At 40.3% G+C, this 57671-nt stretch carries 45 protein-coding genes and 1 pseudogene (1 of these 46 running past the window's edge); 19 read left to right on the forward strand and 27 right to left on the reverse strand.

What is annotated here, in order from left to right; genetic code table 11:
- The first annotated feature begins 522 nt into the window (after positions 1 to 522).
- The 4 genes from metA (at position 523) to aceK (ending at position 6636) form a co-directional block, all read left to right on the forward strand.
- Positions 523 to 1452, forward strand: coding sequence for a homoserine O-succinyltransferase MetA (gene metA, locus ACLPIE_RS18075; protein WP_430263148.1), 930 nt, complete (start codon positions 523 to 525; stop codon positions 1450 to 1452).
- Positions 1453 to 1835: 383 nt separating this feature from the next.
- Positions 1836 to 3416 (forward strand): malate synthase A, encoded by a 1581-nt coding sequence (aceB, locus tag ACLPIE_RS18080; protein WP_430263149.1) that lies wholly within the window; start codon positions 1836 to 1838, stop codon positions 3414 to 3416.
- Positions 3417 to 3469: 53 nt separating this feature from the next.
- Positions 3470 to 4777, forward strand: coding sequence for an isocitrate lyase (aceA, locus tag ACLPIE_RS18085; protein ID WP_430263082.1), 1308 nt, complete (start codon positions 3470 to 3472; stop codon positions 4775 to 4777).
- A gap of 101 nt (positions 4778 to 4878) precedes the next feature.
- The gene (aceK, locus tag ACLPIE_RS18090; RefSeq protein WP_430263083.1) at positions 4879 to 6636 is read left to right on the forward strand and encodes a bifunctional isocitrate dehydrogenase kinase/phosphatase; all 1758 of its coding nucleotides are present in this window, start codon (positions 4879 to 4881) and stop codon (positions 6634 to 6636) included.
- A 102-nt stretch (positions 6637 to 6738) separates the two neighbouring features.
- Here the strand turns inward: aceK and ACLPIE_RS18095 are convergent, their stop codons facing one another.
- On the reverse strand, positions 6739 to 7389 hold the full coding sequence (locus tag ACLPIE_RS18095; RefSeq protein WP_430263084.1) for a bifunctional 4-hydroxy-2-oxoglutarate aldolase/2-dehydro-3-deoxy-phosphogluconate aldolase: 651 nt from the start codon (positions 7387 to 7389) through the stop codon (positions 6739 to 6741).
- Positions 7390 to 7415: 26 nt separating this feature from the next.
- The gene (gene edd, locus ACLPIE_RS18100; RefSeq protein ID WP_430263085.1) at positions 7416 to 9266 is read right to left on the reverse strand and encodes a phosphogluconate dehydratase; all 1851 of its coding nucleotides are present in this window, start codon (positions 9264 to 9266) and stop codon (positions 7416 to 7418) included.
- Positions 9267 to 9678: 412 nt separating this feature from the next.
- On the opposite strand from edd, the gene ACLPIE_RS18105 reads away from it, so the two are divergent.
- From ACLPIE_RS18105 to ACLPIE_RS18115, 3 genes are all read left to right on the forward strand, one after another.
- A complete protein-coding gene (locus ACLPIE_RS18105) occupies positions 9679 to 10371 on the forward strand; it encodes an N-acetylmuramoyl-L-alanine amidase-like domain-containing protein (protein ID WP_430263086.1) in 693 nt (230 codons plus the stop codon).
- 422 nt (positions 10372 to 10793) lie between these two features.
- Positions 10794 to 11060, forward strand: a complete 267-nt coding sequence (locus ACLPIE_RS18110) for a helix-turn-helix domain-containing protein (RefSeq protein ID WP_430263087.1) — start codon at positions 10794 to 10796, stop codon at positions 11058 to 11060.
- A 562-nt stretch (positions 11061 to 11622) separates the two neighbouring features.
- Positions 11623 to 12480, forward strand: a complete 858-nt coding sequence (locus ACLPIE_RS18115) for an N-acetylmuramoyl-L-alanine amidase (protein ID WP_430263088.1) — start codon at positions 11623 to 11625, stop codon at positions 12478 to 12480.
- Positions 12481 to 12571: 91 nt separating this feature from the next.
- Here ACLPIE_RS18115 and iclR read toward each other — a convergent pair whose 3' ends face one another.
- Positions 12572 to 13402 (reverse strand): glyoxylate bypass operon transcriptional repressor IclR, encoded by an 831-nt coding sequence (gene iclR / locus ACLPIE_RS18120; protein WP_430263089.1) that lies wholly within the window; start codon positions 13400 to 13402, stop codon positions 12572 to 12574.
- 200 nt (positions 13403 to 13602) lie between these two features.
- Here iclR and metH point away from each other — a divergent pair, with 200 nt between their 5' ends.
- The 3 genes from metH (at position 13603) to ACLPIE_RS18135 (ending at position 19589) form a co-directional block, all read left to right on the forward strand.
- Complete coding sequence (gene metH, locus ACLPIE_RS18125) at positions 13603 to 17286, forward strand: methionine synthase (RefSeq protein ID WP_430263090.1); 3684 nt, start codon at positions 13603 to 13605, stop codon at positions 17284 to 17286.
- A 70-nt stretch (positions 17287 to 17356) separates the two neighbouring features.
- Complete coding sequence (locus tag ACLPIE_RS18130) at positions 17357 to 17947, forward strand: hypothetical protein (protein ID WP_430263091.1); 591 nt, start codon at positions 17357 to 17359, stop codon at positions 17945 to 17947.
- Between the two features lie 166 nt (positions 17948 to 18113).
- Positions 18114 to 19589, forward strand: coding sequence for an SEL1-like repeat protein (locus ACLPIE_RS18135; RefSeq protein ID WP_430263092.1), 1476 nt, complete (start codon positions 18114 to 18116; stop codon positions 19587 to 19589).
- 68 nt (positions 19590 to 19657) lie between these two features.
- On the opposite strand, the gene lysC is transcribed toward ACLPIE_RS18135, so the two are convergent.
- Complete coding sequence (lysC, locus tag ACLPIE_RS18140) at positions 19658 to 21034, reverse strand: lysine-sensitive aspartokinase 3 (RefSeq protein WP_430263093.1); 1377 nt, start codon at positions 21032 to 21034, stop codon at positions 19658 to 19660.
- 314 nt (positions 21035 to 21348) lie between these two features.
- Between lysC and pgi the strand changes: the two genes are divergently transcribed.
- The 3 genes from pgi to ubiA all read left to right on the forward strand — a co-directional run bounded on the left by pgi (position 21349) and on the right by ubiA (position 24784).
- A complete protein-coding gene (gene pgi / locus ACLPIE_RS18145; RefSeq protein ID WP_430263094.1) occupies positions 21349 to 22995 on the forward strand; it encodes a glucose-6-phosphate isomerase in 1647 nt (548 codons plus the stop codon).
- A 279-nt stretch (positions 22996 to 23274) separates the two neighbouring features.
- Positions 23275 to 23778, forward strand: a complete 504-nt coding sequence (gene ubiC, locus ACLPIE_RS18150) for a chorismate lyase (protein WP_430263095.1) — start codon at positions 23275 to 23277, stop codon at positions 23776 to 23778.
- A gap of 151 nt (positions 23779 to 23929) precedes the next feature.
- The gene (gene ubiA, locus ACLPIE_RS18155; protein WP_430263096.1) at positions 23930 to 24784 is read left to right on the forward strand and encodes a 4-hydroxybenzoate octaprenyltransferase; all 855 of its coding nucleotides are present in this window, start codon (positions 23930 to 23932) and stop codon (positions 24782 to 24784) included.
- An 82-nt stretch (positions 24785 to 24866) separates the two neighbouring features.
- On the opposite strand, the gene plsB is transcribed toward ubiA, so the two are convergent.
- A complete protein-coding gene (gene plsB / locus ACLPIE_RS18160) occupies positions 24867 to 27368 on the reverse strand; it encodes a glycerol-3-phosphate 1-O-acyltransferase PlsB (RefSeq protein WP_430263097.1) in 2502 nt (833 codons plus the stop codon).
- Positions 27369 to 27494: 126 nt separating this feature from the next.
- Between plsB and ACLPIE_RS18165 the strand changes: the two genes are divergently transcribed.
- The gene (locus ACLPIE_RS18165; RefSeq protein WP_430263098.1) at positions 27495 to 27869 is read left to right on the forward strand and encodes a diacylglycerol kinase; all 375 of its coding nucleotides are present in this window, start codon (positions 27495 to 27497) and stop codon (positions 27867 to 27869) included.
- 137 nt (positions 27870 to 28006) lie between these two features.
- Entirely contained in the window at positions 28007 to 28624 is a 618-nt protein-coding gene (gene lexA, locus ACLPIE_RS18170; protein ID WP_430263099.1) for a transcriptional repressor LexA, read from the forward strand.
- Positions 28625 to 28727: 103 nt separating this feature from the next.
- On the opposite strand, the gene zur is transcribed toward lexA, so the two are convergent.
- The 7 genes from zur to ACLPIE_RS18205 all read right to left on the reverse strand — a co-directional run bounded on the left by zur (position 28728) and on the right by ACLPIE_RS18205 (position 36100).
- Entirely contained in the window at positions 28728 to 29243 is a 516-nt protein-coding gene (zur, locus tag ACLPIE_RS18175; protein WP_430263100.1) for a zinc uptake transcriptional repressor Zur, read from the reverse strand.
- Positions 29244 to 29473: 230 nt separating this feature from the next.
- Positions 29474 to 31471: a TonB-dependent receptor plug domain-containing protein gene (locus ACLPIE_RS18180; RefSeq protein ID WP_430263102.1), complete on the reverse strand. Its 1998-nt coding sequence runs from the start codon at positions 31469 to 31471 to the stop codon at positions 29474 to 29476.
- 142 nt (positions 31472 to 31613) lie between these two features.
- Positions 31614 to 32459: a ModD protein gene (gene modD / locus ACLPIE_RS18185; RefSeq protein ID WP_430263103.1), complete on the reverse strand. Its 846-nt coding sequence runs from the start codon at positions 32457 to 32459 to the stop codon at positions 31614 to 31616.
- Entirely contained in the window at positions 32456 to 33274 is an 819-nt protein-coding gene (locus ACLPIE_RS18190) for a class I SAM-dependent methyltransferase (RefSeq protein ID WP_430263104.1), read from the reverse strand. The genes modD and ACLPIE_RS18190 overlap by 4 nt, the downstream gene beginning before the upstream one ends.
- An 11-nt stretch (positions 33275 to 33285) precedes the next feature.
- Entirely contained in the window at positions 33286 to 34053 is a 768-nt protein-coding gene (locus ACLPIE_RS18195; RefSeq protein WP_430263106.1) for an ABC transporter ATP-binding protein, read from the reverse strand.
- The gene (locus tag ACLPIE_RS18200; RefSeq protein WP_430263108.1) at positions 34050 to 35066 is read right to left on the reverse strand and encodes a FecCD family ABC transporter permease; all 1017 of its coding nucleotides are present in this window, start codon (positions 35064 to 35066) and stop codon (positions 34050 to 34052) included. Before ACLPIE_RS18200 ends, ACLPIE_RS18195 begins: the two co-directional genes overlap by 4 nt.
- Positions 35063 to 36100, reverse strand: a complete 1038-nt coding sequence (locus tag ACLPIE_RS18205; RefSeq protein WP_430263109.1) for an ABC transporter substrate-binding protein — start codon at positions 36098 to 36100, stop codon at positions 35063 to 35065. The genes ACLPIE_RS18200 and ACLPIE_RS18205 overlap by 4 nt, the downstream gene beginning before the upstream one ends.
- A 200-nt stretch (positions 36101 to 36300) precedes the next feature.
- Between ACLPIE_RS18205 and gntR the strand changes: the two genes are divergently transcribed.
- The 3 genes from gntR to gntU all read left to right on the forward strand — a co-directional run bounded on the left by gntR (position 36301) and on the right by gntU (position 39453).
- Positions 36301 to 37296 carry a gluconate operon transcriptional repressor GntR gene (gene gntR / locus ACLPIE_RS18210; protein WP_430263111.1) on the forward strand — a complete coding sequence of 332 codons (996 nt, stop codon included), beginning with the start codon at positions 36301 to 36303 and terminating at the stop codon, positions 37294 to 37296.
- A 262-nt stretch (positions 37297 to 37558) separates the two neighbouring features.
- Entirely contained in the window at positions 37559 to 38101 is a 543-nt protein-coding gene (gntK, locus tag ACLPIE_RS18215; RefSeq protein ID WP_430263113.1) for a gluconokinase, read from the forward strand.
- The gene (gene gntU, locus ACLPIE_RS18220) at positions 38098 to 39453 is read left to right on the forward strand and encodes a gluconate transporter (protein ID WP_430263115.1); all 1356 of its coding nucleotides are present in this window, start codon (positions 38098 to 38100) and stop codon (positions 39451 to 39453) included. Before gntK ends, gntU begins: the two co-directional genes overlap by 4 nt.
- Positions 39454 to 39538: 85 nt before the next feature.
- Here gntU and ACLPIE_RS18225 read toward each other — a convergent pair whose 3' ends face one another.
- From ACLPIE_RS18225 to ACLPIE_RS18295, 15 genes and pseudogenes are all read right to left on the reverse strand, one after another.
- A complete protein-coding gene (locus tag ACLPIE_RS18225) occupies positions 39539 to 40765 on the reverse strand; it encodes an SGNH/GDSL hydrolase family protein (protein ID WP_430263117.1) in 1227 nt (408 codons plus the stop codon).
- Positions 40737 to 41906 carry an SGNH/GDSL hydrolase family protein gene (locus ACLPIE_RS18230; RefSeq protein WP_430263118.1) on the reverse strand — a complete coding sequence of 390 codons (1170 nt, stop codon included), beginning with the start codon at positions 41904 to 41906 and terminating at the stop codon, positions 40737 to 40739. Before ACLPIE_RS18230 ends, ACLPIE_RS18225 begins: the two co-directional genes overlap by 29 nt.
- The gene (locus tag ACLPIE_RS18235) at positions 41893 to 43311 is read right to left on the reverse strand and encodes an MBOAT family O-acyltransferase (RefSeq protein ID WP_430263120.1); all 1419 of its coding nucleotides are present in this window, start codon (positions 43309 to 43311) and stop codon (positions 41893 to 41895) included. The genes ACLPIE_RS18230 and ACLPIE_RS18235 overlap by 14 nt, the downstream gene beginning before the upstream one ends.
- A 343-nt stretch (positions 43312 to 43654) precedes the next feature.
- A complete protein-coding gene (locus ACLPIE_RS18240; protein ID WP_430263121.1) occupies positions 43655 to 44461 on the reverse strand; it encodes a protein bax in 807 nt (268 codons plus the stop codon).
- Positions 44462 to 44977: 516 nt separating this feature from the next.
- Positions 44978 to 45100, reverse strand: a pseudogene (locus tag ACLPIE_RS18245) (IS110 family transposase); the annotation flags it as partial.
- Between the two features lie 384 nt (positions 45101 to 45484).
- The gene (locus tag ACLPIE_RS18250; protein WP_430263122.1) at positions 45485 to 46615 is read right to left on the reverse strand and encodes a hypothetical protein; all 1131 of its coding nucleotides are present in this window, start codon (positions 46613 to 46615) and stop codon (positions 45485 to 45487) included.
- Between the two features lie 15 nt (positions 46616 to 46630).
- Positions 46631 to 49249, reverse strand: coding sequence for a fimbria/pilus outer membrane usher protein (locus tag ACLPIE_RS18255; protein WP_430263123.1), 2619 nt, complete (start codon positions 49247 to 49249; stop codon positions 46631 to 46633).
- Positions 49250 to 49334: 85 nt separating this feature from the next.
- The gene (locus ACLPIE_RS18260; RefSeq protein WP_430263124.1) at positions 49335 to 50078 is read right to left on the reverse strand and encodes a fimbrial biogenesis chaperone; all 744 of its coding nucleotides are present in this window, start codon (positions 50076 to 50078) and stop codon (positions 49335 to 49337) included.
- Between the two features lie 4 nt (positions 50079 to 50082).
- Complete coding sequence (locus ACLPIE_RS18265; RefSeq protein WP_430263125.1) at positions 50083 to 50835, reverse strand: fimbrial biogenesis chaperone; 753 nt, start codon at positions 50833 to 50835, stop codon at positions 50083 to 50085.
- Positions 50836 to 50847: 12 nt separating this feature from the next.
- Positions 50848 to 51372 (reverse strand): fimbrial protein, encoded by a 525-nt coding sequence (locus ACLPIE_RS18270; protein ID WP_430263126.1) that lies wholly within the window; start codon positions 51370 to 51372, stop codon positions 50848 to 50850.
- Between the two features lie 79 nt (positions 51373 to 51451).
- Positions 51452 to 52030: a fimbrial protein gene (locus ACLPIE_RS18275; protein WP_430263128.1), complete on the reverse strand. Its 579-nt coding sequence runs from the start codon at positions 52028 to 52030 to the stop codon at positions 51452 to 51454.
- Between the two features lie 19 nt (positions 52031 to 52049).
- Positions 52050 to 52604, reverse strand: coding sequence for a fimbrial protein (locus ACLPIE_RS18280; RefSeq protein WP_430263129.1), 555 nt, complete (start codon positions 52602 to 52604; stop codon positions 52050 to 52052).
- A complete protein-coding gene (locus ACLPIE_RS18285) occupies positions 52588 to 53313 on the reverse strand; it encodes a fimbrial biogenesis chaperone (RefSeq protein WP_430263130.1) in 726 nt (241 codons plus the stop codon). Before ACLPIE_RS18285 ends, ACLPIE_RS18280 begins: the two co-directional genes overlap by 17 nt.
- An 81-nt stretch (positions 53314 to 53394) precedes the next feature.
- Entirely contained in the window at positions 53395 to 53946 is a 552-nt protein-coding gene (locus ACLPIE_RS18290) for a fimbrial protein (RefSeq protein ID WP_430263131.1), read from the reverse strand.
- 1508 nt (positions 53947 to 55454) lie between these two features.
- Complete coding sequence (locus ACLPIE_RS18295) at positions 55455 to 56765, reverse strand: hypothetical protein (protein ID WP_430263133.1); 1311 nt, start codon at positions 56763 to 56765, stop codon at positions 55455 to 55457.
- A gap of 500 nt (positions 56766 to 57265) precedes the next feature.
- On the opposite strand from ACLPIE_RS18295, the gene ACLPIE_RS18300 reads away from it, so the two are divergent.
- On the forward strand, positions 57266 to 57671 hold the beginning of the coding sequence (locus tag ACLPIE_RS18300) for a PTS transporter subunit EIIC (RefSeq protein ID WP_430263134.1). It continues 1172 nt past the right edge of the window; 406 of the gene's 1578 nt are visible here — the first part of the coding sequence; it begins with the start codon at positions 57266 to 57268; the stop codon falls past the right edge of the window.

The following is a 57671-nucleotide window of genomic DNA, read 5'->3' on the forward strand; positions in this document are numbered from 1 at the left end:
CAGCAGTGAAACGCCGTAGCGCCGATGGTAGTGTGGGGTCTCCCCATGTGAGAGTAGGGAACTGCCAGACATTAAATTAGTGAAGAAGCCACCCATTGGGTGGCTTTTTTGCGTTTGGGGAAATGATGAGGCACTCGACTTTACGACTTTTTTGACCATGGTGTTGTTCTATCTTGTAATTTCTGAATGTCACCGTAAAAATAATGGCGCTAATCAGTCATACCTCATTGTTCGATTCCAACGTTTTATATACGCATTTTTTTGTCATTTATAAAAAGAGCAAATACAGGTAAGTGGTCATGATTCCGTCTATTAAATAATAAAAATATCTGATAAGGGTATTTATTCATAAAATCAATAGATTAAAATCTCAGTGTACTAATGGAAAAACTATTTATGCACCGATAAATGTGAAATTAATTCAATTAGCATTGAAAAACTCGACAAGGTAAGCAGCATTAGTTAGATTGTTTGGCATTCTAGAAGTCTAAACGTGTATATGTATATAAAAGGGGATGAATGATGCCAATTCGTTTACCAGATGAGTTACCCGCTGTTAATTTTTTACGTGAAGAAAATGTTTTTGTCATGACAACGACAAGAGCTAGTCTTCAGGAAATCCGTCCCTTAAAAGTACTGATTCTGAACTTGATGCCTAAAAAAATAGAAACTGAAAATCAGTTTCTTAGACTGCTATCAAATACGCCATTACAAGTTGATATCCAATTGCTGCGTATCGATCAGAGAGAGTCTAAAAATACTCCTGCTGAGCATCTGAACAATTTTTATTGTGATTTTGAAGATATTAAAGATCAAAATTTTGATGGATTAATTGTAACTGGTGCCCCACTTGGGCTAGTTGAATTTACCGATGTATGTTATTGGGAGCAGATTGAAAAAGTTATTGTATGGGCAAAAAGTCATGTGACTTCAACACTTTTCGTGTGTTGGGCTGTCCAAGCCGCGTTGAAAGTGCTTTACGATTTGCCAAAATGGACACGTGAAGAAAAGCTTTCGGGGGTCTATCAGCATGATACATTAGAGCCTTTTTCTTTGTTAACTAGAGGTTTTGATGCTTCGTTTTATGCCCCTCATTCAAGGTATGCAGATTTTCCAGAAGACCTTATTCGTCAGTATACGGATTTGGAAATATTAGCAAGTTCAGAAGAAGCGGGTGCTTACTTATTTGCCTCAAAAGATAAGCGACTTGCTTTTGTTACGGGTCATCCTGAGTATGATAGGGATACCTTAGCTGAGGAATACTGGCGTGATTTTGATGCTGGCATTTCACCAGAGATCCCTTGTAATTATTTCAAAAATAATGATCCTAACAATGCTCCAGTGATCAGTTGGCGTAGTCATGGTCATTTACTTTTCTCTAATTGGCTTAATTATTATGTGTACCAGATCACACCATTTGATCTTAGCCACATGGAGCCTACATTAGATTAAATAAAAATTTTTGTATTACCATTGTTGTTTAATCCATTCTATATAAATGCAATTTTCTATTTTATAGGCATTATATTTTAGTTATTTTTTAATATTTAGAATTAAAGCAGCCATTAAAGGCTGCTTTTTTTGTTTTTCAGACAAACTATTTTTAAATGAGTAATTTCTACATTTCTTTTATTTAACAAATGGTTAACACGTTATTTTGATTTTTAAAAGAATGAGTTTTCAAAATAATAAAACAATAAAAGTATTATTTATCATGAGGATAAGTTGAATTTTAAATAAAATGGAAATCGTTTTTGATATATTTTTATTTTGATCTTAAGCTTAATTCATTACCAGATATGAATAAGGAATGGTCAATGGAAAATCAATTACTAATGTCAAAATTAATATTTACAAAGAAAATATCTCAACAAGATATTAGAGTCTTACATAATGATTCTATTGAGTTTATTTCAAGTCTGGTTGAGGCTTTTTTACCTCGTAGAAAAAATTTACTAGAAGAAAGAGCTAAAAGGCAGAACGAAATTGATTCGGGAGCACTTCCTGATTTTATTTCGGAATTTGATTCCATTAAAAAATCAGATTGGAAAATACAAAATATACCAGAAGATTTACTCGACCGTCGTGTAGAAATAACGGGACCCGTTGAAAGAAAAATGGTCATTAATGCATTGAATTCAAATGTTAAAGTTTTTATGGCCGATTTTGAAGATTCTCTTTCTCCATCATGGGAAAAGCTGATTGATGGCCAAATCAATTTAAGTGATGCAATTAATGGTGATATTTCTTACACAAATGAAAATGGAAAGGTATATCAGCTTAAATCTGATCCCGCTGTTTTAATTGCTCGTGTTCGAGGGCTGCATCTTGATGAAAAGCACGTTCTTTTAGGTAATACACCGATCCCTGGGGGATTATTCGATTTTGCTCTCTACTTTTTTAATAACTACCAAGCACTCATAAAAAAAGGGAGTGGACCTTACTTTTACATCCCTAAATTAGAATCTTGGCAGGAAGCGAAGTGGTGGAGTGATGTATTTAGTGCGGCAGAAGATAGAGTTGGTATTCCTCGAGGGACAATTAAGGCAACCGTCTTGATTGAAACCTTACCTGCGGTGTTCCAAATGGACGAGATCTTGTATCACATGCGTCACCACATTGTTGGCTTAAATTGTGGTCGTTGGGATTACATATTTAGCTATATCAAAACGCTAAAAGAGCATTCAGATCGTGTTCTTCCCGATCGCCAAGTGGTCACGATGACCCAAGAGTTTCTGAGCGCATATTCTCGTTTACTTATTAAAACTTGTCATCGTCGAGGTGCGTTTGCTATGGGGGGAATGTCTGCATTTATCCCCAGTAAAGATGAAAAAGAAAACCAAGCCATATTAGCTAAAGTACGAGCAGATAAAGAACTTGAAGCAAAAAATGGACATGACGGCTCGTGGGTTGCTCATCCGGGACTTGCCGATACAGTAATGTGCGTCTTTGATGAAGTGCTTGGGGAGAATGCTAATCAACTACATGTTTCTCGTAGTTCAGATGAAGTAATCACAGCTGAACAGTTGTTGAAGCCGTGCTCAGGAGAAAGAACTGAGGCTGGTATGAGAGCCAATATTCGTGTCGCCGTTCAATATATTGAAGCATGGATCTCAGGTAATGGGTGTGTACCTATCTATGGTTTGATGGAAGATGCTGCAACCGCAGAAATTTCAAGAACATCTATATGGCAATGGATTAGGCATGGTAAGTCACTATCAAATGGTGAAAAAGTGACTAAATCACTTTTTGAGGAAATGTTAGATGAAGAATTACAAGTGATTCAAAAAGAGCTTGGTGATAAACGTTTTCAAAGTGGTCGTTTCCGTGATGCTGCGGAGTTAATGAGAAAGATCACAACGCAGGATGAGCTTATTGAGTTCCTCACTATCCCTGGTTACCAATTATTAGACTAGCAATAAAGAGCATAAGTTCGATAACCCTACATATTCTTATAAAGGAAATAATTATGACTACGTCACGCTTAGACCAAATTGCCCAATTAGAAAATGAATGGAAGAAGCCTCGTTGGAAAGGTATTTCACGGCCATATTCTGCGGAAGAAGTGATAAAGCTCAGAGGTTCTGTTAACCCCGAGCATACCTTAGCACGCAAAGGAGCTGAGCGTTTTTGGGAGCAATTGCATGGTAAATCTAAAAAGGGTTACGTTAATGCATTAGGTGCACTAACGGGGGGGCAGGCATTGCAGCAAGCCAAGGCTGGGATAGAGGCTATTTATCTTTCTGGTTGGCAGGTGGCCGCAGATGCAAATACAGCCTCTAGTATGTACCCAGATCAGTCACTTTATCCTGTTGACTCGGTTCCTTCCGTTGTTCAAAAAATCAATAACACATTTCGTCGTGCAGACCAAATTCAGTGGGCAAATGGTATTGGGCCGGATAACAAAGAGTATATCGATTTCTTCTTACCCATTATTGCAGATGCGGAAGCGGGGTTTGGTGGGGTGTTGAATGCTTTTGAGCTCATGAAAAATATGATAGAAGCGGGGGCCGCCGCCGTGCATTTTGAAGATCAACTTGCAGCTGTTAAGAAATGTGGTCATATGGGAGGAAAAGTACTTGTTCCTACACAAGAAGCTATTCAAAAATTAGTTGCCGCACGTTTAGCTGCGGACGTATCAGGCGTACCTACGATCTTAATTGCAAGAACTGACGCTGATGCCGCAGATCTTTTAACATCTGACTGTGATCCCTATGATTGTGAATTCGTGACAGGTGAACGCACATCTGAAGGTTTTTTCCGAACTAAAGCGGGTATTGAGCAAGCAATCAGCCGAGGCTTGGCGTATGCGCCATATGCGGACTTGGTTTGGTGTGAAACATCAAAACCTGATTTAGAGGCAGCTCGCCAGTTTGCAGAAGCTATCCACGCTAAATACCCAGGGAAACTTTTAGCGTATAACTGTTCTCCGTCATTTAACTGGAAGAAAAACTTAGATGACAGCACGATTGCGCGTTTCCAAGATGAGTTATCTGCAATGGGGTACCGTTTCCAATTCATTACATTGGCAGGCATTCACAGTATGTGGTTTAACATGTTTGATTTAGCTCATGCTTATGCACAAGGCGAGGGAATGAAACATTATGTCGAAAAAGTTCAGGAATGTGAATTTGCGGCAATGAATAAAGGTTATACATTCTCGTCACATCAGCAGGAAGTGGGTACTGGCTATTTTGATAAAGTAACAACAGTCATTCAAGGTGGTACTTCATCAGTGACAGCCTTAACGGGTTCTACTGAAGAAGAACAATTTTAGTCGAATATTTTCCTTTAATCGGTGTCTCTGTTGATTAGGTGTATCTGTTAATTTTTCAGGCACGCTTTAGTGCCTGTTTTTTAATTTCATTAGGGGCAAACATGATACTTACGACCGAACAGATAATAGCCCAAACTATTTTACAAGGATTTGATGCTCAGTATGGGCGTTTTCTTGAGATTACTTCGGGGGCACAGGAAAGGTTTGAACAAGCGAATTGGCATGGGATACAACATGCTATGAAGCGAAGAATTCAGCTATATGACCACCACGTTGGATTGGTCGTTGCTCAATTACAATGTATGGGACTGGTGCAGTCTTTAACACCTAACAAACTGTCGCAAATTAAAAATACCTACAAAATGTTATTGCCAGATTACCCTCGATTTGAAATAGCGGAAAGTTTTTTTAATTCCGTTTATTGCCGGTTATTTCAGCATAGAGATCTTACACAAGATAATTTATTTATTTTTACGTCTCAGCCAGCTAGGCGCTTTACAGTTTCTCCACGGCCGCTTTCACGTGAATATTGTGTGAATAACAATCTAAACAGCTTACTATTTACAATCCTAACGGGTCTCCCTCTAAGGCTGAAATGGCGTCATTTAGATTTTGATATCCAATGTATCATCAGCACATTGCAGCAACGTTTTCCTGAAATTGAAAAACAAAATGTCTGCTTTCATATTGCAAATGAATTATTTTATCGTAATAAAGCGGCTTGGTTAATTGGTAAAATTTATATTAATGATGAGGTCTATCCATTTTTGCTACCTATTCATCATGATGACAGCCAAGCCATCTATATTGATACATGCTTAACTGAATTTGATGAAGCCAGTATTGTATTTGGTTTTGCTCGTTCCTATTTCATGGTTTATGCCCCTTTTCCAGCGGCTTTGGTATTTTGGTTACGGGAGATTCTACCTAGCAAGTCTATTGCTGAACTGTACATGGCTATTGGTTGCCAGAAACATGGAAAAACAGAATATTACCGAGAATATCTTGCGTACATGAATTTTACCCGAGAGCAGTTTACGGTCGCTCCTGGAGTGAAAGGAATGGTTATGTTAGTTTTTACAGCGCCATCTTTTGATCGTGTTTTTAAAGTCATTAAAGATAAGTTCGCCCCTCAAAAGAATGTGACGAGAGAGAGAGTTCAGGCGTGTTATCGTCTCGTTAAGGAGCATGACCGAGTTGGCCGAATGGCAGATACGCAAGAGTTTGAAAACTTTGTCATAGATAAAAGTGCCATTAGTGATGAATTAATGGCCGAGCTATTAAGTGAAGCCCCCTCATTGATAGAAGATCTGGGACAACAAATCTTAATCCGCCATTTGTATATGGAAAGGAAAATGGTTCCTTTAAATATCTATATGGATAATGCAAACGAAGTGCAACTCGAGAATGCTCTTAATGAGTATGGGTTGGCTATCAAACAATTAGCAGCGGCCAATATTTTTCCTGGCGATATGTTATTTAAAAACTTTGGTGTCACTCGTCATGGACGGGTCATTTTTTATGATTATGATGAAATTTGTTATATGACAGAAGTGAATTTTCGGAAGATCCCCGAGGCGCTATATCCTGAACAGGAGCTTTCAGGAGAGCCGTGGTATAGCATTGGTGAGCAGGACGTTTTTCCTGAAGAGTTTGCCGCTTTTATTTGCCAAGATGCAAAAATTAGCACCTATTTACAGCAATATCATGGTGATTTATTTTCAGCGGATTATTGGCAACAATTGCAAAATAGAATTTTAAGTGGGCATGTTGAAGATGTTTATGCTTATCGTGAGGGAAAACGTTTTTGCAATCAGTTTACTGAATCAATGAACGGTTGTTTGCTTTCTAATGAATAAGATGGATATAATTATTTTATAATAAAAATAATGAGTTAATTAAGCGACTCAGCCGAATACCAAGTCGCTTGTCAGATGTATCATAAAACCCCGTACTTCACTTTAGGGCTGGGTGGAGGTCAAACCCTGAAGAGCTTCTTGGGCTAGTTGAGTAATTCGCTCATAATTTCCTGAAGTTAAGGCATCTTCAGGCACTAACCAAGAGCCACCGATACATAACACACTATCTAATTCTAAATAGTTAAGATAGTTAGTTAGGGAAATTCCTCCTGTTGGGCAGAATTTCACTTGTGAAAAAGGCCCTGCGATAGCTTTCAAAGCCTTAACGCCACCATTGGCTTCTGCTGGGAAAAATTTAAATTCTTTTAGTCCATAACTCATACCCAGCATTAACTCTGAAACAGTTGCAATACCGGGGATCAGTGGAATATCTCCTTTGGTAGCGGCACTGAGTAACTCATCAGTTAAGCCCGGACTAATTGCGAACTGAGCTCCTGCTTCCGTGACATCAGTAAGTTGCTTTGCATTAATGACAGTGCCTGCCCCTACAATTGCTTCAGGCACTTCTTTGGCAATTAAGCGTATGGCTTCAATAGCGCATTCAGTACGAAGTGTGACTTCTAAAACCTTGATCCCACCTTTTACTAAAGCTTTTGCAAGAGGAACAGCATGTTCTAACTTTTTAATGACAATAACAGGAATGACAGGGCCTTGTTTAAGCACGCTTTCAGCGGTTATTTTCCAATTGTTCATTTTTTATTCCTATTTTATTAAATAGATTAAAAATCAATGCTACAAGCACCTTCTTCAGCACCTGATAGGTTTCTTCTTAATGCGCCGAAAAGCTCTCTGCCACAGCCACTGTGTTGTGATGATAAGTCTAATGTGAATGGCTGACGTGTATTAAGCTCTTGGTCATCGACAAGTAATTGCAATTCTCCTGTGAATGCATTTACCCTAATAATATCGCCATCTTCTACTTTTGCTAATAATCCACCATTGTAAGCTTCAGGAGTGACGTGAATAGCAGAGGGAACTTTACCGGATGCACCGGATAAGCGTCCGTCAGTGACTAAAGCAACCTTGTAGCCTTTATCCATCAGGACACCGAGTGGTGGCATTAGTTTATGAAGTTCTGGCATTCCATTAGCTGATGGACCTTGGAAGCGAACGACAATGATACAATCGCGATTTAGTTCTCCAGAGGCAAAGCGTTCTGCGATATCATTTTGATTGTTAAATACGACTGCAGGAGCTTCAATAATTTGGTTTTCTTCTGGAACCGCAGAGGTTTTCATCATCGCACGGCCTAAATTACCAGAAAGTAGTTTTGTGCCACCATGTGGCGAAAAAGGTTTGCCAATTTCAGCAATAACGTCAGGATTAAATGAGTGTTTTGGCCCTTCTCTCCATTCAAGTTGCCCATTATTAAGCCAAGGCTCTAAGGTGTATTGCGTTAAACCAAAGCCCGCGACAGTTTGAACATCATGATGGAGTAAGCCTTGTTGTAATAGCTGGCGGATGAGTAATGCAACCCCACCCGCAGCTTGAAATTGGTTGATATCCGCCTGACCATTAGGGTAAATACGGCAAATGAGAGGAACGATGGCTGAAAGATCAGAGAAATCATCCCAATTAATGATAATCCCAGCGGCTTTGGCGATAGCAACGAGATGCATTGTTAGGTTGGTCGAGCCACCAGTAGCCAGTAATGCTACGATACCATTGACAATGACTTTTTCATTTATAAGGTGACCAATCGGTAAATAGTGGCCTGACTGTTCGGTTAAACGAGTGATTTGTCGTGCTGCTGCCTCTGTTAGCGCATCACGTAAGGGCGTATCTGGGGGGACGAAGGAGGCACCGGGTAAATGCAGCCCCATGACTTCCATCACCATTTGATTCGAATTCGCTGTACCATAGAAAGTACAAGTGCCGATCCCGTGATAAGAAGCGGCCTCAGCTTCCAATAAAGCTAGCCTATCGACTTTACCTTCTGCATACAATTGACGAATACGGACTTTTTCTTTATTAGGTAAACCTGTTGTCATTGGGCCTGCGGGAACAAAAATAGCAGGTAAGTGCCCAAACGATAGAGCACCGAGCATTAGCCCAGGCACGATTTTATCGCAAATACCTAAATACAGCGCGCCATCAAACATGTTATGAGACAAACCAACCGCAGTGGACATAGCGATAACATCCCGACTTAGCATGGATAATTCCATGCCATCTTGTCCTTGAGTCACTCCATCGCACATTGCAGGTACGCCAGCAGCTACTTGACCAATTGAACCAGATTCTAGAAGTGCTTTTTTTAATTGTTCAGGATATTTATCGTAAGGACGATGAGCTGAAAGCATGTCATTGTAGGAGTTAATTATTGCAATGTCAGAACGCGTCATGCTTTTAAGAATTTGTTTTTCTTCATTTTGACAGGCTGCAAAGCCATGAGCAAGGTTTCCGCAAGCCAATGATGCCCTATGGACAGTTGCGCTGCGAGCTTGCTCAATTTTAGCTAAGTAAGCAGTTCGAGTTTTGTTTGAACGAGAAATGATACGTTGAGTAATGTGTTCAAGTTTTTCATTAACCGCTGGGAATTGGGTCGCTTCCGAGGTGTTCATACTCATGATAATTGCTCCACAGTGCAGATAAATATGGCATCAACCTGCAAGTCATTGGGGGTATATCTATCGTTATTTATATTTTCAATTCATATCAAGACACCGATGTTACCGGTAACATTGTTCAATGAAAATGTAATTGTTGCAATATTCAAAATGAATATTTGACCCTATCTGTGATCTGCATCAAGGTTGATAACGGTCCGAATAGGACAGGAAATAGACAAAAACTCATGCTATAGTGATGAAATTGATAAAGTTATCAGCGAAATAAAGCTTACTGAGAGCTCATAATTTTTATAGGGGCTCAAATGCAAAGGGCGATTATATGTTAAGGCTAGTTGTTTTCATGCAGGTGCTTATATGCCCTAATTTTGTTCTCGCAGATGTTATTTTTTCATCAGGGTCGTATGACATCATGGAAAAAGTATTAGAGAAGCAAAACAAAACGAAAGGGACATCCGCTGAAAGAATAGATGTTCTGACTCAAAGCTTTTTAAACACACCGTACAATAAACAAACATTGAACATGAGTTCATCATCAGCAGAGAAATTAGTCATTAATTTGAAAGCGATGGATTGTATGACGTTTATTGAGTATACCGAAGCATTCAAACGGTCTAAAAGCGATGAGCAGTTTAGAGTGAATTTAACGAGTATTCGTTATATTAATCAGGATATTACATTTAATACCCGTCGCCATTTTTTTTCTGACTGGGCGCAAGGTGCTGACGCCATCGCTGAGGATATCACTGACACCATTAGTTCTCATTCAGTTAAGGTAAATAAACAACTTAATTTAAAAAACAATGGAATGAAATATATATCTAATTATCCTATAAAAAAAAGGGAAATACGCTACATTCCAACTAAATATTTAGATAAAGAAGTGTTAAACAGGTTAAATTCGGGTGATTATATTGGTGTTTATTCAGAGGAAATTGGGCTTGATGTTAGCCATGTTGGAATAGTTATTCGTAAGGGAAATCAAATAATATTTCGAAATGCCTCTTCGCTGCGTGGAAATTTAAAAGTCAGTGATAGTGACCTATTGGATTATTTAAAAGGGAAAAAAGGAATTCTTGTTTTTAGGTCTAAACTATTTTATTAATTTTTTAGATATTATAAAATAGGTTATAAAGTGAATTTTTAAGTTATATATTTGAGTAAAAAACATTCTAATCTAGGTTTCCATGAATCTCTATGAGTTTCTTTAAATTAAATATGGGAAAATATAATTATCTCTATTGGTTACTAAATATGAATGATGATGTTTAAAGTGTAAACGGATATTAAATTATCTATTTGATAAATATAAATTAATAATATAGTGTTATTTTCTATAAATTTAAAAAAATCTATTAATCAATATATTATATAATAAATAATACTAGCATCTCTTTTTTTTGTATAAAAATGCATGTTTGCCTATCGATTTGCATGGTTTTGATTGCTTATAACTATTTTAAATGCACTGCATTAATTTTATAATAAATCATGCTAGCTAATGTTTTTCTTATTTAGGAGATGGTTATGCATATAGCCAAAAAGAATATTTATGCATTATTAGGGAGTTGTTTACGAAAAGCTAGAGTAAGTAAAGGATTGTCAGGAAATGATTTGGGCTCGACTATTCATTTAAGTCAACAACAAGTATCTCGCTATGAGTTGGGTGTTAATAAACTAAGTTTAGATAAATTAATCGAAATTATTATTTTTCTCGATATAGATATTAATGAAATTACTAATATTATTGCTAATCAGGTCGAATATGAAAAAAATAGATTAAAAAACAAGTGAGTTTTTTTATTTTTTAAGGTGAATTATTATTTTGTTCTAAAGTTTGTTAAACTGGAAAAGTGATTTTTAATATAGAATTTTAATTTATAAATATATAATTAATCAATTTCTCACGTGATTTTAAAAATTATATTTATGATAAGTGGTTAAGAGTATAGTTAATTTTATTCTTGATTATAAAATTGGGTTTAATCAACCAAATTTATCTTTATTATTAAAATAGATGATTTTTTTTAATTAATATATAGCAATAATTGAAAGTTTTCCTAAATTGCAAGCACTTGTTTTTCATTTGTTGAAAATAAAAACATAATAAAAGACCTTTTAATTTATAACGTTAAAAGGCTTTAATGTTAGTTTGTAGTCTATTATTCCATTTTTAAACAGCTCTTTTATAGCAGTAATGAACCAATGAAGGTTCTTTACTTTGGCGCTATTATGTTGAATTTAAGTCATTATTGGCAGTTATCCTATTGCGCAGTCATCTACTTTAGATAGTGTTATTTAGCGTGTTATGCTTAAATGAAGCATTCATTAAGAATGGAATAGGGCTTATCATTCGATGTTTAAATATATAGGGATATTATTTGTATTCTCGCTTGTTGGGTGTTCTTCTCACTCTCTCAATAATGGTTATTATCTTGATAATAGTCATCTTTCAAATAATAAAAGTGATAGAATCCAGTATGTTATCCTACACTATACTGTTTCCGATGATGCCAATTCGATAAAGATTTTGACAAAAGGTAATGTGAGTTCTCATTATCTTATCCCAAGCGAACCAGACGTTAAACAAGGTAAACCTGTTGTTTTACAATTAGTTCCTGAAAAATTAAAAGCATGGCATGCGGGGGAGAGTCGTTGGCTATACCATAGTGCTATGAATGATATTTCTATAGGTATAGAGATTGTGAATCCAGGGTTCCAAGGTGAGAAAAAAGGGAATCAAAGCTGGCCACCTTTTAATGAATCACAGATTGCTGCACTTATTCCATTGCTGAAGGATATTATGCTTCGTAATAATATCCCCCCTGAGAATATCATTGGTCATAGTGATATTGCTCCATTACGTAAGCAAGATCCAGGAAAAGCATTTCCATGGCAGCGCCTCTCTCAACAGGGGATCGGTGCTTGGCCTGATCCTAAAACGGTTACCAAGTTTCTTGCAGGACGAAATGCGAATGAGCCCACCAGCGTATTACGTATCCAAAAAGCATTAAAATTTTACGGGTATTCAGGTATCCCATTATCAGGCCAGCTTGATGTGCAAACCAAAAAGACATTACGGGCTTTCCAGTTACATTTCCGGCCTAGAGATATTGAAGGCTTAGCGGATGCGGAAACTGAAGCGATTGCTTTAGCGTTAATCGAAAAATATCGAGATCTCAACAAGTTTAAAGCATTTGAGAAAACACAATAATTGGAATATTCCCTGACAAATCAATAAGAGGATTAACACAGAATAGTATTGTTGATGTGGGGCAAGTTGCCCCGCATTTTATCGAGGTTTTTTAGCGGTTTGCACCATACTCGCGACTAATTTCTTTTGCAGCTTTTATTACCATCGCACCGAGTTCTGTAATACGATCATCGGTGATGCGTGATAAAGGGCCTGAAATCGAGATCGCGGCAAAAGCGTCTTGATGTTCATCATAAATACAGGCACCAATACACCTTAACCCCAAAGCATGCTCTTCATCATCATAAGAAAAACCTTGTTTTTTAGCCTGCTGTAAATTTTCTTTTAATGCGGAAGGATTGGTTAATGTGAATGGGGTATAGGCATGTAACCCTTTACGGCTTAGCAAAGGAACAAGTTTATCTTCAGGCAAGTTGGCGATGAAGGCTTTTCCGGCACCAGATGCATGTAAAGGAAGTTTACCACCAATAGGGGCAGACATTCTCATTAAGGCATTACACTGCACTTGGTCGACAATAACAGCATCGTACTCAGTATGGTCTAGGATGGCTAAATTAACAGTTTCCCCTGATTCATCCATTAAACGACGTAATATTGGATGAACGAGCGCTAATAAATTTCGACTTTCTAAGAAACTACTTCCAATAATAAAAGCATGAGAGGCGATGACCCACAAGCCTAGATCACCGGTTTGGCGTACAAAGCCATGCTGCTCTAATGTCATTAATAGGCGATGGGTGGTTGAATTGGGTAAACCTGCCTGTAAGGCGAGGTCGGTCAGTGCAATACCACCTGTAGATTCAGAAATATATTCCAACAATGTTAAGCCGCGACTTAATGATTGAACTTGTCCTGCAGCGGTTGCACCACTTGCTGGCCCTTTTGCTTTTTTTATCTTTCGAGTCATTGGTGCCGTTGCCATTAAGTCTCTCCTGACTGTAATTTGTTTCTATTATGAACCATATCTCCTGAAAACACTCATCGGATCAGTGAAAATCAGATCTTATGTAACCTGAAAAACTCTCATCATAACAGCGAATTTTCGAGTTAGAAGTTGTGATAGGATGTTAATCATAAAAATTTGACTTATTTCTCAATGTTCCATTTCAGGAGGGCAGTGCAGTGTCCGAAAAAGTGAATCAATTAGAACAAGAATTAAAAAAACGTATATTGGTGTTAGATGGTGCAATGGGAACAATGATCCAGCAACATAAGCTGTCGGAAGCCCAATTTAGAGGTGAGAGATTTGCTGATTGGCCTTGTGATTTAAAAGGCAATAATGATTTATTAGTACTCACCCAACCTGAAATTATTCGAGAAATACACAGTCAATACTTCGAAGCGGGTGCAGATATTGTTGAGACGAATACATTTAACTCAACATCCATTGCGATGGCTGACTATAAAATGGAAGCAATTTCCGCAGAAATTAATGAGACGGCTGCAAGGTTAGCACGTGAGTGCGCTGATGAGTGGACACGTAAAACGCCAGAACAGCCGCGTTACGTTGCAGGTGTATTGGGACCAACTAACCGTACCGCCTCAATTTCTCCAGATGTTAATGATCCTGCTTATCGAAATATTACCTTTGATCAACTAGTGGATGCCTACAGGGAGTCGACACGATCGTTAGTCAAAGGTGGTGTTGATCTGATCATGATCGAAACTATTTTTGATACTTTGAATGCGAAAGCGGCGATTTTTGCAGTTGAAACCGAGTTAGAAGCCTTAGGTATTTCATTACCTATAATGATTTCGGGTACGATCACCGACGCTTCTGGCCGTACATTATCAGGACAAACAACGGAAGCATTTTATAATTCACTGCGTCATGCGCAACCACTTTCATTTGGTTTGAACTGTGCGCTGGGGCCTGATGAGTTGCGGCAGTATATCGCTGAGTTATCTAGAATAGCGGAGTGTTATGTGAGTGCACACCCCAATGCCGGCTTACCTAATGCTTTTGGGGAGTATGACCTTGATGCACAAAATATGGCAGCTCAAATTCAGGAGTGGGCAAAGGCTGGCTTTTTGAATATTGTGGGTGGATGTTGTGGAACAACACCATTGCATATCAAAAAAATGGCAGAGGCTGTAAAAGGTCTTAGGCCTCGTCAACTCCCTGATTTATCTTTGGAATGTCGTTTATCTGGCTTAGAGCCTTTGAATATTGGCGTTAAGTCGTTGTTTGTTAACGTGGGGGAAAGAACCAACGTCACGGGGTCTGCTAAGTTCAAGCGATTGATTAAAGAAGAAAACTATCAGGAAGCCTTGGATGTTGCACGACAGCAAGTAGAAAATGGTGCACAAATCATTGATATTAATATGGATGAGGGAATGTTAGATTCCCATGCTGCCATGGTGCGCTTTTTGAATTTAATTGCGGGTGAACCGGATATTGCCCGTGTTCCTATTATGATCGATTCCTCTAAATGGGAAGTCATTGAAGCGGGTCTGAAATGCATCCAAGGTAAAGGCATCGTTAACTCCATTTCAATGAAAGAAGGCGTTGATATTTTTATCGAACACGCCAAGTTATTACGTAAATACGGCGCAGCAGTTGTCGTGATGGCGTTCGATGAAGTCGGGCAAGCAGATACCCGCGAACGTAAAATTGAGATTTGCCGACGAGCCTATCAAGTGCTGACCGAACAAGTCGGCTTTCCGCCTGAAGATATTATTTTTGATCCTAATATTTTTGCTGTTGCGACGGGTATTGAAGAACATAATAATTATGCGCTTGATTTTATTGAAGTTTGTAAGGATATAAAACAGCAGCTCCCCCATGCCATGATTTCCGGTGGTGTTTCTAACGTTTCGTTCTCATTTAGAGGAAATGACCCTGTTCGTGAAGCCATTCATGCTGTTTTCCTGTACTACGCCATTCGTAATGGCATGGATATGGGAATTGTAAATGCAGGGCAACTGGCGATTTATGATGATTTACCTATTGAATTAAAAGAAGCTGTTGAGGATGTAGTGCTCAACCGTCGTGATGATAGTACGGAACGTTTATTGGCATTAGCGGAAAAATACCGCGGTTCAGAGGGCGAAGAGCAGCAAGTTCAACAAGCACAGTGGCGTAGTTGGGAAGTCGAAAAACGCCTTGAATACGCGCTAGTAAAAGGGATCACTGAATTTATTATTCAAGATACAGAAGAAACTCGACAACGTGCTGTGAGCCCAATTGAAGTGATTGAAGGCCCTCTGATGAATGGGATGAATGTTGTCGGAGACTTGTTTGGTGAAGGGAAGATGTTTTTACCTCAGGTCGTTAAGTCTGCCCGTGTAATGAAACAAGCGGTTGCCTACTTAGAACCTTATATTCAAGAGCTTAAGCAATCAGGTAGTAGTGCCGGAAAAATTTTATTGGCAACAGTCAAAGGTGATGTACATGACATCGGTAAGAACATTGTTGGCGTCGTTTTACAGTGTAATAACTATGAGATCATCGACTTAGGCGTGATGGTGCCATGCGAGACAATTTTAAAAACGGCTCGTGAAGAAAATGTTGATATTATTGGGTTATCGGGTCTGATCACGCCATCCCTAGATGAAATGGTGCATGTTGCAAAAGAAATGGAAAGACAAGGGTTTACCTTGCCTTTATTGATTGGTGGAGCGACAACATCGAAAGCGCACACCGCAGTAAAAATTGAGCCTAACTACAGCGGCCCAACCACTTACGTACAAAATGCCTCACGTACCGTTGGGGTCGTTGCGGCATTATTATCTGAGACGCAAAAAGAGGATTTTGTTGCGCGTACTCGCCGTGAATATGACACTGTACGCCAGCAGCATGGACGTAGACGGCCGAAAACGCCACCAGTCACCCTTGATGTTGCACGTGCGAATAAAGTTGATATTGATTGGAAAAATTATCAACCACCTGTACCTAATTTCCTTGGTGTTCAAGAGGTTGGTGCGTCGATTGCCATACTACGTCACTATATCGATTGGACACCTTTCTTTATGACTTGGTCATTAGCAGGAAAATACCCACGAATTTTAGACGATGAGGTGGTAGGCTCTGAAGCACGTAAGTTGTTGAATGATGCTAATACAATGTTAGATAAGCTGGAGCAAAAAGGGCTGTTAACGCCAAAAGGTGTTTTTGGTTTGTTCCCTGCGAATCGAGTTGGTGATGATATTGAAATTTATACGAATGAGTCACGAGATAATGTTCAGGCTATTGGGCTGAACTTACGTCAACAAACGTTAAAAACAGAATTCCCTAATTATTGCCTATCAGATTTTGTGGCGCCGAAAGACAGCGGAAAACCCGATTATATCGGTGCTTTTGCGGTAACGGGGGGGTTAGAGGAAGATGTGCTGGCGGAAGAGTACGAAAGCCAACATGATGACTATAATAAAATTATGGTAAAAGCGCTGGCAGATAGACTTGCAGAGGCATTCGCCGAATATTTACATCAGCAAGTTCGTACGCAGTATTGGGGCTATGCCGCGGATGAAAACTTAAGCAACGAAGAGCTGATTCGTGAAAATTACCAAGGTATTCGTCCTGCCCCAGGTTATCCGGCTAGCCCTGAACATACAGAAAAAGAAAAAATTTGGCAGCTATTAGATGTGGAAAAGCAAATCGGTATGCAGCTAACCAGCTCTTATGCTATGTGGCCTGGGGCATCAGTTTCCGGTTGGTATTTTAGTCATCCAGAGAGTAAGTACTTTGCGGTGGCGCAATTGCAAAAAGACCAAATTGAGGATTACTCAAAGCGTAAAGGCATGTCGGTGACAGAACTTGAGCGTTGGTTGGCTCCCAATTTAGGTTATGACCCAGAGGATTAATGCAAAATCAATGTATTGATTTTTCATACATTCGGCACCATCTTATAGGTAAGAATATTAAAGGGGTCCAATGATGAGCTATGAATTTATTATTGAGGATGAACTACCGCATTCGGCTGTTTTTCCTTACCAAATCCAAAACAGTGCGGCACCCGAAACATTTATGATGAGTGAGGACGCGGTGAGTGCCATGATGAGTATTTTACAAATCATGGATAAGCTTGATACCGAAGATCAGTTGGATGAACACTGTTTTAATCAAATTTGGTTAAAAAGTGAGTTAACACCGGCAAGAGCGGAAGAGGTTTACTTGTATTTAGAGGAACGGTTTGCGGTAGAGCCACTCCCATCTGAAGAAGAAATTGCGGCTTTTCATCAAGCTCAACGTGATGAAAGTAAATTGTTATCGCAAGAAAGTCGCAAAGAAGGAATGGTCCCCGTTCATAAGTTTTCGACCAACGATGGCTGGTTAGTCACGACAAAAGAATGTGGTCTGATTGCTGAAGTGTTTTCTGCTGAGTTGGTCGGCGAAAATCATTTTGTCATTGCGCAAATTTCTGAACTTTGTAAGATTGGCCACCAAAAGTTAGCTGAGTTATTGATTGAATGGGGTAAATTTAATTTATTTGCCAGTAAACATGGCGGCTACCGAGTTAATTAATATTCTGTTTATAAAAACGTTCAGGAAGGCGGCAGTAAAATAATCATTTGCCCCTCCTGAATTTTTTATCATTTTCCTTCCATAGCATTTTTAAGCATTCTTCCCTTATGAATTATTCATCAGAATGATATGTTAGTAACATAACGCCAATTAATAGGTCATGGTGATGAATTTACATTCTTTATTGTTAATACTTTATGTGAGTGCTCTTTCTTATGCGCATGCAGAAAGCTCCGTTATCGCACCTTCCACCAAAGATAAACCTGCAAGTTTACAAACGCAGAACGCAGGGGTTGTTGTTCCCGATAAATTTAAAGAAACACTTAAGTTGGCCAATGAGGGCAATCAGGAGGCGATGGTCGATGTCGGGCTTGCCTTTATGGAGGGAACTGATTTTTTAGCTGTCAATAATAAAGAAGCTTATCGTTGGTTTAAAAAACTCTCTGACTTGAATAATACTGATGGTGACTACTATCTCGGTATGCTATTACAAAATCAGAAAAAATATAAACAAGCAGCGCATTGGTATCGCAGAGGGGCAGAAAAAGGTGATGCCTATTGCCAGTATGCGCTCGGATATTTATATGAGCACGGTGTTGGTGTAGAGCAAAACTACATGCAGGCTAAAGCGTGGTATTCCGAAGCTGCAGAGCAAGAACATGCCAATGCTCAGTTTGCAATGGGGCGATTGTATCATGACGGCCTAGGTGGTGAGGTGGACTACCAAAAAGCGCGTGAATGGTATGAAAGAAGCGCCACGAATAATATCGCCGCTGCTGTTAATAACCTTGCTGTGATGTATGAAAATGGTGAGGGTGTAGAGGCTGATGATGAAACGGCCATTTATTTGTATCGCGAAGCTGCCAATATGGGGTCAGCGGTTGCGCAAGTCAATATGGGTGATTTTTACCGGCAAGGACACCCATTGATTGAAAAAAATAGTTATCAAGCGATGTATTGGTATAAAAGAGCCGCGCAACAGAATAACCTTTCGGCACAGCTAACAATTGCTAACGCCTATGAGCAAGGAGATGGTGTTGGGAAAGATTCAGCCGAAGCCTTTACTTGGTATGAGCGTGCTGCGCAGAATGGGTCACAAGAAGCCGCAATGAAAATTGCTGAGTACTATGAAAAAGGGCTTGGTGGCGTCAAAAAAGACCCCGCTAAAGCGGTTGAGTTGTATCGAAATTTAGCTAAAGACGATAGCAGTATTGCACAAATTAAATTAGCGAAATTATATTTAGCGGGTGAGTTGAAAGAAAGGGATGTTCAACAAATTGTTGGTTGGCTGCAATTGGCGCAAAAGGATAGTGTGGAAGCGAAAAACCAGTTAGCTATTTTCTATTTAACTGGCACAGGGGTTGAGCAAAACTATCAAAAAGCACGGCAGCTCCTCGAAACGGCGGCATTTAAGAAAAACAGTGATGCGCAAAATAACCTTGCGGTGATGTATGCACGGGGGGAAGGCGGTAAAAAAAATATTTTCCGTTCGGTCATGTGGTTTGAGCGTTCGGTAGAATTAGGAAATGAAACCGCAAAACGTAACCTTTCATTATTACAACAAAATAATGGAGTGAAAGGTGCGATGTTGCAGTATACCGATGATGTCAAAGTTTCTAGTGTGAGTAAGGGAAAAATGTAATTTATTTAATAAAAAGGGTGATCAAGGCGATCACCTTTTTTGATGGTGCATTTAACTGATCGTTTTGATCACTCAAATAGATTTGAGTGTAGGGTACGCACTATCTTTTCCGCATCATCACCTGGAACGAGCAAGCAAATATTATGGCTGCTTGCGCCATAACTTATCATGCGAATATTAAAGGATTCTAAAGCGCCAAAAATTTGTTTACCCAATCCATTTACCTGCGATAGCTGGTTACCAATAATGGCGACTAACGCTAAGTGTTCTTCGACTTCAACACGACATAGTGCAGATAGCTCAGTCATCAAAGCGTTGGTGAGTAAGCTTCCGTTTGTGCCTGTTGAGCCTGTCGTATCTAAGGTTAATGCCACGCTGACCTCGGAGGTGGTAATCAAATCCACAGAGATATTGTGGCGCAGCAAAATGGTAAAGATCTCCGCTAAGAAACCTCGTGCGTGTAGCATTTTCAAGCTATGCAGTGTTAATAAGGTTTGCTTACGGCGTAATGCGAGCGCTCTGAATTGTGGTGGATTTTGCGTTTTATCACTCACAATGGTGCCACCTGCTGCTGGGTCTTTACTTGAGCCAACAAATACCGGGATACCGGCACGTACGGCTGGAAGCAGAGTGGCTGGGTGTAAAATTTTCGCCCCAAAAGTCGCCATTTCTGCGGCTTCATCAAAAGCAATTTCGTCAATACGTTGCGCATTAGGCACGACACGAGGGTCAGTGGTGTAAATACCGGGGACATCTGTCCAGATATCGACGCGAGATAAATTCAGTACTTCCGCTAAAAGCGCTGCGGTATAGTCACTACCACCCCGGCCTAGTGTCGTAGTTCGGCCTTTTTGGTCACTGCCAATAAAACCTTGGGTGATCACGACTGATTCAGCCAAACGAGGTAGAAGCTGCTGCTTAGCCAGAGCTTTTAGTTGATCTAACTCAGGTTCAGCACGACCAAAATTTTCATTGGTTCTCATGACTTTGCGGACATCAAACCACTGTGAGTTAGTATTGCGTTGGCGCAGTACTTCAACGAATAGCAATGTCGACATCAATTCCCCATGACTCACCATTTCATCAGTCAATGCATCAGAGGTTGCCAAAGAGGCGGAATCTGCCAAATGAGCAATATTATCGAGTAAGCGATTGATCTCTTCACGAATAACGTCAGCTGTTTGAAGGTTATCAATAATAGCATATTGAATATCCTTAACTTTTTGCAGTAGTTCATTGCGTTTATCAGTATCACAGCCTTCGGCAAGTTCGATCAGTAAGTTGGTGATCCCTGCGGAGGCAGAAAGCACAACGACGCGAACATTTGGGTTGGAAAGAACGATATTCGCGCTGTGGTTCATTGCCTCAAAATTGGCGACACTAGTGCCGCCAAATTTTGCGATAACAAACGGGTTGTTGTCTGATAAAGACGCTGTGGTATTCATGGAGTCAATCCCTTTGGTTAAGCCTATTTATATATAGATTTATCGGGTTAATAGGATTGCGTCAATCAAGAATCGAGGTAAATCAGTAATTCTAATGATAGGTAATTTATTATCGGTTTTCTCAATACCTCTTGTCTGATTAATCAAAGGGACAAGCTATATTGAATTTCAGTATTTCAGAGAAAATGTTAATTAAGTCTGGAAAAATTGGGCAGAATTGGGGAATATCAGTATAACGCAGAAAACCGATAAGTCTCGTTTCCTTGACGAGGTACAATCTATTTCTATTTAAAATTATTTGGAGAGTGTTATCCATGAGAAGTATTAATCCAAGCCAAACGGCTGCATGGCGGGCGCTAGAGCAACATTTTGCGCAAATGAAAGATGTCCATATGCGTGATTTGTTTGCAAAGGATAAAGACCGCTTTACAAAATTTTCAGCAACGTTCGATAATCAAATCTTAGTGGACTTCTCCAAAAATAGAATAACACAAGAAACCTTAGAACACCTGCTAGCACTCGCGAAAGAAACTGAGTTAGAGAACGCGATTAATAGCATGTTCAAAGGTGAAAAAATTAACCGTACTGAAGACCGTGCGGTCTTGCATACGGCATTGCGTAACCGCGATAACACCCCTGTTTATGTTGATGGCAAAGATGTGATGCCGGATGTGAATGCGGTGCTGGAAAAAATGCAGCAATTTAGCCAGCGCATCATTAGTGGTGAGTGGAAAGGGTATACCGGTAAAGCGATAACCGATGTTGTTAACATTGGTATTGGCGGTTCTGACCTTGGGCCATTTATGGTGACCGAAGCTTTGCGTCCTTATAAAAACCACTTAAATATGCATTTTGTTTCGAACGTGGACGGCACGCAAATAGCTGAAACACTGAAAGTGCTAAACCCAGAAACGACACTATTTTTAATCGCGTCGAAAACCTTCACAACCCAAGAGACTATGACCAATGCACATTCCGCTCGTGATTGGTTACTGGCCTCTGCCAAAGATGAAAAGCATATTGCAAAGCACTTTGTTGCGTTATCAACTAATAGTGAAGAAGTGGCTAAGTTTGGTATTGATACCAATAATATGTTTGAATTCTGGGATTGGGTTGGTGGCCGTTATTCTTTATGGTCAGCGATCGGTTTATCAATTATTTTATCTGTGGGTTTTGATAATTTTGTCCAATTATTGAGTGGTGCTCATGCAATGGATAAACATTTCACCCAAACACCACTCGAAAAAAATATTCCTGTATTGTTGGGCTTGATTGGCATTTGGTACAACAATTTTTTTGAATCCGAAACTGAAGCGATTCTGCCATATGATCAATATATGCATCGCTTTGCAGCATACTTCCAACAAGGCAATATGGAGTCTAACGGCAAATATATTGGTCGAGATGGAAAGCCTGTTTCTTATCAAACGGGACCGATTATTTGGGGTGAGCCGGGTACGAATGGGCAGCATGCGTTTTACCAGTTGATTCACCAAGGGACTAAGATGATCCCATGTGACTTCATCGCACCTGTGGCGACACATAATCCATTAGGGGATCACCATGAAAAGCTTTTATCTAACTTCTTTGCACAAACAGAAGCGTTAGCCTTTGGTAAGACACGTGAAGTTGTCGATGCTGAATTTGCGGCACAAGGTAAAACAGTTGCTGACATGGAGTATGTGGCACCTTATAAAGTATTTGAAGGAAACCGTCCGACTAACTCTATCTTATTGAAATCAATAACGCCTTATTCACTGGGGGCTTTGATTGCGATGTATGAGCACAAGATCTTCACTCAAGGGGCAATTTTGAATATCTTCACTTTTGACCAATGGGGCGTAGAGTTAGGTAAGCAATTAGCAAGCCGTATTTTGCCTGAGCTAGAAAATAATGACTCGGTGAACAGCCACGACAGTTCGACCAATGGTTTAATTAATAGCTATAAAGCATGGCGTTAATACTTAGCATTTCAATATGATAATAATCAGGCGGGAGGAGAAGCATAGCCTCCTTGCCTGATATGAATAAATCATTTCGATGTTAATAAATTTTATTATCATTGTAACTTGTTAGTAAATAAAAAATTTTTCACTATTTTTTTACATTTTGTGTTGAATATGTGACTTTTTATATAAATTGTTAGCTAACTTTTACCTTGCAGTAAAACAACGTGATATCCTACCGCCTAAGAAATACAGTAAATCATAACCATGTTATCTATGGTGGAAATTCAAGTAATGGATGAAACACTATTTACCTCTCAACCAATTCAGTGGCTGGCGGAGGATAATGAAATAGTTCCTGCCAATACGTTAGATTGGTTGTTAGAACTAGGGTCCATGACAAAACGTTTTGAGCAGTATAGCCAACAGGTTACCGTAGTACCTTATTTAGAACGCTATGTCTCGCAAGAAATGTTGAGTGAGGAAGAAGCGCAATCTTTACCGAACAGTCGACGCTATTGGGTGAGAGAAGTGGTCATGTATGGGGATGGTATTCCTTGGCTACTGGGTAGGACTATCATTCCTGATGAAACATTAACGGATGATGACCAACAATTAGTGAATATTGGCAGAATGCCTCTAGGCCGTTATTTGTTTAGTCGTGATAGTTTAACGCGTGATTACATCCATATTGGTTCTTGTGCAAATCGCTGGGTTCGTCGTTCGCGATTAAGGCTATCGGATAAACCTTTGTTATTAACCGAAATATTTTTACCTGAATCACCTGCATATCGTTAATTATCCTAAATATTTTAAATTATCAGTGGCTTGCGAATACGCTATATCAACAAATACAAATCAGTGATTTGCAACATTGGGTGGTGTGAACATATACCCATTTTGAAGTATGATGGAACAAGAAAAGGAGCACGACAAAGTGGAGGGAAGTATGACGCTAAGTAAATGGCATGCATACAGCCGTTTAATGCGTATTGATAGACCCATTGGTTCACTGTTGCTACTGTGGCCGACGTATTGGGCACTATGGATTGCAGCTCAAAGTACACCAAGCCTACATATATTGATTGTATTTACTGCTGGTGTGTTTTTTATGCGTGCCGCAGGATGTGTGATCAACGATTTTGCTGACCGTCATTTTGATGGTCATGTAGAGCGAACAAAGCATCGCCCACTTCCAAGTGGTGATGTGACTGAAAAAGAAGCAAAAATATTGTTTGCGGGTTTGGTTGGTCTTTCTTTCTTATTGGTTTTAACACTCAATTCAATGACGATTTGGCTGTCTATTGCTGCATTGGCTTTAGCATGGATTTATCCATTTGTTAAAAGAGTCAGTCATTTACCTCAAGTAGTGTTAGGCGCTGCATTTGGCTGGTCTATCCCAATGTCATTTTCTGCTGTGGGTGAAAGCTTACCTTTGGTGTGTTGGTTGCTCTTTTTGGTCAATATTATTTGGTCAGTGATTTATGATACCCAGTATGCCATGGTTGATCGCAATGATGATTTAAAAATTGGAGTGAAATCGACCGCCATTTTATTTGGTCAATATGACAAGCTCATTATTGGTTTGTTGCAGCTAATCATGGTGGGGCTACTCGTGGCTATTGGCCCATTGGCCGGTTTAGGAAAGCTCTATTATTTTTCTTTGGTGCTGGTTGCAGGTCTGTTTATCTATCAGCAACAATTAATGGTAAATCGTGAACGTGCGCCGTGCTTCAAGGCGTTTATGAACAATAACTTTGTTGGTTTGATTCTATTTATTGGGATTGTGGTGAGTTATTTCTAATAAGCGACAGAAATGCGTTATAGCAAGAAAAAGAGGTCATGTTAAATAACATGACCTCTTTTTTTAGAGAGATAAAGCCAACTTAGTCGTTTGTTTGTTCAGTGACTTGGGCTTTTTCGTCTGTTGACGCGGCTTTCTTAGTTTCTGAAAGTTCATCTGTTTGGCTAACACTTTCAATCGTTAAGCGGATTTCTGGTGACATCAAACGCGCTAGCACGGCATAGAGTTTTTGGGCATTGGTCGTAAAGATATTATTTTCATTATTATCGATGTAACCTTCTTCTCTGAGGGTCTCGACAAGCGTTGAAAATACAGCTTTATCAAAGAACTCTGGTGCATTAATACCGTGGAGGACTGAAAGACGCTGTGCAAGAATGCGGCTCTCTTTTTCTAATGTATTACGGCTGATTTCAGGGCTAGCGTTGAGTAACGACAGTGTGATCGCATAGCGTTGTAATGTTTCTCTCACACCTGCGGCTAAGAGTTGTAACGGACGAATACGGCAAGGGTTTAGCACCGCCATATCTTCTTCTCTTAAGCAAATTAGCTTTTGGTTATTCAACTCATCAATGAGTGTATCAACGGTTTCATGCAGCTGTTCGTTGTCATAACGCATGAACAATTCTGCTTTTAAGAATGGATAGATTTGGCTCACTTGATGGTGAATGTCTTGGCGGCTAATGTGTTCGTGGTGCAAAACAATACTGGAGATTAACGATGGCAATACCAATAAATGATGGATATTGTTGCGATAATAGGTCATTAAGACGGCGTTTTCACGAGGAAGAATAATAATATCCCCCATACTGTCTTTTTCGACCTCAAACTTATCCATTTGCAAAGCATGTTCTAATAGCTGCTGTGCAGTTTTATTTGGTGTTGTTGCATCGGCGGTGTATGGCACGTTGCGCAATAATTGCAGATAACAATCGACCTGCTCAATTAACTGTTCACGGGTTAATGAACGTTGACGTGAAGCCAATAATGCGGTTGCACATAGGTTTATCGCGTTGGCAGCTGCGGCATTGTTAATATTTACCATGATGTCATCGGCTAATGAACTGACCGTTGGATTTAGCCAAGAGGGGCGTTGCGGTTCAATAGGGTCGATAGACTCGCGCCAATCAGGAACACGTTGGTTTAGGTAATGAGGTAACGAAATTGGTTGCCCAAAGTTGACATACCCTTGACCAAGGTTACGTAACTTACGCAAACCGCGAACCATCGAGAAAAAACCTTCTTTCTCCTTTTCTGCGCCACGTAGCTCTTTTGCGTAAGTTCCTACTTCCATGACATGCTCATACCCGATATAGATAGGGACGATGGTGATAGGACGAGAGTCACCGCGCAACATGGCTTGCAGTGTCATAGAAAGGGTACCCGTTTTGGGTTGCAGCAAACGACCTGTACGTGAACGACCACCTTCCACAAAATATTCGATAGAATACCCGCGTGCAAATAACTCACTTAAATACTCACGGAAAATCGTTGAATATAGCTTGTTACCCTTGAAGGTACGGCGAATAAAGAATGCACCTAAGCGGCGGAAAATCGGGCCTGCAGGCCAGAAGTTCAGGTTGATCCCAGCGGCTATATGCGGAGGAACAAGCCCTTGGTGATAGAGCACATAGGAAAGAAGTAGGTAGTCCATATGGCTGCGATGTGATGGTACATAGACAATTTCATGGCCATCTTGTGCAAGTTGACGAACACGCTCAGCATGTTGAACATTAATACCTTGATAGAGGCGGTTCCATGTCCAACTGAGCACCCTATCGGTTAAGCGTACAGCTTCATAGGAAAAGTTAGCCGCAATTTCTTCCATCATATTGACGGCGTTTTGTTGCGCTTTTTTCAGTGGGATTTTTTTTGTGCGAGCTTCGTCTTCAACCGCTTTCTCAATGGCTTTTGAAGTAAGTAACTTATTAAATAGCTCATAACGTGCTGGTAGTTTTGGGCCTACAGCAGCAAGGCGTTGACGTGAATAGTGGATACGAGCAACGCGGGCGAGCTTATTGGCAATAATGGTGTCTGTGCCGTGATCCTGCGCCATTTTACCAATGGAGACGAAAGGGGATAAGCGCACGAAGCTATCGCGCCCTAACCACAGGATAGCAAAGAATTTTTGCACACCATTTAACAGCTTCAGTGGTGGTGCTGGCGTATGACCTTCACGCCCTGGTGAGCGACCAAACATAACGGAAGCGGGTAGCATTTGAATATCGAGATTTGGATTGTTTTTATGCAAATCTAAATAAGCATGGAATGTTTTTACTGAATCTTTGCGAGGATCTGGTGAATAATAGCGAAAAACGCGTGGGCCATCATCGATAAAAACATAAGCGGGAAGTTTGGTTCCATTGATGTCGTTATCAATCAAAGGGTCAGGCAGACCGATAGCCAAACATTGATGACGTAGCGTTAGAAGGTCGGACTTTGAGTGATAAGGCAATACATAGAGCGTTGGCCGATTCGTATCAAGCTGCAACTCAGTAATTGGGTCCGAAGGTATTAGTTTACTTTTTACCAATAATTTAAGTGGTAAATTCAACGTGTTGTAATATATTTTACGCCATAGTGACATAAATGATTATAGCCTCTTGTTAACAATGCGGTGCAATCATACCAGAAAGACATTGGTAGATCTGTTACTGACAATTCACTTTGACCGTAAAAATCGATAATTGTTTGCATTTTTTAAGGAATAAATATGGCAAGTCAAACCAAAGGGTTCACACGAGTGATTAAAGCTGCGGGGTATTCCTTAAAGGGTTTAAAAGCGGCTTGGGTAAATGAAGCTGCATTTCGTCAAGAGTCAGTGGCTGCAGTTATTGCCATTATTATCGCATTTTGCTTAGATATCAGCTATGTAGATAGAATTTTATTGATTAGCTCTGTCGTGCTGGTGGCTGTAGTAGAGTTACTTAACAGTGCCATAGAGGCGGTGGTTGACCGCATTGGTAGCGAGTACCATGAACTTTCTGGTCGTGCAAAAGATATTGGCTCAGCTGCGGTATTCGTGAGTATTGGATTGGCATTGTTTATTTGGGCGTTGGTTTTATGGCAGCGTTATTTTGCGAGTTAACCTGTTTAACAGCATAAAATGAATGTAAAGAAAGTAAATCGATAACAAATGCGGAAATTGAGTGATTTAACTGTTCCAAATCTTCATTTACCTGTATATACTCACAGCTTGACTGTATAAACAAACAGGGGAACGGAATGAAAGCACTGACGGCTCGACAACAGCAGGTTTACGATCTGGTGCGTGATCATATTTCGCAGACAGGTATGCCTCCAACACGTGCTGAGATAGCAGCAAGCCTTGGCTTTCGTTCGCCTAATGCGGCAGAAGAACATTTAAAGGCTTTGGCTCGTAAAGGGGTTATTGAGATTGTTTCGGGTGCATCTCGGGGTATCCGTCTACTTCTTGAAGAAGAAAATGAAGATCAGGGGTTACCTCTGATTGGCCGCGTCGCCGCAGGCGAACCATTATTGGCGCAAGAGCATATCGAAAGTCATTATCAAGTTGACCCAGAATTATTTAAACCTCATGCGGATTTTTTATTGCGCGTAAATGGGATGTCAATGAAAGATATTGGTATTATGGACGGTGATTTATTGGCTGTACATAAAACACAAAATGCACATAATGGCCAAGTTATCGTTGCACGTATTGATGATGAAGTGACTGTTAAACGTTTTAAACAACAAGGGAATCGTGTTGAGTTAATCGCTGAAAACCCTGAATTTGCACCAATTATTGTAGATTTACGTGAACAAAGCTTCACCATTGAAGGTTTAGCTGTTGGTGTTATCCGTAATAGTGATTGGTATTAGTTTTTAGAATATCAGGTGCGATAGGCTTGATGGCGTTGTAATTGTTGGCAGATTTCATTTATTTTTAGAGATCTGCCGCGATGCGACCTTTCTTTTGATTAAGTCATTTTTTCTTTATGGTGATCGGTTGTTGATGGTTATGACCACAATGTGCGTGGTCTTGGCAACTATCAATCTCATCGCAATTTTTACATAAACCGTGGTTTTCAACGACAGTATGTTTCAAATGAAACTGATGTTTCTCTGCTAAGCTGATAATTGCAGCTTCTATTATGGTGCAATCACTTTCTGTGACACTTCCACAATGATCACAAATTAACATCACAGAGGTATGGCTTGGGTTGTCAAAATGGTGACAAACAACGTAGCTATTTGTTGACTCGATTTTGTGGATAAACCCTTGTTCCATTAAAAATTCAAGCCCTCGGTAAACCGTAGGTGGCTTAGCTTGCGGCTCTATCTCTCGCAGCAAATCGAGTAAATCATAAGCGCTGATAGCACCATGCTGTTGCGCAATAAGGCGTAATACTGTTTCTCTTTGTGGAGTCAATCTTACGCCTCTTGATTGGCAAATCTGCTCTGCCATCGCAAGTACTTTCTGTTCACTCATTTTTTTCATTGTACTGAGCCTACCTAGAAAAATGCATATATTCACTAGCTCCAAGTCTATCACAGTTTTTTGATCTTTAGAGTGCGAGGAAAAAATGGATTGTGAGCAAAAATTCAGCCTAATTCATTTTTTGATTTGTTAAAGGGAGAGATTGGCCTTTTTATATACGAATAGGGTGAATGGCATTAACGAGAGGACGACTAGGCAAAGAAATGAATCCTTGCCTAATCTATTAGGGGTTAGTATTTATATTCAATACCTAACCAATAGTTACGGCCTTCTTCAATGTAGCCATTGGTGTATTCATATGATTTATCGAATAAGTTGTTGACGGATGTGTTAACAGAAATGCCTTGTCCAAAATCATAATCTAAGCGTAGGTCGGTTTTAGCATAGCCACGTACTTTGCTTTCGGCATCAACATAGTTAAATGCCCAACTTCTAGCTTCTTCGGTAATTGTGATGCTAAATGGGTCGAATGGTGTGAATTTCACCCAAGCAAAAGCTTTGTGGGTCGGTAATTCAGCGACGTGTTTGACACTGTAGTGTTTAGGATCTGCATGAATATAGCCGTAACTGAGGCCTGCTTCCATCCAATCTGTGATTTGACCGGTAGTGCCTAAATCAATCCCAAAGTAGTCGACTTTGCCGCTATTGCGGTTTTCAAGTATATAGCCTCCATTTTTGTTGGTGCCAACACGGTGCGCCATAATGGCATCAGAGACGTGGTTGTAATAAATGCTTGATGTATATGACCAAACTGGAGAGATATGTCCTTTGTAGGTTAAATCGTAAGTCAGAGCACGTTCTGTATCAATATGAGGGTTGATGATAAAGGTATCATCGCTTTTCATTTTTTCTTTGGTATAACGCTCTTTTTGTGTTGGGAAACGGCTTCTTTCTGATACCGAGAATTGCACCGTATCTGTATTTTCTAAGTGATAACGAGCCATCATCTCCCAGTTGAACGCATGTTGGTTATTGTTGTCGTATTTTTCAAAATCGCCTGATTTATAATCATAGCGCTTACCGTCAGCACTTTTGCGCCAGTCATAGCCAATACCGCCGATAATGTCTAGGTTATTCATTGCAACCCATTGATATTCAGTAGCAATAGAGTAAGTATTATCTTTATAACGGTCGAATGGTACATCTCTTTTGGCACGGGCGCGGTGGACGTCTTCTTTCCAGTGGGCGGCAAATGACAACATATCTAATTCACGCACGGTGAAGTCAACACGCATGTCAGCGCCATTGCTGTAGTCATCATAGCGGCTGTAGTTATAGATACCTTTTTCATAGTCTTTAACAGATTTATATTGATGGAGTGTATTTTTGAATGTGTCGTGGTACAGGCGGCTCTGTAACGCGATATCATTGGTTACTTGTGTTGTACCATTGAAATAGACGCTTTCTTTGTCATAAGCTGGCCACTGCCAGACCTGAGGCTTTTTATTTGTCACACTTGGTGGGCTGTTTTTATCACCATCTTGTTTGAGATAGGTAACCACATACTCGTCAGCTTCACGTGGTGTCCAGCCCACTTTCACCATCATGCGTTTATCGTCAGTGGCTGAATTTGGTCGACGGCCATTATTGCCGGCTAACGGATTGTCATTTTCTGAACTCGGTATTCCCATAAAACGCTGTTTATATTGGCTGCCACTGATTTGAATGAAGCCGAGGTCGTTACGGCCACCTAAACGTGCGCTGATATTGTGGGCGTTATCAGCGCCACGGGCAAAACCTTGGTTTAAGCTAACATTGGCTTCAAACGGTTTTTTAGGGGTGGCGGTGGTTAAGTTGATAGCGCCCCCCATCAAGTTAGGGCCTTGTAGTAGTGAAGTGTATCCAGTAGATAGCTCAACGCTTGCCAGCTCGCTCGTCATAAAACGGCCTAGGTCAAGAGTACCATCATAAGGGACATAAGTTGGGATACCGTCAAAGAAGATAGGGACTTGACGGCTATCGAAACCACGCACATTTACCTGAGTTTCGTTACGGTTGCCTGATTTTTGGATAGAGACGCCGGGCATGGTACTCAATGCTTGTGCCACATTAGTTTTGTTCAATTGTGTCATTTGTTCTTGCGTGATGACATTCGCATCTGCGGCAAGTGGAGTACTCCAAACGGACATCACATCGGTATTTTTGTTTACTTTTGGGCCTGATGCTGCGTGACCCTGTGCTGCGAATAAAGCCATCCCAATCAAATAGGTTATTTGTTTTATTTTCATTAGGTATTTCCAGTTTTATGAATAACGATATATTTATTTTTATACAACGATTGGCGTAATTAACCATGAATAAAGGCAACCTACCAACGAGGGTAGGCTGTTTGATTTACAACGCCTTTGTAAACGGCAGCGGTGAGCTGCGTTACTGCTTAAAAATCTTCACCTTAATGTCTCGGGGTGCTGCATAGTAAGGAGCTGATGTTACTAGTAGTGGCACGCCTATTTGCGCAAATTCGTCAATGGTTTTCAAATTAATTCCCCCTGCAATCGATAGTTGGCAGGGGCGATTTTGCTGTTGCACGAGCGTTTGTAATTGTCGAATTTGTTCGATTGGCAGTTTATCCAGTTGAACAATATCGGCTTGTGCCTCGATAGCGAAAATCGCTTGTTGGTAATCATCTGCCTCAACAATGATCAGTTTTTCAGGGGCATTTTGACGTAGCATTTGGACATGGGTATTCCAATCATCTGGTTTTTCAAGGCATTGGCGATGATTAGTAAACAGCAAAATACTTTCTGCGCTACCCGTTCGGTGAATAATAGCGCCCCCCGCCAAAATAGCCGTTAAGGCTAGAGGTTTAGTGTTTGGGACAGTTTTTCGTGTACAGGCAAGCTGCGCATTGGGTTGATACTGGTGTAAAACACTGACCATTTGGTGAGTGTAGTGACTCACGCCACCGCACCATTCAAGAACGTTTTGTACGGCTTTCCAACCTTGGTGTAATGCCTCAATTGGCCCTGTTGCGCGGATCAAAACATGTTGAGGCTCTACAATTTGACCATCTTGAGCACTACACTCACAGGTAATGCCGAGCTTTTCTAACATGCGTTTTGCAATATGAATGCCGCTGACACACCCGCCTTGTTTTGAAGCAAAGGTCATTACACCTAGTTGGGAATGTAACCCTAGCGCGCGCGTAGTGAGGTCACCGTATTGAATATCGTCCAGGAGTAATTGGTCGATCAAGGTGTCTGGTAGATAGATCATAATGTTAGATTAGCCTCGTCAACGACATCCCACGAAACCATTGCCCAATTTCTTGATGGATAAGGGATCTTTTTACCTGATGCCGTTTGCTCATCATAATAACGACGTAGGATTTCGGTTTCCTGTGGGGTGATGTTTTTCAACGACCAATTGACGCTATCAACGAAAGCCTCAAAATTATCAAACCCACCTTTGTTTGGGCTGTTAATGAAATCGACGCGTGCGTTGATCCCCATTTGATGCAGAATATTCACTGCATAAATGTATGTCGGTAAACGAATCACTTCACGACCAATCGCGCGAATAATGTTTTCATCAATAAAGGTTGGGTTGATGGTGTGTGTAGTATAAACCCGTAGTTTGGTTTGGCGATTGAGCTTGAGTAACGCTATTTTTAAATCATCCACGAGTGTTGAGCGAGATGCGACAGAAATATCCACTTTGGGAAGGGTATCCCAGCTATCTTCCCATGCCAGTTGTTCAAAACGCGCATTGGTCGTACCTAATCGTTGGGCACGGTATTGCGCCATTTCAATCATGCCTCCACTGTAATCAATACCGATAACCTCTTGGAACTGGTTGGCAAGACAAAGACTGATGGAGCCTGGACCACAGCCAACATCGAGTAGGCTTTTTGCACCGGTAAAATCCATTAATTCACGAAAGCGAACTAAATAAGGGTCGTTAGGGTTGGCGCAGTTTTGCGCCATTTGTTGGGCTTTTTTATCCCAGTGCTCGGGCTCTTTGCGGGTTCTATGTGCCTGCTGCATGTGTTGTTGGTACATTTTGGCAAAATCGATTTGACTGATTAACATGATCCCTGACCTTAATTAGAAAATATTGATGGAAGCTGGAAGTGAGCTTGAATACTTTGCTCATCCACATGATAAAGTGCCGCCAAGTTAGTAAGTGTTAACATACTTTTTGATAATCCCTGCCTAGCTTTGTGTTGTCTATCAAGCAAAATGACATCATCAGCGATAGCCGCTGCATGCTGTGGATGATGCGTTGACATCAGTATTGTCATACCGTGGGATTTGAGCTTTTCAATTTGCTCAAGTAGACGAATTTGATTACCAAAATCAAGGCTGGCTGCAGGTTCATCCATAATTAAGAGTAATGGTTTTTGTATTAAGGCTCTTGCTATCAATACTAATTGTTTTTCCCCACCACTTAGCGTGCTGTATAAACGAGGTGCAAGGTGTGGGATGTTGAGCCTTTCTAATTGTTGATGAGCTAAGGTTTTTTCGGCTTCTTTGGGTACAGAAAATAATGAAATATGTGGGGTTAACCCCATTATGACCATATCCAATACAGCGAAAGTAAACGGCGTATCATGGGCTTGAGGTACGTAAGCAATTACTTTCGCGATATCACGCTGTTTGAGCGCACTGATAGGTTGACTATTGAGTAAAATCTCCCCTTGGATAGCGGGAAGTAGCCCTAATAGTGTTTTCATTAGCGTGGTTTTGCCACAGCCATTCGCACCAAGTAAGCAGGTTATTCGCTTTTTAGGCAAGGACAGGTTGATGTCATCAATGATTGCCGTGTGGTGATAACCAATGGCTACGTTTTTCAAGGTCATGATGCTCATTTGACCCGCCTTGTTTGTAGCAAGATAGCCAGAAAGAATGGGGCACCGACCGCTGAGGTTAATATGCCCAATGGGAGCTCTATATCGGCAATGGTTCGGGCAAGTGTGTCCGTGATCAGCAGCATAATTGCGCCAATAGCCATAGATGCAGGGAGCTGGTAACGAAAGTTAGCACCCACTATCATTCGTGTAATGTGGGGAACAATCAAGCCAATCCAACCGATGATCCCAGCGATGGAAACCGCGCTTGCTGTTAATAGTGTGGCGCAAACAATGAAAATTGCCCGCGTTAAACTGACATTAACACCGAGGCTTTTGGCTTCCTCATCCGATAAACTGAGTAAATTCATACGCCAGCGCAATAACAATAGTGGAATGATACCGATGATCATGAGTGGCAATACGGATATTAAGTCTTCTTGGGTAATTGAAGATAGCCCACCTAATAACCAAAATGTCATAGAGGGGAGCTGAGTATAAGGGTCTGCAAGGATTTTCATCAGTGAAATTGCAGAGCCACAAATTGCGCTGATGGCGACTCCAACAAGGACTAACGATAAAATAGGGTCGTGCTGACGGGCTAAACGGGCAATAAAACAGACCAGTGCAACGGTGGTTAAGCCGCCAATAAAGGCAAATAATTGAATGTAGAATAATGATTGGCCAAAGAATATCCCCACCACAGCGCCGACGCCCGCCCCCGCAGAAACCCCTAGAATATCAGGAGAAACCAGCGGGTTGCGGAACATTCCTTGGTAAGCGGCTCCGGCGATAGATAGCCCACCCCCAATTAAAATCGCGGCAAGAGTTCGTGGGAAGCGTATTTGCCAAAATACCGTTTCATTGCGTGGATCGCTCAATTCAGCTTGTGAAGAAAACAGGCTAACCAATAAACGATAAAGCTCATTAAGTGTAAGTGAGTACTTACCATTTGTTAGGGCGACAAGTAAACTAATCAGCAAAATGATAATCAATAAGAGGGATTTTGCCCCTTTATTAAAAGCATCATTCATGATTTTTCCATCAGCAAATTAATTTGCTCTGATGTTAATGGGGAATGATAAAAATGGGTGAAAAATTCAGCAATATCCAGTTTGATGGAGGCTTCAATCGTTTTGTCAAAGTGGCTTTGTAACCGCCTCATCCCGAGTAGACGGTTGACACCCGGCGGCCCATCTAACCAACCAAAAGGCATGCTGCTAAAGACCAGTAATTGGTGATTGGTAATCGCATCGAGCCCCTTCCATAACGCGGAGGTCGTCATAAATTCAATGGCTTCATCATATTGCGTTATTATAATATCTGGGTTCCATTGATATAATTGCTCCATAGAAACGCTGGTGAGGCCATGAAAGTTAGGGATATCCACCACATTACGTAAACCTAGCATTTCAATTGCTTCAGTATGAATTGAGCCTTTAGCGCCGGTTTCTAGGCCTTTTGCACCACGAGCAAGGTAAAAGCTTAGTGATTTTTCTTGGTTTTTACTGGCAAATGCTTGGGCATCATTAATATAGCGCTGGGCCAATTGACTCAGTTTCTGCGCTTGAGAGGTGACGCCAAGGATTTCACCGAGCTGAAGGAGTTGCTGCGCAGAATCCTTGAGTCCTCCAGCGATTAAAAGGTAGGGTACATTGGTTTGTTTAGCGACTTTTTGTGCCTGTGAGCGATAGGTCTCATCAATGTTCCCAGTATCAATAATTAGGTCTGGGTTATAGGACAACAACTGTTCGAGAGATAATGTGCTCCCTCTACCCGCTAAACGACCGTAAACAGGTAATTCAAGCCATTGTGGTGCAAATAAGCCTGTTTGTCCTTTTTTCAAGGAAATCGATGCAAACCCGACCATTTTCTCTGGAGCAAGTGCAAATACCAGTAAGTCAGAAGGAGGGCCAGAGCTGATGACTCGTTGAATATGCTTGGGGGCAGGCAGTTTGCCAAATAAAGCCTCTTCAACGCGATGACGAACGTGTGCGATACTTGGTAAGCAATAAAAAGCGGCAAGTAAGGCACTGGATTTAATAAATTGTCTACGATTGAACGCCATATTTAAATTGATTCTATTCGTTGTAACATTAATTATATAGCGCGGAAATTAGCGAAGTCATAGCAGAGAGTCAACCACAAAAGAGGTTTTATTGGAAAAACTCGATGTTTATGTGATGTAAATCAGTAACAAAGATTGCTATCCATAGGGAGATAGCAGAACATAGTTACTGTTTATCAATTGGATACCATTTTTGACTTATGAAGAAAAAAAGACCTTCTTTGCAGGATGTTGCCGACCAAGTTGGCGTCACCAAAATGACGGTGAGCCGTTTTCTACGAAACCCAGAACAAGTTTCTGAGTCTCTGCGTGAGAAAATCGCCCAAGCGGTTGAAATATCAGGCTATATACCGAATAAAGCACCTGATATATTGTCAAATGCGACTAGTCATGCAATAGGGGTTTTGCTTCCGTCATTAACCAACCAAGTTTTTGCTGAGGTGATCCGTGGCATTGAGGCGGTAACGGATCGCCACGGTTATCAAACAATGTTAGCGCATTATGGTTACTTGCCAGAGAAAGAAGAAGAACGTCTGACATCATTACTTTCCTATAATATCGATGGGGTCATTTTAGCTGAGAGGACGCATACTGAGCGAACTTTGCGGATGCTGAAAACGGCAGGTATCCCTGTTGTTGAAATTATGGATAGTGTTTCACCTTGCTTAGATACCGCAGTGGGTATTGATAACTTCGAAGCGTCTCGTCAAATGACACGGGCGATGCTTGAACGTGGTTGTCACAAGGTGGTGTATATAGGGGCAAGGCACGATGAACGGACGTTCATTCGTTTAAAAGGCTACGAACAAGCCATGTCAGAGGCTCATTTAGAGCCCCGTAATGTGATGACGCAAGAGAGCTCGTCTTATTCGTTAGGGGCTAAGTTATTGCATGATTGTTTAGAGAAATATCCGGATACTGACGGGTTGTTTTGTACCAATGATGACTTGGCGATAGGAGCCATTTTTGAATGTCAGCGCTTAGGTATTCAGATCCCAACTGAGTTGGCCATTTCAGGTTTCCATGGGCACGATGTGGGCCAAGTGATGATGCCAAAACTTGCCAGTATTCTAACCCCGAGAGACCTAATGGGGCGTAAGGCGGCGGAAGTGCTATTAGCGCGGATGTCAGGAAAAAAATTGACAGAGACACATTTTGATGTTGGATTTTCGCTGCTTACAGGTGAGAGCATCTAATTATTTAGAGAAATATTAAAGGTAGAATTAATTGAAGTTAAAATTAACTTTAAAATTTTTATATTGTTAGCTCCGCTTTTTTCTTCACTTACCTTCACTAAAGTCAGATTGAGATTAACATCACAGATCTGCTTTCTTCTTCGCCAATTTGATTGCTAAAAAAATCCTCACTGATAATAATGTTACCCGTAACTTGTTACCGGTAACATCATCCGGTTTAAATTAAACACCAGAATAAAATTAAATGCCTGAGGAGTTTCCTATGAGTGATACCCAACAACAAAATTACGCATTTGTCTTAATGGGGGTATCGGGTAGTGGTAAATCCGCTGTCGCAAACGGTGTTGCTCAGCAATTGCAAGCGGCTTTCCTTGACGGTGACTTTCTGCATCCTAAAACCAATATTTTAAAAATGGCATCAGGCCATGCTTTGAATGATGATGACCGTCAACCTTGGTTGGAAGCATTAAATCAAGCCGTTTTTGCAATGCAGAGAACCAATTCTATTTCTTTAGTCGTATGTTCAGCACTAAAGAAAAAATATCGCGATATTTTAAGAGCTGATAATAAAAACTTATTTTTTATCTACCTGAAAGGAGATTCAGAGGTCATTGAAGAAAGATTAAAGGCGCGTAAAGGGCACTTCTTCAAACCTGAAATGTTAAAAACGCAATTTGCTACTTTAGAAGAACCAACCGCAGCAGAAACTGATGTTCATGTTGTTGATATTCGCCAAACACTTGAAGATGTCATCGGTAATACTTGCTTAACGATTAAAAAAATTGTCGCAGGAGAAAAACCATGAACTCAGTCGAAACGCTTAGCACGTTAACTTTGGTGCTAACAGCTGTTGGCTCGGTCGTTTTACTTTTATTCTTAGTCATGTATGCACGGTTACACGCCTTTGTCGCATTAATGATTGTATCTATTGGGGCAGGGCTATTTTCAGGCATGCCTGTTCAACAGATCACGGAAACCATGCAAAAAGGGATGGCAGGGACATTAGGCTTTCTTGCCATTGTCGTGGCACTGGGAGCGATGTTCGGTAAAATTTTACATGAAACAGGTGCGTTAGATCAGATAGCAAATAAGTTACTTAATCTGTTTGGCGAAAAGAATGCCCACTATGCTGTCGGTGTAGCAGGGTTGATTTGTGCTCTCCCTCTGTTCTTCGATGTGGCGATTGTCTTGTTAATCGGTGTGGTATTTGCAGTCGCAAATCGTACAGGTCATAACGTTGTTCGCCTTGCTATCCCATTATTTGCCGGGGTTGCAGCCGCTGCTGCTTTCTTATTACCGGGCCCAACGCCGATGTTGGTTGCATCACAAATGGGGGCTGACTATGGCTGGATGATTTTAATCGGTTTGTGTGCCGCTATCCCCGGTATGATTTTAGCAGGGCCTTTATTTGGTAAATTTATCAGTAACTTTGTTCATATTGATATCCCAGCAGATTATCAAGCACCAAATACAGATCATGGCAAAATGCCAAGTTTTGGATTCAGCCTGTGCTTAGTCCTTTTCCCATTAGTATTAGTGGGGCTAAAAACGATTGGAACGCATTTAGTTGAAAAAGGTTCTACGCTAGAACATTGGTTAGAATTTATTGGTCACCCTTTTACAGCATTATTATTAGCATGTTTGCTGGCGATTTATGGTTTAGGTTTCCGCTATGGCATGGACAAAGAAAAAGTCATGGCAGTTTGTTCTGCGGCGATCCAACCTGCTGGGATCATCTTGCTTGTGACCGGTGCTGGTGGTGTATTTAAACAAATCTTAGTGGATTCCGGTGTCGGTCCTGCATTAGGTGACTCTTTAATTGGTGCGGGTTTGCCAATTGCAGTGGCTTGCTTTGTCTTAGCGGGCGCAGTGCGTGTTATTCAAGGTTCTGCAACCGTCGCGTGTTTAACTGCGGTAGGCTTAGTGTTGCCTGTTATTAGTGAATTAGGCTATTCAGGTGCGCAATTGGCCGCGTTAGCAATTTGTATCTCTGGTGGTTCATTGATCTTAAGCCATGTAAATGACTCTGGTTTCTGGTTGTTTGGTAAGTTTACGGGGGCAACCGAAGCACAAACGTTAAAAACGTGGACGATAATGGAAACTATCCTTGGTACGACAGGTGCAATTATCGGGATGATTTTCTTCGCTTTCTTGTGATTATCTATTAGGTAGAAAGTAAAAGGTCAGCCAATTGGCTGACCTTTTTTTGCCGTACGATTAGTCTATTACGGCAAATAATCGATTACTGTAGGATTTGATTCAATTGGCTATAGAGCCCTTGGGCACTTTTTTTATAGCCCTCAACGGACAGATGCACATTATCAGGCCGTGCTAAATCTTGTGCTGCCCATGTGCGAATAGAGCAAGGGCCCCCCATAAAGGCTTGCCAGTCCCAAAATAAAGTATTTTCCTGAGCAGCAACCGCTTTTTGAATTTGAATAACATTCATTAAATTTATTGGCATTTGCGCTTGGCAACTTAGAGCATCATTGAATTTAATTGAATCATTAGGGCCAACTAACAAAATAACGCTATTAGGCATTTGCTGGCGGAGTAAACGGATTTTAGCACGTAAGTTCTGCTCATAAGCAGCCAAATCTAATGTGTCATTAAACGCTTCATTCGTTCCATAGGCTAGGATCACCATATCTGGTGAAAGTTGAGCTAATGTCTCGCTCCACTGCGGTTGCCATTTATCGACCATACTTAATGTCGCACCGTTGATACCAAGGGCTGAAACCATCACTCCTGGCTTAGACGAACGAACTAACCAACCGCCAATTTTCACACCTGACCCTTTATTCACAGACACTTGTGCAGGTAATTGAGTATTCACAGGTGAAGAGAAGCGCCATTGATTACCTGTTGCCGGGAGCATAACATTGGGTGAAACAGCAGGGGCAACGCGCATTTTTGTATCCCCTGCACTTTGGTACAAAGCTTGCAGTTGATAAGCCCCTAGAGCCGGCTGTAATGGTTTCAAAAGTACTTGGCTGACTGCGGCCTGTGGTTCTGCAATCATCCCCCCTAATGGGTAATCAAAACGTTCATCTTTACGGCTTGAAAAAAGGGACCACTCTTTTTTCTCACTCATACGATTGATGGTTGCCGTGCGCTGGCCAGGGATAGAAATAGGCGGAATAAAGCCCGGCCCTGCATCGCCATAGCGCTGTTGAAATAGGGTTCTCAAATTACCACTGAAAAAGTCAGCGGCAGTATGGGAATCACCGATTTGGACGATATGTACCTGTTGGTTACCTTGACGTAGTTTATTTGCCAATTGAGACAAATTAGGTTCCGCGTTATTTACCAATTGCCCTTGGGTGAAAGGCTGTGGGCCTTTAGGTAGGCTTGGCATATGCGTTTTATCTGATGTATTCTGGCAAGATAATAAACCCAATGACAGTAGTGAAATAACACTAACTGCCAAAACTTTGGACTTAGCTTGACGCAGTTTTTTCAGTTTCATGATGTTCCTTTTCTTCTTCTTCCTCGAAATGGATCAATGAAAATATTTTTTCTGCGATGATTTGCTGGCCTTTACCGCTGAAATGAATTCCATCACCACTTCTTAATTTAATTTTGCTGCTTTCATCGCCGATATAGTCAGAGTATGTGTCGCCTTTATATTTAAAGACATCATTGACAGAAAAGTAAATTTCACCCTGACTCTCAACTTCAGATTGGTAGAGGCTTCTTAAGAATTTCATACCATCAGACAGCGTATTTTTACGCATATTAGGGGGACCAACCCAAATAACATCTACATTGTGCTGGCGAGCGGTGGATATTATATCACTAATACGCTCACGGTAAACTTTTTCCCAATCTTCACTTTTGAATTTGACGTATTTATAGCCTGTTTTTGGTGGCATATCCCAAGGGTCATTCGGGCCTAAGAAAATCACCAAAACTTTAATTTTAGGATTATCATTCAGTGTCTTAGAAATAGTTTCAGGCCAGTTAAAAAAGCGAGGATAGGCAAGACCAGTACTTTGTTTGCTGAGATTAATGCTATCTATATTATACTTTTTGAAAAGCATGTTTTTAACATGGGGAGCGACGCCCTGCATCATGGAGTCACCTGCAAATAAAACTTGTTGGCCTTTTTCAATACTTGCGATGTGCTTTTCAACAATGGGTTGACTTTTGGGTAGGGCTAAACTACCAAAATTAATCCGTTTGGATTTTTCTCTCGCTTGTGGTCGTTTCAGTAATTCTGGGAAGGTAACGGATAAGCTTTCCGCAGGATAGATGTAACCATTCATAAAATGAAGGCCAACCTTGAACTCATTTGGGAAGCTAAGCTTTTTACCGTCATTTTCTAAGGCAAGTTCGGTGGCTTTCTTATCATCTTGCGCTTTTTGTCCTGAAGCGTGATAGGCAAATATACTGCCTGCCTCTAATGCGCCATCATGCAAGTATGCACCGTAGTCCCAGATAGGGTTACCAGCCATTTTCGCCCAAGGGCTATCTTGATGGTACTTTTGTTGCCAGAAGCGTTCTAAAGAGCTCTGGTTTAACCAAATCAATAATATGCCTGCGATCAGAACAATAAATAAAACTTGCCCAATTTTTATTAGGGTGTGTTTAAACTCAGAAGTTAGCATAAATAAACCCCGGCATACCTGAAGGTGAAAGCATAAACATAATGGTTAAAATGATGGCGAGTGGGATCGGGTAATAGTACCAAGGAACATCTTGGTATTTTTTCGCCACATAATGGTAGCCTTGTACAAAATAGGGATAAGTAATTAACAATAGCCAAAATGCGGTCAGTAAACCTAAGCTTGCATTGATGGAAGCAATAAAACCAGGAGCAGCAATTTGGTTTATCATTAGGATGGCATCATCAAAAGAAGCGCTGCGGAAAAAGATCCAAGCAAAGCAGACAAAGTGGAACGTGACGATGCGTGATAGCCAAATGGATACGGTTTTATTGGCGATAGTTTTCGTCCACCCCAATTTTTCCATGCACAGATTCTTAAGATTGAGCAGTACAATACCTAAACCGTGGATGGCTCCCCAAACGACAAAGGTCATTGCAGCACCATGCCATAATCCTGAGATAACCATCGCAAGGAATACGTTAGTATTCATGCGGCTTAAGCCTTTGCGGTTTCCTCCCAGAGGAATATAAATATAATCACGAATAAACGTCGATAGGCTAATATGCCAGCGAGCCCAGAATTCTTTTAAATTCGCAGCTAAATACGGTGCATTAAAGTTTACAGGTACTCTGAAACCTAATAATAAAGCGATACCCGTGACAAGGTTGGTATAACCTGAAAAGTTAAAATAGATATTCCATGCATAGGCATAAGTTGCAACGAGGATATCTCCTGCACTGTAGCCGACAGGTGCATCAAATACAGGGTTGACAAAGTTTTCAGCTAAATAAGAGCTAAATAAAAATAGTTTTACTAACGCTAATGAAATTAGCAGAATCGCTTTACGGCTATCGATAATAGTGCGACTTTCAGCTTGAATTTGTGGTAAGAAGTTTTTCGCTCGGTTTATAGGGCCTGCGACGATACTCGGAAAAAATGCCAGATATAAGGTGACATCAAAAAAGTCAGCCTTGGAAATTTCTTTACGACAAACCGACACGGTATAGCTAACTGAATGGAAAGCATAAAAAGAAAGGCCTAATGGTGCCAATATTTCAAGAATAGGCAGTCCGACGCTAAAACCGAATTTATCTAGGGTTTGTTGGATGCTTTCTTGAAAGAAAGAATAGTATTTAAAATAGGTGAAGCAACCGATAATACCTATGGCAAGGATAGTGTATATCCAGCGGTTGGAAAGCCAATTGCTTGCCCAGTTTGTTAATAGATAGATGAAAAGCGTATAGCCGAATAAAATATAAGCAAAGTCAGGACTAAATGAATACACAAAAAAGTAACTAGCAGTAATCAATAGGCCATTTTGTAGTTTCGCACTGGGCTGACAGCCCCAATAAATAAGAAAAAAAATCAAGAAAGAGCCAAGAAACTCAAAAGAGAAGAAATTCATATTAGACTCAAAGATGTTAATTATTTTGGTAGAAGATGAGCATATCATATTGGATCTCTTCTTCTATGCAATCAGAATATTGCTTGTCATATTTCCAGTGATGACTTTGTTGGCTGCGTTCAGTTACCTTAACCATATACTAATGTAGACTTCTGGGGATTCCCCCTCTCGCAGTCTTGCCACCACTCTATCAACTTAGAACAATGCGTTGAATTTGAAGTGATTAATTAGAAATACTTAAAAATTAATTTAATGAGAGTAGGTGCTTATTGTGGTTCATGAAGGGTAAAAAAAATCCACTTTGTTAGTGGATTTTTTATGTCTTGTACCTGGTGATACAATATTAGATGCGAGTGGATGCTCTTTTTTGAGCTTGTGTAATCAATTCTTCGTTACTCGCGTACATCTCTTGTAAATAACGGTTGTAGGATGAGCCTAACTCTGAGTACCCTTTCATATCATTGATAAGCTTGGCGGTGTCTAATTCATCTTTTGATAAACGCTGCTTAGCACGTGAATTACGCAGTGATTCATAAGCGTTATGGGTATTCATGTTCTTCATATAGGCAGTCACGGTATCTTCAACTGAGGAGTATGTCGAATAGCCTTTGATTTTACCTTTGGTGGTTTGGCAGCCACTTCCGCAACGCATTCCAAACAAGTTACCATTTTTAAGAGCCAGTTGTGATGTGCCCCAGCCAGACTCTGTCGCTGCTTGTGTTGCGATTAAATGCGTCGGCATGATATCAACACGACTGAGCAACTTATTCCAATTAATACGTTTTGGATTGCTACATTTCATACCATAACTGTCACAGATTTGGCTAAGGCGGCGCAACTCTTGGGCGCTCCATTTTTTGTTTGAGCGAACGGACAATAACCAAGTGCGCTCTTCCATAATCTGTTTATTCACTTTTTCAATAACAGGGACTACCGTTTTCAAAAATGCTTTCTTTCGTGGTGTACCAGACGGGTATCTACGTAAATCAGGAAGTGACGTTTTTGCCTGACTCATCGTTTGCACAGTTTTATTAGAATACTCTTTATTGAGCATTGTGCTGGTACTGGTGGAGCCCATACTCAGGCTCGAAAATAAAAGTAAAAATAAGAAAGCGAAGACGGCGTTTGTCCTCATCGTTCGAGAGGGCATTTGCTTCTCCTAAGTTTTCTCTGAACAAAATTCGAGCGAATAGTAGCAGATTAATTTTTTACGAGCTACATTTATCCGGTCAACATTAGCTAAACTTCTGTATTCGTTTGTGGATTTTTTTACGACTATGGATTAACCGCCTTAAAAAGCATGTTTAGTTATTTTCGATATATTTTCACAATGTTATTGTTTAAATAATCTTATTGTTTTTGCTGTTGATGAGGTTAGCTTAAGTTAAATTTGGTTATTTGTTAATCAATTCATTTGTTTTCTATGTGGTTATTTTGTCTGATAAATAACCAGTTGGTAGTCTGTTTTTTAATCAAAACATGAAAATCATCTTTTCAAAAGTGTTTTAAGATTGTCACGTGTGTCGTTGGGGATCTTGTTTTATTGCTTCTTCTGCGAGCGCAAGCATTGGGATATTACAGATTGTCCAATAAGTGTTTGGTGTAAGGATTTACTTCTTTTTGAATGGCTTTTTGCGACTCGTTTTGCCATATATACGTTATCCCTCATGGTATTACGTTTGATTAACTCTGGTGCTAGTTCATCGACTATTGACGTTAGCATAGCACCTAGATCAGCGATTTCGTCATATCACTCAAGGTATCTTCGGACTAAGACTTTTAAAGTAATACATTGTGCAGTAGCCACCGTTTCAAGGCAGACTTTCAGGAAACGTAATACGTCAATTATTTCGCTTCGTGTTTTCTGTATGACGGCGTGTATGCATTTTCTGTCGGTAACGTCGTTGTTTGGGGGCGGAGCTTTTGATTTTTCATGCATATTTCCTTTTAGCTCAGCAAGATATTGTTGCTTTCATCTCGATATAGCAGACTTACCCGCCCCGGTATTTTTCAACTCAGATATCGCTGTACTCTTCTTCAATAGTAAGTTTTGACTATTCCAATTTTTGCTTCGAACTCAAGGCCACTTTGACTTATTTATACCTATTTTATACCTATTAGATTTTGCTTAATGATAAGCTATAAACTTCTACAGTTTTATTAGGCTCTGATATTAATCCCAGCTGACAATCATTTTGGCGGTAGCCTTGGCTTGACCAGTTTTATATATGCCCATACTACATAATACCCAGTTATAATTGTTGGTACCTGGTTTGAGTGATTTCTTTTCTAGTCCTCCGTTCGGAACAAAAAAAACAACACCGTAATGACCCTCAAGACGGCCGTTGCATTGACCTGTAAGCGGGATACCTGTACCGATAAATCCTCGGACTTCTGCTGGTGCATTAGTGCCGTCAGTCATGGTTAACGCCATGCTATCAGTATATCTACCTCGTGGCCCTTGTATTTCAACGGTGACAGGAGCATTACTTGTATCGTTACAATTAATGGTTAAATTACCTGTCTTATTGGCTAAAACTTGTCCGTCTACGGTAGATGTGACATCTACAGGTGGAAAGATAATCGTATTGTCTGTGTTTACAGTGCATTTCCTAGGTTGGAAGATTTGCACCGTTGATGTGCTTACTAAAGTACGTCTTGCTGCTACTGCGTTGGCAAATCCCTTAAATAGCAATATGTTAGGTATTGTGACGGTACCTGGTCTTGCATTTTTACCGACATATAAAGACACCTTGCCATTAAAATTAGCAGAACTGTTGCTTGCGGTGTAATTAGTTGATGCAGTTGCTGCGGCACACCAGCTAACGCTTTGGCTGGGTAATGAAGATGAGACAAAATCACCCTGTTCACTCCAAGTTCCTGATCCTGAATAGCTGCCCAATACTCCAGTCGCTTTCCCGCTAAGTACCAACAACACATCATCAGCTAATCGTATTCCGGTATATAACCCATCACTGGATTTAGCTAAATTCAATTGCCCTGTTGACCGGCAGTCCCAAATATACGGGCCTTGCTGGCCGACGCCAAAATAGGATGCCCACAGGCTCGCAGCATTATATTGAAACTCTCCTGAGGGGGAGGCAGGGGTTCCATCCTGCCATGTAGCATCAGCGGATGAAAGACTTTCATTTAAAGTTCCAGACCATACAATGCCACCTTCTACAGCATATGGCCCATTTGGTATGGTTACTGCTGCAGATGCCGCTCCGCTGAAGCTAATAATGAGCATGGCAATATAATATTTTTTTTTCAAAATGCTTGTTTTTTTAAGAAAGTCGGACATATCCAATCCTCTATATCAATTGCTTATACATTTATATGTTGCCATGCGAATTGGCATATCATCGCTAGTGGTCAACTGGCTCAGGTCAAAACTGACCCGACACTGCTGGGCTGCTGATTCTCCCCATTTGACCTGCAATGTACCGGTTTCCGGTAAACCTGTAAGGTATACTTGACCTGAATCGCCAACAATCCCAGTGTTCAACTCGCCAGGTTCTTCATCCATCAGGGTCGCAATAGCGCCGAATGGGACATTTTCCTTGTCATGTTTTAACGTTATTAGTGCCTGATATCCGACTTTGGTAGCGAAATTAGCTTTAACGACCGCCCCTTGAGTTGGATAGACGTTGACATTAGATTGCACCAAATCTACATCTTCCGGGAGAGTAGACGGGTCTAATCCAATACTGTTTTTGTTGTAGTTAGATAAATAAGGTGCGACAGCATAACCTCGGCTATCAGTAACTGCACTGCCACCGTTGACGGAGACACCATCTGCATTTGGCGCACTGATCAGGGCAACGGAGTCTCCCATTGAGCGGCTGAATGTAATTCCTGCTTGGTGAACGAGTACCCCGCCGGAGGCATTCATATTAATTGCCTGTGTTTTATTGCTGTAGCTATAACCACCACTAATACTACCTCTATCACCCTCCCAGCCAGTGTTCAGCGTTGTGTTGGACACTTGATCTTTGTTCCCCCAGCTTTGTGTTGCACCGAAAGAAAGTCTGTTATCCAGAAAACCGCCACTCACGCCAGTGTTGTTTTGGGTTCTGCCAGAGTTGTCATGTGTAATTGAGTAGGTAGCATAAAAGGACTGCATATCTTGATCTGCGCTTAGCGCACTGAACGGTATACTGATATTCAGTGATAATTGACGGTTTTCTGGCCAGCTGCTATTGCTATCTTTGACTCGGTCAATATTATAGTTCACGCCATAGCTGATACTCTTAATACTGTTGCTGTATCCTAAGGATAACCCTATCAATTTACGATTACTTCCCCAAAAATCATCTCGATTAGCACGAAAATGTAGTGAGCCGTACTCTCCCATCTGCTGACTTAGTTGTGTTTGAAAACTAGTGTGGCGGCGTTGTAATGCCCATGGGCTGGCCCCGTCTTCAAGACGGTATCCTTGACTATTGAACTCGCTAAAGTTATAGAAATGTTCGGTCGAATAACGCAGAGCGGTCAAATCCACCGAAGTACCGGTTGTCATTACACTTTTTGAATAACGGATACGGTATGACTGACCGGTTTTTCGTTCATCACTCTGATTAGCATTACCAGTAAATTTCGACGACGAATGAGTAACATCCAATGATAATGCTCCCAAATTACCAATTGAGATACCACTACCTGCGTTCACTGCCTGATAATCTTTGGCTATCAATGCACCGCCGAAGAGAGTCATGTTGTTGTGAAGACCGTAAATCGCCGTGCCGAGGATAAAATCAGAACGACGGGAATCGGTAGTCACACTACCCTCATAACGTCCGGCTCCCACTTCATACTTCCAGCGGCCGGGGCGTAACATAACAGGTAGGGAAGAATAGGGGACTACAAACTGGCGTTCTGTACCATCAGCTTCAGTCACAGTGACATCGTAATCACCGGATAGTCCTGCTTGCTGGATATCATTGATATAGAATGCACCAGGTGCGACATACGTTTCATAAATGATATTACCGTTTTGGCGAACGGTAATACGGGCATTACTGTTAGCAACTCCACTGACCGCAGGAGCATATCCGCGCATCTGACTTGGCAGCATCTGCTCATTGGAGTTGAGTTTCACTCCGCGGAATGAAAACCCATCAAGTACATCACTACCTGTGGTCGTCTCCCCGATTTGCAAGGATGAACGCAGTGAACGAATATCCCGCATGAGGTACGTATTGGTAAAGGATGTACGGTTTTGACTTTGTGAGGATTCATTCTGTCCACCACTGTATTCGGAACGGGTATGAGTGATGGTGCTACGTAAGCGCCAAGGACCCAAGTTTGCACCGGCACGAACAGAGGCGAATAGGTTGTCATTGTGCGTCTTTTCGCCGCCATCATAGCTGTTAGTTGTCCGTCCAGCACTGAGGTTATAGTTCATCATTAGCGCAGGAATACCGTCATCCCATAATGCAGGATCGGCATTACGGTTAAGAGATTGCTGCATAGCAACCTGTGGGATACTGAGGTTTAGGCGCAAATGAGCAAGATCCAAATGTGCTGAAGCATCTGGGATCAACGTACTTAAATTTGTCAATGGCACATCTCTGGGCAGTGATTTTAATTCTGGAACCTGAGTAACATTTACCCCCCAGCTTTCCAGTTGTTCAGGGGTCATTTCAGGTACTACTTGCCCTTGTGCATTTTTGACAAAGTTGATTGTGTACTGCCCTGTATCCTGCTGATTAACAAATACAGAAACGGTATATTCACCTTCTGCGATACTACCGACTTGAGAAAAGGCAGATAAATCAACATTCGAGCTATCACCGGCAATATCTAAGAAGCCAGGATCAAAATAGTCGTCAGCCATGATAGGTGTAGTCATCATAAGCAACAGCCATGCCAGCGGGCGGTAGCGAAAATATCGGCGCTGTGGTGCCATATAATTTGTTTTATGAGGTATTTTCATTGATTTCCTCTGTCCTGCTATGCAGGGCTCCTCCCGTTATATTTACGACGGGTTATTAACTATTTTTATTTTTTCTTATAGTCAGTCACTCAATAGAACGAATGACTGTTTCACTCGAGCTGCCATCATCTGTTATTAGTTGCCAGCGCAAAGTACCGGAGACACTGGCAGGTAATGGCCATGACAGTTCAGAAAATGGCGCTACCATCCGCGTATTATGTAGGTCAATATTCGTGTTTCCGACTGATAAAGAGCTGAAAGTGATATAAAACGGTGATGGGTTTTTGACCGTCAGCGTATTACCATTGCGCTGAAATACAGGTAGTTCCGTACGTGCTGTTTCACTAATCGCTGGTAAACCAGCGGGGCGGTAAAATAGCTTTAAATTATTCTGTGTACTCATAATAAGACGGGTTTGTTCACTGTTTTCTTCTTGTGATGGAATTGCATTCAGCACGAGCAGAAAAACAGACTCTCTATCTTGTGGTAGAGTCTTTTGTATCAAGCGGATCCTAAGTGTTAGTGCGGTATCCGGCTCAAAACGCGTTAACGGTGGTAGAACAACGAAAGGGACTGTTTTCTCTTCTTCTGCTTTATTTTCTACTGTGCTGTCATCATAAGGAAGTATTCGTGATTGCAGTAAATACGGGCGTGGTGTGTTATTCGTTAACGTGTAAGTAATGCCGTTACGTGCATCCCCCGGGTAAATAACGCGCGTATTATTAAGCGTAATGCCATCTTGTTCCTGTGATAGATTCCCCGCCTGTACAGTAGTAACAATAAACAGTAGGGGAATGATATTCAGTAAATTCAGTAAATAGCGGCGCATGATATTACTCTCCGGCCTTGATAGCGGCTGAGTATATTGTCCCTATATCTCCGTAATCGGTGATCACTGCCCACTGAGCCTGTGATGCCGCACCTTCGGTCGGGAAAGTTTTAGATGAAAAAGGGGCTATCATCGGATTGTGTTCCTGAAGATTGACCGCTCTGTCATTAAATGAAAGTGTTGCTAATGTCAGGAAATATGGTGTTGGGTTATTCACCAAGACATCGTGCCCATCACGGCGAAATGTCAGTTTTCCTTGTGACTGTTCAAAGGAGGGGGAAAGCCCTGTGGGACGGTAAAATAACTTAATGACATTACGGATGCCGATAGAGACCTGCGCACTGGTCATATTATCTGGCGTATCCCCATTTTTCGTTATTGAGGGAATAGCAAGAAAACTCAACCAAAATACAGATTCTCTGTCGGAAGGTAACGCTGAAGTACCATTACGGGCAATGAGAACGGTGGCCTGATTGTCTTTTTCTAGCCGAAATATCGGTGGCGTGACGATAAAGGGAGCGGCTGGCAAAGCAGGATTGTTCCCATCAGGTGTATTCATTATATCTGTTTTGATCAGATAAACCTGAGGGCTATTATTTTTGATAACCGCATTAGCATTTTTGTTTTTTGCATTAAAAATAACACGGGTTTGGGCCAGACGTACTCCGCCTTCTGCTGCTTGTACAGCAGGCTGTAATGATAGAATAACAAGTGTAGTTACCAAAAAAAGTGTGCGGGGCAAAAGTGAGATCTTCATCGTAGCTCCGGGTCAATCATATAAAAAGTTAAATGTCACAGTGGCTATGAGCTCCCCATTCTGTAAGTCGGGACCTGGTGTGCAGGCGCCACAGGAGAGATAACCTTTGAACGTTAACCAGCCGTTCAGCGACGCTGGATTTCCGCCATTTGTCGGCCAGCTTTTGACACTGATGATGTTATTTTCGGCAGTATTACTGTTGGGATTAAAGTTGTTATTACCCTCTATTGATAGGCGAACGCCATAACCTTTGCTGGTACTACTTGTATCGGCATATAATTTTGTACCATCACTGGTGGTTATTGTATTGCCAGTCACTTGAATTCTGGGTGTTAGAAAATAACCTTGACAACCAATCAGTTGGATAGAGGACTGGCGGAAACGGGCATCACCAGGAATTGAGTCATCAGGGATTGGGTTACCTTGGTTATAAGGCAGTTGCGGCGGAGCTTTAATTTCGCAGCTACCCCCATAAAAAGTAGCCTGAAAATCAATTGATTGGGAGATGCTTTCTGCCGTTGCTATCTGAAAAAACACCGGAAGCAGTCCTGTTGTCAAGGCTAACGTCTTATAGATATTGTTTATTTTCATAGTGAACCTGTAACCTCAGAAACGATCAGTTATAAGCAAATTTAAAGGTGACATTAGCTTTCAGTTCACCACCTTGAATATCTGCAATTGCTGCGCAGTTCCCGCAACTGACGGCCGTATTTAACGTAACTTTTCCATTTAATTCGGATGCCATTGTCGTTGACCATGGTTTATCCGCCGCAGTGAGCTTCATATCTTCGGCAAGATTGGTGCTTGCTTTAAAATTATCGTTACCATCAAAAGTGAGCAAAATACCATAGCCTTTGGTGCTACTGCTTGGTGCTAGAAACAACGGCTTACCGGTGGCTCTATCCACATTGCCTTCCAAAGTGATAACGGGTGTTAGGCCATACCCTTTGCAACCCGAAATGGTCAGTTCAAGCGGTTCCACTGGGCTGTTACCTGCAATAATTAGATCTGACTGGATAGTTGCACCTTTATTCACTGATACAGTAGGTGGTGCCGAAATATCACAGGAACCACCGACAATTTTGGCTCTAAATTCAGTAAAGTTGTTGGCGGCTGCCATCGCACTGTTTGTCGTTGCAATACTCATCATGATGGGCAACCCAAAGGCAAAAGTAATTTTTCTGAACAGTGACATAATGTATAACCTTTAAAATTTACTGAAATATAAGATTAAAAATTAGTGTTGCCGAAAATTTGCCCGAGATTGCTGGACCATCTACAGGACCGACCAGTCCGACAAGGAAAGTCTCTTCTGTTTGAAAATGGTTTTCTGCATTCAGTGGGGTCAAGGCGATTTGTTTACCGCGTGCTATTGCCTTGCTTGTGTCATAGAAATCATTCAGGGAAGGGATGGTTCCATCATACAACCGCAGCATAAACCCAGCACTATTTGGCGTACCGTCAAGAAAAATGGTATCTGTACTGTATGGTGTATTGCCGAGTAACGTAATTTTGGGTGTTAGTTTCCCTGTTTTGTCTTTACACTTGAAAATGGCCTGTAATGGCTTAATTTCGAATGTTTTCAGTGTCCCGATAAAGTCATTGGTTCGCTGAGGTGTGAACTGTAATACCGACGGAATATCCATGCTACAGCCAATATCATCAGAAATGATAGCGGATATCTCGGTTGTTTCCGCGGCTTGGCCTACTGGAGACAGGCAGCATAACATCACAAATAGGCTAGACAGCCAATTAGCGTATCTGCCCATGAAAAGCCTCCGTGCCCCCGTAGTCATTAATGGCTTCCCATTCAACGCTGCCCTGATGTGGCGCGCCGGGGTATACATTGCTACTCATTGGGGAAATCATGGTATTGCCGGCACTGACGCTCATTGGCACTTTACGCCCACCGACCGTCAGGGAATTCAAAGTGACGTAATAAGGGGAGGCGTTTGTAACTTTTAGCCCGTTTCCGTCAGCTGAAAACTGTAATGATTGCATGGCCTGCTGTGGTTTCATTTTCAGCCCAGCAGGGCGATAAAATAGTTTAATAATATTGGCCGTTGATATCTGTATTGTGCCGCCAATATTATTGTCCTGCTGACCATTATTTTTTTCACCTGAAGGTGTTGCTATGGCACGCAGATAAAATACAGACTCTTTATCTTGTGGTAGAGCCATGTTTTTTTTCATAATCCGCACTTGGTTGGTATTGCCAGGTTCAAGGCGGAACAGTGACGGTGTGACTAAGAATGGTACATCTGTTTGTACACCAGAAGGTGTTTTCAGTACCTGAGCTTTAATAAGATACGGTGTCAGTGAATTGGATGAACTGGCAATACCAACACTTACTCCTGTCTTATTATCCGAAGCTTGAAAAATAACACGGGTACTGTTGATGGCTATCCCTGCTACTGAAGTTGCGGATACGAATAACAGACTAGTGAGTGCATATCTGAAAAGAGTCATTTTTTCCATGTATTTTCCGTCAGGTAATTGATGAGATGAAGGCAGCACAATAAAACTGTACTGCCACGTAGTTAATTGCCGTTAAAGCAATTAGTTAGAAAGAAACGCAACTACAATTGGTGCACTGTATGCATCTGCTTTAGGTGTAGTATTGGTCGTAGCCATACCGACTTTGAATGTGTACTGGCCAGTAGTGTCATCTGCACCTAATGGAGAAGGAACACCTTTACCATTGACGATGTCTTTGCCACCAGCATCTTGAATAATGAAGCCGACAGTTTGTGCGTCATTAGAAACAAACACGTTCTGTTCGTTGTTACCGATAGAAGTGATTCCTTGGATGATCAGGTTACCAGCTTGGCCTTTAGCGCAATTAGTCAGGGTAACAGGCAAGTCGACTTGCTGTTTAGTGATAGTATTTGCGGCAGTGAATGAAGCTCCTACCTCTGAACCGCTAACAGTTGTGTTGAATACACCAACGTTTAGTACGGATTTACCACCATTGATAGTCACATTACAGGTAGTATCAGTCAGAATACCTTGTAAAGTCACTTCTGAAGATGGTGCCGCGAGCACATTCATACTTGCCGCAGACAGACCTACAACTAAGGCAGTTGAAAGTAATTTAGTTTTAAACATCATATTTAATTCCTATTTGATAGTAATAAAAACGTGCCCATGACAAAATAACCATCAGTGCTCCTTAATGAATACTATGGTATTACTGTCATAGCTTTTGTTTGATTATGTTGATGTTTTTATACAACAAACATAATTTCACTGACACTCGGTGGTAAATATCAGTTATGGAACATAGTGCCATTACCATGGAATGATTAATTGATACTATTTTCCATCTTAAACACTGGCAGTATATTTTTGCTGTCAGCAAAGCTAGAATAACGATTCTTCTGGTATGAATATGTCTTTAGAGTTGTTTTGAGTATAAAAAATATGTCAGTTAGCCGATTCAGTGTTGGATGGGTATTACTGTGTTTATAGTCGAAAATATTGCTGAATATTATTTTGTTATACTCTAAAGAGTTTTTTTTGGATTTATTCATGAAAGCCTCTTTTTGTTATTTATTAATCAATTAGATCTTACAGCTTCATGCCAAAAGTCATTTTAAAACGTGACCTATAATATCAACCACCTGCATATGGAATTTATATTATAGGTGTTAACTTTAGTTGTGAGTATTAATACCTATATAATACTCTTTTTATACGTAATGATAATAGGCCGTATGTAACAACCTGTAAAAGTGATTATAACCATTGATGTATTTAAAATAATAGCTTCAATCTATTAATGTTAGTTGTTTATACTAACATCTTAAAAAGAATATATAGTATTTCACTTAAAAACAATAGGTTATGAGTTAACTTGTAAATTCAGTTATAAATTAATTTAATCAGGATAATTTAAATAATTCAAAAAACAGTGATTAAATAACGTTAAAATGCATTATTTATTTTCATTTAGTTACAATTAGAAAGGTTATTGTATTGAAAATGCGCTTGAAAAGAGAAAGATATACTTTATTTGGTTTTATTTTATATATTAACGTATTACGTGTAATTTATATATTAACGATCCGCAACGAACAACACTCTTTTTCCAAAAGCCTTGACTGATTTTTTCAATAACTATTTTCTCTTTTCTTAACTCCGGCATCGATATATATCAAAATATTTAAATTATAAATTCAAAGTCGTAATTTAGGGGGGCTCAAACCGGTGATTGGTCTGTAAGATAAAAACTGACTGTAGTGAGATTGATAGACAAAATCGATGAGTAATGGTCTTTGTGGGTAACAAGAAACATCAAGTATACCTGGGAGTCTTGTCTAAAATGAATTATTGCGCATATCATTTGGCCGGCAAAGTAAGAAGACCTTTCGCCAGTGGCTGATTTGATTTTCTAGGTTCAATGTGGTTTTTTGATACACCGATAAGATCATTGGGTATTTATTGAACGCGAGTAAGACCTATTATAATGATCTTTATTTTGAATACACGACCCACAATTGAGTTTGCGGATCTTCACCAATCATTAGCTTTATTTTTATATCGAATAGTGGGTCGAGTAATATTATTTAACATAAGTATTACCCAGATCATCTTCAGTGCTTTTCGCCACTATAGTTTTAATTTGTATCATCTATAATAACAGTATCAAACCCTAAAAATTTTTCATTGTTAAGAATAATATTTACCTTATTATGACTGTTATTTCGGTTTAACTGATACTGTAAATAATTTTGTACTAATAGGTACTTGTCTAATCGATTGGATGAAAAATATAGTGACTTTTTGATTAGATATAGAGAAAGAATTAATAATGGAACAAACAAGCAAGTAGGGATTAATAACAGTAATGCTATGTAATTCACTTTTAAAAGGTATAAAAATAAAAAAATAGGAATGTATGATAATATAAAAATAGCCACGCAAGATGTTATTATCATAGGCGTTGTTTTTTCATTGTAATTTATATGTTTTTTTGGCTTGATGAGATAAGCTGAGTTATCTTTTTGATTATAAAGCCCTATAATTTGGTTATCTTTGATATTACTTATAATTTCAATTTTATCACCTAAAGCAATAAAAAAAGGGTGAGAAAATTTAGTAATAACGAATTGAGATAAATAACTATTATGTGTCTTACAATAATAATTTTTTTCACCATCACCAATTAAATGTAAATTATTATAGATTTGAGTTTTCTTGTTTATTTTAAGAGTGTTAACATGAGTTATTTCTAGGTTGTTTTTTGTCTCTCTACTTTTGACATTAAATTTATCTAAGTGAACGCCAATTCTTTCGGGATCATCAATGACAATATTAAAATCACTTTCTGAAATAAACTTATTATGAACTCTAAATGAAAGTTTATTTATTAATAAAGCTATTTTTTTACCATGATTTTTTATGAAAATATATGCCTTATAATTAAAATCCCCCTTGTTTATTATAAGATTTTTCTCCTCTTGATACATAATTAGTGAGGCGTTTAATGGTGACAAAGCAGTTTGTATTAAATTTTTTATAGAAAAACCACAAAAGAAAATAGATAAAAGAAAAAGTATAACAATATAAGGTGAGTTTAAACCATCAATAATCATTAAAAAAGTGAAAAAGATAGCAATTGAACTATAAATTATGTATTTAATGCTGTCTCTGCTATCTTCCTGTATTTTATTGGGTTTTAACTCATTATTTTCATCTGAAATCACCCAATGGAGCCAATACCCACCATTCTTTAATTTATGTCCTGCAATAATCAGCTCTTCACCACTCTTTAAGTGAGTTAAAAATTTATCTGTATTTTGAAACTGTGAATGATAAAAGAAGAATATTTCTTTTGAAGTGATAACTCGGATAATAGAATCTTTATAAACAGTTTGTGTATCATACTGGATATAATTAACGTTGAATTTTTTAGGCTTTATCAGCATTTAAATGGTCTCTATTTTTAGATGATTTGTACTTGAATAACTGAATTATTATAAACACACTAAATAAGCAAAGCTTGTGTACCACACTCACTGAGACTTGACTAGATTATACATTTTTCCTCAGTTGTGTACTGGTTATATATTAACATCATTAATGGTTACCATTAAATACAGAATATTCAAATAATTCACATGAAATTGGCGTAATCCATTACTTGAAGCCCTATTATCTCTCTATATGATAATTTTCTAGATGATTAGTGATGAGATGAAGACTAAAACTGTAGTACCACACGATTGTTCTTTTTCTTCTGCTTATTTTTGAAAAAATCTTTTATTTGTCTGAATATTCACTATGCGTTGGCTCACAATAAAAAAAGTAACATGTTACTTTCGAAGTGATCCGTTTCTAAATTAAGTGGATAAATTGCTTTTTATTTTATGCTAGAGCAGGATGCTGTCATGGAAATGAGTGTAAGAAAACAACAACGAGATACCGTATGAAAAAACTCATTAATGCCCTACAAGCGTTTGGTAAATCCTTATATGGACCCGTCTTGATATTACCGATTGTCGGTTTATATATCGCTTTAGGTAATGTTTTTGGCAATGGCAATCTTGCAGAATATATTCCGTTTTTAAATCACCCTATCATTCAAAATATTGGACAATTACTCGCAAAATCGGCAGTTGCTATTTTAGTTAATCTCGCACTGATTTTTGCTGTAGGTATTCCTGTTGGTTTAGCAAAAAAAGATAAAGGCTACGCAGGTTTAATTGGCTTAGTTGTGTTTGTCATTTTTACGAATGCGATGAACATTACGCTAACGCTACAAGGTAAATTGGTGAGTGCAGAAGAGATGCGAGCCGCCGGTCAAGGTATGGTACTCGGTGTCCAAGTCCTAG

It is taken from the genome of Providencia sp. Me31A (genome assembly GCF_050487165.1).
In the GTDB taxonomy this organism is placed as follows: domain Bacteria; phylum Pseudomonadota; class Gammaproteobacteria; order Enterobacterales; family Enterobacteriaceae; genus Providencia.

Coding starts and splice junctions, on each gene's coding strand:
- edd (WP_430263085.1), bottom strand. CDS start 9,266: ATGAGTATGAACACCTCGGAAGCGACCCAATTCCCAGCGGTTAATGAA.
- ACLPIE_RS18260 (WP_430263124.1), bottom strand. CDS start 50,078: ATGCGCCGCTATTTACTGAATTTACTGAATATCATTCCCCTACTGTTT.
- ACLPIE_RS18255 (WP_430263123.1), bottom strand. CDS start 49,249: ATGAAAATACCTCATAAAACAAATTATATGGCACCACAGCGCCGATAT.
- aceK (WP_430263083.1), top strand. CDS start 4,879: ATGATACTTACGACCGAACAGATAATAGCCCAAACTATTTTACAAGGA.
- aceB (WP_430263149.1), top strand. CDS start 1,836: ATGTCAAAATTAATATTTACAAAGAAAATATCTCAACAAGATATTAGA.
- ACLPIE_RS18180 (WP_430263102.1), bottom strand. CDS start 31,471: ATGAAAATAAAACAAATAACCTATTTGATTGGGATGGCTTTATTCGCA.
- ACLPIE_RS18275 (WP_430263128.1), bottom strand. CDS start 52,030: ATGTCACTGTTCAGAAAAATTACTTTTGCCTTTGGGTTGCCCATCATG.
- ACLPIE_RS18295 (WP_430263133.1), bottom strand. CDS start 56,765: ATGCTGATAAAGCCTAAAAAATTCAACGTTAATTATATCCAGTATGAT.
- zur (WP_430263100.1), bottom strand. CDS start 29,243: ATGAAAAAAATGAGTGAACAGAAAGTACTTGCGATGGCAGAGCAGATT.
- ACLPIE_RS18265 (WP_430263125.1), bottom strand. CDS start 50,835: ATGAAGATCTCACTTTTGCCCCGCACACTTTTTTTGGTAACTACACTT.
- lysC (WP_430263093.1), bottom strand. CDS start 21,034: ATGAATACCACAGCGTCTTTATCAGACAACAACCCGTTTGTTATCGCA.
- ubiA (WP_430263096.1), top strand. CDS start 23,930: ATGACGCTAAGTAAATGGCATGCATACAGCCGTTTAATGCGTATTGAT.
- plsB (WP_430263097.1), bottom strand. CDS start 27,368: ATGTCACTATGGCGTAAAATATATTACAACACGTTGAATTTACCACTT.
- ACLPIE_RS18225 (WP_430263117.1), bottom strand. CDS start 40,765: ATGAAACTGAAAAAACTGCGTCAAGCTAAGTCCAAAGTTTTGGCAGTT.
- ACLPIE_RS18190 (WP_430263104.1), bottom strand. CDS start 33,274: ATGTTAATCAGTCAAATCGATTTTGCCAAAATGTACCAACAACACATG.
- ubiC (WP_430263095.1), top strand. CDS start 23,275: ATGGATGAAACACTATTTACCTCTCAACCAATTCAGTGGCTGGCGGAG.
- aceA (WP_430263082.1), top strand. CDS start 3,470: ATGACTACGTCACGCTTAGACCAAATTGCCCAATTAGAAAATGAATGG.
- ACLPIE_RS18240 (WP_430263121.1), bottom strand. CDS start 44,461: ATGCCCTCTCGAACGATGAGGACAAACGCCGTCTTCGCTTTCTTATTT.
- ACLPIE_RS18105 (WP_430263086.1), top strand. CDS start 9,679: ATGGAAAAAGTATTAGAGAAGCAAAACAAAACGAAAGGGACATCCGCT.
- ACLPIE_RS18165 (WP_430263098.1), top strand. CDS start 27,495: ATGGCAAGTCAAACCAAAGGGTTCACACGAGTGATTAAAGCTGCGGGG.
- pgi (WP_430263094.1), top strand. CDS start 21,349: ATGAGAAGTATTAATCCAAGCCAAACGGCTGCATGGCGGGCGCTAGAG.
- ACLPIE_RS18095 (WP_430263084.1), bottom strand. CDS start 7,389: ATGAACAATTGGAAAATAACCGCTGAAAGCGTGCTTAAACAAGGCCCT.
- ACLPIE_RS18115 (WP_430263088.1), top strand. CDS start 11,623: ATGTTTAAATATATAGGGATATTATTTGTATTCTCGCTTGTTGGGTGT.
- ACLPIE_RS18110 (WP_430263087.1), top strand. CDS start 10,794: ATGCATATAGCCAAAAAGAATATTTATGCATTATTAGGGAGTTGTTTA.
- ACLPIE_RS18235 (WP_430263120.1), bottom strand. CDS start 43,311: ATGAATTTCTTCTCTTTTGAGTTTCTTGGCTCTTTCTTGATTTTTTTT.
- ACLPIE_RS18285 (WP_430263130.1), bottom strand. CDS start 53,313: ATGGAAAAAATGACTCTTTTCAGATATGCACTCACTAGTCTGTTATTC.
- modD (WP_430263103.1), bottom strand. CDS start 32,459: ATGATCTATCTACCAGACACCTTGATCGACCAATTACTCCTGGACGAT.
- ACLPIE_RS18230 (WP_430263118.1), bottom strand. CDS start 41,906: ATGCTAACTTCTGAGTTTAAACACACCCTAATAAAAATTGGGCAAGTT.
- ACLPIE_RS18200 (WP_430263108.1), bottom strand. CDS start 35,066: ATGAATGATGCTTTTAATAAAGGGGCAAAATCCCTCTTATTGATTATC.
- ACLPIE_RS18250 (WP_430263122.1), bottom strand. CDS start 46,615: ATGTCCGACTTTCTTAAAAAAACAAGCATTTTGAAAAAAAAATATTAT.
- ACLPIE_RS18290 (WP_430263131.1), bottom strand. CDS start 53,946: ATGATGTTTAAAACTAAATTACTTTCAACTGCCTTAGTTGTAGGTCTG.
- ACLPIE_RS18135 (WP_430263092.1), top strand. CDS start 18,114: ATGAATTTACATTCTTTATTGTTAATACTTTATGTGAGTGCTCTTTCT.
- gntU (WP_430263115.1), top strand. CDS start 38,098: ATGAACTCAGTCGAAACGCTTAGCACGTTAACTTTGGTGCTAACAGCT.
- ACLPIE_RS18195 (WP_430263106.1), bottom strand. CDS start 34,053: ATGAGCATCATGACCTTGAAAAACGTAGCCATTGGTTATCACCACACG.
- ACLPIE_RS18205 (WP_430263109.1), bottom strand. CDS start 36,100: ATGGCGTTCAATCGTAGACAATTTATTAAATCCAGTGCCTTACTTGCC.
- gntR (WP_430263111.1), top strand. CDS start 36,301: ATGAAGAAAAAAAGACCTTCTTTGCAGGATGTTGCCGACCAAGTTGGC.
- iclR (WP_430263089.1), bottom strand. CDS start 13,402: ATGGCAACGGCACCAATGACTCGAAAGATAAAAAAAGCAAAAGGGCCA.
- metA (WP_430263148.1), top strand. CDS start 523: ATGCCAATTCGTTTACCAGATGAGTTACCCGCTGTTAATTTTTTACGT.
- ACLPIE_RS18280 (WP_430263129.1), bottom strand. CDS start 52,604: ATGGGCAGATACGCTAATTGGCTGTCTAGCCTATTTGTGATGTTATGC.
- lexA (WP_430263099.1), top strand. CDS start 28,007: ATGAAAGCACTGACGGCTCGACAACAGCAGGTTTACGATCTGGTGCGT.
- ACLPIE_RS18130 (WP_430263091.1), top strand. CDS start 17,357: ATGATGAGCTATGAATTTATTATTGAGGATGAACTACCGCATTCGGCT.
- gntK (WP_430263113.1), top strand. CDS start 37,559: ATGAGTGATACCCAACAACAAAATTACGCATTTGTCTTAATGGGGGTA.